The organism is Bradyrhizobium archetypum, assembly GCF_013114835.1.
Taxonomy (GTDB): Bacteria; Pseudomonadota; Alphaproteobacteria; order Rhizobiales; family Xanthobacteraceae; genus Bradyrhizobium; species Bradyrhizobium archetypum.
This window is the reverse complement of the sequence record NZ_JAAVLW010000012.1, coordinates 57,672-113,081: the sequence shown is the minus strand read 5'-3', so window position 1 is coordinate 113,081 and position 55,410 is coordinate 57,672. Positions and strand designations below refer to the sequence as shown.

Annotated in this window: 58 protein-coding genes (2 of these 58 running past the window's edge); 27 read left to right on the top strand and 31 right to left on the bottom strand. The window is 63.6% G+C overall.

Translation table 11 applies throughout. The features are described from left to right. On the top strand, positions 1-651 hold the 3' portion of the coding sequence (leuB, locus tag HCN50_RS30660) for a 3-isopropylmalate dehydrogenase (RefSeq protein WP_171713610.1). Its footprint begins 462 nt before the window's first position; only the last 651 of its 1,113 coding nucleotides appear in the window; its start codon lies beyond the left edge, outside the window; it ends in the stop codon at positions 649-651. Positions 652-766: 115 nt separating this feature from the next. On the opposite strand, the gene HCN50_RS30655 is transcribed toward leuB, so the two are convergent. Further along, the gene (locus HCN50_RS30655; protein ID WP_171713609.1) at positions 767-1,147 is read right to left on the bottom strand and encodes a hypothetical protein; all 381 of its coding nucleotides are present in this window, start codon (positions 1,145-1,147) and stop codon (positions 767-769) included. Between the two features lie 222 nt (positions 1,148-1,369). Then, complete coding sequence (locus tag HCN50_RS30650; protein ID WP_171713608.1) at positions 1,370-2,173, bottom strand: hypothetical protein; 804 nt, start codon at positions 2,171-2,173, stop codon at positions 1,370-1,372. A 117-nt stretch (positions 2,174-2,290) separates the two neighbouring features. Here HCN50_RS30650 and HCN50_RS30645 point away from each other — a divergent pair, with 117 nt between their 5' ends. Next, positions 2,291-3,325, top strand: coding sequence for an aspartate-semialdehyde dehydrogenase (locus HCN50_RS30645; RefSeq protein ID WP_171713638.1), 1,035 nt, complete (start codon positions 2,291-2,293; stop codon positions 3,323-3,325). Between the two features lie 128 nt (positions 3,326-3,453). Beyond that, complete coding sequence (locus tag HCN50_RS30640; protein WP_171713607.1) at positions 3,454-3,996, top strand: TIGR00645 family protein; 543 nt, start codon at positions 3,454-3,456, stop codon at positions 3,994-3,996. A gap of 7 nt (positions 3,997-4,003) precedes the next feature. On the opposite strand, the gene HCN50_RS30635 is transcribed toward HCN50_RS30640, so the two are convergent. Further along, positions 4,004-4,657, bottom strand: coding sequence for a carbonic anhydrase (locus tag HCN50_RS30635; protein ID WP_171713606.1), 654 nt, complete (start codon positions 4,655-4,657; stop codon positions 4,004-4,006). 102 nt (positions 4,658-4,759) lie between these two features. On the opposite strand from HCN50_RS30635, the gene HCN50_RS30630 reads away from it, so the two are divergent. Then, positions 4,760-5,638: an HpcH/HpaI aldolase/citrate lyase family protein gene (locus HCN50_RS30630; RefSeq protein ID WP_171713605.1), complete on the top strand. Its 879-nt coding sequence runs from the start codon at positions 4,760-4,762 to the stop codon at positions 5,636-5,638. Positions 5,639-5,791: 153 nt separating this feature from the next. Here the strand turns inward: HCN50_RS30630 and HCN50_RS30625 are convergent, their stop codons facing one another. From HCN50_RS30625 to HCN50_RS30615, 3 genes are all read right to left on the bottom strand, one after another. Further along, positions 5,792-6,580 carry a hypothetical protein gene (locus HCN50_RS30625; protein WP_171713604.1) on the bottom strand — a complete coding sequence of 263 codons (789 nt, stop codon included), beginning with the start codon at positions 6,578-6,580 and terminating at the stop codon, positions 5,792-5,794. Between the two features lie 71 nt (positions 6,581-6,651). After that, positions 6,652-7,257 (bottom strand): 3-isopropylmalate dehydratase small subunit, encoded by a 606-nt coding sequence (gene leuD, locus HCN50_RS30620; RefSeq protein ID WP_171713603.1) that lies wholly within the window; start codon positions 7,255-7,257, stop codon positions 6,652-6,654. Between the two features lie 139 nt (positions 7,258-7,396). Further along, positions 7,397-7,795, bottom strand: a complete 399-nt coding sequence (locus HCN50_RS30615; protein ID WP_171713637.1) for a metallopeptidase family protein — start codon at positions 7,793-7,795, stop codon at positions 7,397-7,399. Between the two features lie 110 nt (positions 7,796-7,905). Between HCN50_RS30615 and HCN50_RS30610 the strand changes: the two genes are divergently transcribed. Continuing rightward, on the top strand, positions 7,906-8,229 hold the full coding sequence (locus HCN50_RS30610; protein ID WP_171713602.1) for a hypothetical protein: 324 nt from the start codon (positions 7,906-7,908) through the stop codon (positions 8,227-8,229). A gap of 153 nt (positions 8,230-8,382) precedes the next feature. Here the strand turns inward: HCN50_RS30610 and HCN50_RS34555 are convergent, their stop codons facing one another. Beyond that, positions 8,383-8,751: a hypothetical protein gene (locus tag HCN50_RS34555; protein ID WP_210265161.1), complete on the bottom strand. Its 369-nt coding sequence runs from the start codon at positions 8,749-8,751 to the stop codon at positions 8,383-8,385. A gap of 91 nt (positions 8,752-8,842) precedes the next feature. Here HCN50_RS34555 and HCN50_RS30600 point away from each other — a divergent pair, with 91 nt between their 5' ends. Next, positions 8,843-9,148 carry a hypothetical protein gene (locus HCN50_RS30600; protein WP_171713600.1) on the top strand — a complete coding sequence of 102 codons (306 nt, stop codon included), beginning with the start codon at positions 8,843-8,845 and terminating at the stop codon, positions 9,146-9,148. A 313-nt stretch (positions 9,149-9,461) separates the two neighbouring features. On the opposite strand, the gene HCN50_RS34550 is transcribed toward HCN50_RS30600, so the two are convergent. The 9 genes from HCN50_RS34550 to ffh form a co-directional block, all read right to left on the bottom strand. After that, positions 9,462-9,860, bottom strand: a complete 399-nt coding sequence (locus HCN50_RS34550) for a hypothetical protein (RefSeq protein ID WP_171713599.1) — start codon at positions 9,858-9,860, stop codon at positions 9,462-9,464. A gap of 377 nt (positions 9,861-10,237) precedes the next feature. Next, positions 10,238-10,435 carry a hypothetical protein gene (locus HCN50_RS30590; RefSeq protein WP_171713598.1) on the bottom strand — a complete coding sequence of 66 codons (198 nt, stop codon included), beginning with the start codon at positions 10,433-10,435 and terminating at the stop codon, positions 10,238-10,240. Between the two features lie 101 nt (positions 10,436-10,536). Further along, a complete protein-coding gene (leuC, locus tag HCN50_RS30585) occupies positions 10,537-11,943 on the bottom strand; it encodes a 3-isopropylmalate dehydratase large subunit (protein WP_171713597.1) in 1,407 nt (468 codons plus the stop codon). Positions 11,944-12,020: 77 nt separating this feature from the next. Continuing rightward, a complete protein-coding gene (locus HCN50_RS34340) occupies positions 12,021-12,155 on the bottom strand; it encodes a hypothetical protein (protein ID WP_283812143.1) in 135 nt (44 codons plus the stop codon). A 226-nt stretch (positions 12,156-12,381) separates the two neighbouring features. Further along, positions 12,382-12,762, bottom strand: coding sequence for a 50S ribosomal protein L19 (rplS, locus tag HCN50_RS30580; protein WP_171713596.1), 381 nt, complete (start codon positions 12,760-12,762; stop codon positions 12,382-12,384). Between the two features lie 108 nt (positions 12,763-12,870). Then, positions 12,871-13,590: a tRNA (guanosine(37)-N1)-methyltransferase TrmD gene (gene trmD / locus HCN50_RS30575; RefSeq protein ID WP_171713595.1), complete on the bottom strand. Its 720-nt coding sequence runs from the start codon at positions 13,588-13,590 to the stop codon at positions 12,871-12,873. Positions 13,591-13,600: 10 nt separating this feature from the next. Further along, positions 13,601-14,125 carry a ribosome maturation factor RimM gene (rimM, locus tag HCN50_RS30570; RefSeq protein ID WP_171713594.1) on the bottom strand — a complete coding sequence of 175 codons (525 nt, stop codon included), beginning with the start codon at positions 14,123-14,125 and terminating at the stop codon, positions 13,601-13,603. Positions 14,126-14,250: 125 nt separating this feature from the next. Next, positions 14,251-14,580, bottom strand: coding sequence for a 30S ribosomal protein S16 (gene rpsP / locus HCN50_RS30565; RefSeq protein ID WP_171713593.1), 330 nt, complete (start codon positions 14,578-14,580; stop codon positions 14,251-14,253). A gap of 173 nt (positions 14,581-14,753) precedes the next feature. Beyond that, on the bottom strand, positions 14,754-16,274 hold the full coding sequence (ffh, locus tag HCN50_RS30560) for a signal recognition particle protein (protein ID WP_171713592.1): 1,521 nt from the start codon (positions 16,272-16,274) through the stop codon (positions 14,754-14,756). 508 nt (positions 16,275-16,782) lie between these two features. Between ffh and HCN50_RS30555 the strand changes: the two genes are divergently transcribed. Next, positions 16,783-17,847 carry an MBL fold metallo-hydrolase gene (locus tag HCN50_RS30555; protein WP_171713591.1) on the top strand — a complete coding sequence of 355 codons (1,065 nt, stop codon included), beginning with the start codon at positions 16,783-16,785 and terminating at the stop codon, positions 17,845-17,847. Between the two features lie 84 nt (positions 17,848-17,931). On the opposite strand, the gene HCN50_RS30550 is transcribed toward HCN50_RS30555, so the two are convergent. Next, entirely contained in the window at positions 17,932-18,624 is a 693-nt protein-coding gene (locus HCN50_RS30550) for an SIMPL domain-containing protein (protein WP_171713590.1), read from the bottom strand. A gap of 5 nt (positions 18,625-18,629) precedes the next feature. After that, complete coding sequence (locus tag HCN50_RS30545; protein ID WP_171713589.1) at positions 18,630-19,328, bottom strand: GyrI-like domain-containing protein; 699 nt, start codon at positions 19,326-19,328, stop codon at positions 18,630-18,632. 288 nt (positions 19,329-19,616) lie between these two features. Between HCN50_RS30545 and dapF the strand changes: the two genes are divergently transcribed. Together dapF and mtaB are read left to right on the top strand one after the other, a co-directional pair. Next, positions 19,617-20,489: a diaminopimelate epimerase gene (gene dapF / locus HCN50_RS30540; protein WP_171713588.1), complete on the top strand. Its 873-nt coding sequence runs from the start codon at positions 19,617-19,619 to the stop codon at positions 20,487-20,489. Between the two features lie 5 nt (positions 20,490-20,494). Further along, positions 20,495-21,760, top strand: coding sequence for a tRNA (N(6)-L-threonylcarbamoyladenosine(37)-C(2))-methylthiotransferase MtaB (gene mtaB / locus HCN50_RS30535; RefSeq protein ID WP_171713587.1), 1,266 nt, complete (start codon positions 20,495-20,497; stop codon positions 21,758-21,760). Between the two features lie 158 nt (positions 21,761-21,918). Here mtaB and HCN50_RS30530 read toward each other — a convergent pair whose 3' ends face one another. Then, positions 21,919-22,554, bottom strand: a complete 636-nt coding sequence (locus HCN50_RS30530) for an RluA family pseudouridine synthase (RefSeq protein ID WP_235977322.1) — start codon at positions 22,552-22,554, stop codon at positions 21,919-21,921. Positions 22,555-22,732: 178 nt separating this feature from the next. On the opposite strand from HCN50_RS30530, the gene ftsY reads away from it, so the two are divergent. Together ftsY and HCN50_RS30520 are read left to right on the top strand one after the other, a co-directional pair. After that, positions 22,733-23,680, top strand: coding sequence for a signal recognition particle-docking protein FtsY (gene ftsY / locus HCN50_RS30525; RefSeq protein WP_171713585.1), 948 nt, complete (start codon positions 22,733-22,735; stop codon positions 23,678-23,680). A gap of 2 nt (positions 23,681-23,682) precedes the next feature. Next, entirely contained in the window at positions 23,683-24,285 is a 603-nt protein-coding gene (locus HCN50_RS30520) for a septation protein A (RefSeq protein ID WP_171713584.1), read from the top strand. 185 nt (positions 24,286-24,470) lie between these two features. On the opposite strand, the gene HCN50_RS30515 is transcribed toward HCN50_RS30520, so the two are convergent. The 6 genes from HCN50_RS30515 to ccmA form a co-directional block, all read right to left on the bottom strand. Continuing rightward, complete coding sequence (locus HCN50_RS30515; protein WP_171713583.1) at positions 24,471-24,830, bottom strand: ComEA family DNA-binding protein; 360 nt, start codon at positions 24,828-24,830, stop codon at positions 24,471-24,473. Between the two features lie 219 nt (positions 24,831-25,049). Then, the gene (locus HCN50_RS30510; RefSeq protein ID WP_171713582.1) at positions 25,050-25,646 is read right to left on the bottom strand and encodes a DsbE family thiol:disulfide interchange protein; all 597 of its coding nucleotides are present in this window, start codon (positions 25,644-25,646) and stop codon (positions 25,050-25,052) included. Continuing rightward, positions 25,646-25,822, bottom strand: coding sequence for a heme exporter protein CcmD (gene ccmD, locus HCN50_RS30505; RefSeq protein ID WP_171713581.1), 177 nt, complete (start codon positions 25,820-25,822; stop codon positions 25,646-25,648). The genes HCN50_RS30510 and ccmD overlap by 1 nt, the downstream gene beginning before the upstream one ends. Before the next feature lie 4 nt (positions 25,823-25,826). Next, positions 25,827-26,555, bottom strand: a complete 729-nt coding sequence (locus HCN50_RS30500; protein WP_171713580.1) for a heme ABC transporter permease — start codon at positions 26,553-26,555, stop codon at positions 25,827-25,829. A 92-nt stretch (positions 26,556-26,647) separates the two neighbouring features. Then, positions 26,648-27,316 carry a heme exporter protein CcmB gene (gene ccmB / locus HCN50_RS30495; protein ID WP_171713579.1) on the bottom strand — a complete coding sequence of 223 codons (669 nt, stop codon included), beginning with the start codon at positions 27,314-27,316 and terminating at the stop codon, positions 26,648-26,650. After that, a complete protein-coding gene (ccmA, locus tag HCN50_RS30490) occupies positions 27,313-27,915 on the bottom strand; it encodes a heme ABC exporter ATP-binding protein CcmA (protein WP_171713578.1) in 603 nt (200 codons plus the stop codon). Before ccmA ends, ccmB begins: the two co-directional genes overlap by 4 nt. Before the next feature lie 244 nt (positions 27,916-28,159). Here ccmA and acnA point away from each other — a divergent pair, with 244 nt between their 5' ends. The 3 genes from acnA (at position 28,160) to HCN50_RS30475 (ending at position 32,597) form a co-directional block, all read left to right on the top strand. Beyond that, positions 28,160-30,880 (top strand): aconitate hydratase AcnA, encoded by a 2,721-nt coding sequence (acnA, locus tag HCN50_RS30485; protein ID WP_171713577.1) that lies wholly within the window; start codon positions 28,160-28,162, stop codon positions 30,878-30,880. 159 nt (positions 30,881-31,039) lie between these two features. Then, complete coding sequence (locus HCN50_RS30480) at positions 31,040-31,807, top strand: DUF1223 domain-containing protein (protein WP_171713576.1); 768 nt, start codon at positions 31,040-31,042, stop codon at positions 31,805-31,807. A 418-nt stretch (positions 31,808-32,225) separates the two neighbouring features. Then, on the top strand, positions 32,226-32,597 hold the full coding sequence (locus tag HCN50_RS30475; RefSeq protein WP_171713575.1) for a DUF2794 domain-containing protein: 372 nt from the start codon (positions 32,226-32,228) through the stop codon (positions 32,595-32,597). A 66-nt stretch (positions 32,598-32,663) separates the two neighbouring features. Here HCN50_RS30475 and HCN50_RS30470 read toward each other — a convergent pair whose 3' ends face one another. The 4 genes from HCN50_RS30470 to HCN50_RS30455 form a co-directional block, all read right to left on the bottom strand. Next, positions 32,664-33,194 (bottom strand): GNAT family N-acetyltransferase, encoded by a 531-nt coding sequence (locus tag HCN50_RS30470; protein ID WP_171713574.1) that lies wholly within the window; start codon positions 33,192-33,194, stop codon positions 32,664-32,666. A gap of 85 nt (positions 33,195-33,279) precedes the next feature. Then, the gene (locus HCN50_RS30465) at positions 33,280-34,071 is read right to left on the bottom strand and encodes a Bax inhibitor-1/YccA family protein (RefSeq protein WP_171713573.1); all 792 of its coding nucleotides are present in this window, start codon (positions 34,069-34,071) and stop codon (positions 33,280-33,282) included. A gap of 241 nt (positions 34,072-34,312) precedes the next feature. Further along, positions 34,313-36,883, bottom strand: a complete 2,571-nt coding sequence (locus HCN50_RS30460; RefSeq protein WP_171713572.1) for an ABC transporter permease — start codon at positions 36,881-36,883, stop codon at positions 34,313-34,315. Beyond that, on the bottom strand, positions 36,880-37,593 hold the full coding sequence (locus tag HCN50_RS30455; RefSeq protein WP_171713571.1) for an ABC transporter ATP-binding protein: 714 nt from the start codon (positions 37,591-37,593) through the stop codon (positions 36,880-36,882). Before HCN50_RS30455 ends, HCN50_RS30460 begins: the two co-directional genes overlap by 4 nt. Between HCN50_RS30455 and HCN50_RS30450 the strand changes: the two genes are divergently transcribed. From HCN50_RS30450 to HCN50_RS30395, 12 genes are all read left to right on the top strand, one after another. Next, entirely contained in the window at positions 37,592-38,308 is a 717-nt protein-coding gene (locus HCN50_RS30450; RefSeq protein ID WP_376700341.1) for an arylesterase, read from the top strand. The two genes, HCN50_RS30455 and HCN50_RS30450, sit on opposite strands and share 2 nt — an antisense overlap. 180 nt (positions 38,309-38,488) lie before the next feature. After that, a complete protein-coding gene (gene thpR, locus HCN50_RS30445; RefSeq protein ID WP_171713569.1) occupies positions 38,489-39,025 on the top strand; it encodes an RNA 2',3'-cyclic phosphodiesterase in 537 nt (178 codons plus the stop codon). Positions 39,026-39,160: 135 nt separating this feature from the next. After that, positions 39,161-40,345 (top strand): cell division protein ZapE, encoded by a 1,185-nt coding sequence (gene zapE, locus HCN50_RS30440; protein WP_171713568.1) that lies wholly within the window; start codon positions 39,161-39,163, stop codon positions 40,343-40,345. Between the two features lie 238 nt (positions 40,346-40,583). Next, positions 40,584-41,552 carry a malate dehydrogenase gene (gene mdh, locus HCN50_RS30435; RefSeq protein WP_171713567.1) on the top strand — a complete coding sequence of 323 codons (969 nt, stop codon included), beginning with the start codon at positions 40,584-40,586 and terminating at the stop codon, positions 41,550-41,552. 133 nt (positions 41,553-41,685) lie between these two features. Further along, positions 41,686-42,885 (top strand): ADP-forming succinate--CoA ligase subunit beta, encoded by a 1,200-nt coding sequence (gene sucC, locus HCN50_RS30430; RefSeq protein ID WP_171713566.1) that lies wholly within the window; start codon positions 41,686-41,688, stop codon positions 42,883-42,885. Positions 42,886-42,887: 2 nt separating this feature from the next. After that, a complete protein-coding gene (locus HCN50_RS30425) occupies positions 42,888-43,364 on the top strand; it encodes a DUF1579 family protein (RefSeq protein WP_171713565.1) in 477 nt (158 codons plus the stop codon). A gap of 39 nt (positions 43,365-43,403) precedes the next feature. Next, on the top strand, positions 43,404-44,288 hold the full coding sequence (sucD, locus tag HCN50_RS30420) for a succinate--CoA ligase subunit alpha (protein WP_171713564.1): 885 nt from the start codon (positions 43,404-43,406) through the stop codon (positions 44,286-44,288). A 137-nt stretch (positions 44,289-44,425) separates the two neighbouring features. Next, positions 44,426-47,383 carry a 2-oxoglutarate dehydrogenase E1 component gene (locus HCN50_RS30415; protein ID WP_171713563.1) on the top strand — a complete coding sequence of 986 codons (2,958 nt, stop codon included), beginning with the start codon at positions 44,426-44,428 and terminating at the stop codon, positions 47,381-47,383. A 172-nt stretch (positions 47,384-47,555) separates the two neighbouring features. Continuing rightward, positions 47,556-48,800: a 2-oxoglutarate dehydrogenase complex dihydrolipoyllysine-residue succinyltransferase gene (gene odhB / locus HCN50_RS30410; RefSeq protein ID WP_171713562.1), complete on the top strand. Its 1,245-nt coding sequence runs from the start codon at positions 47,556-47,558 to the stop codon at positions 48,798-48,800. An 82-nt stretch (positions 48,801-48,882) separates the two neighbouring features. Then, on the top strand, positions 48,883-49,632 hold the full coding sequence (locus HCN50_RS30405) for an SDR family oxidoreductase (protein WP_171713561.1): 750 nt from the start codon (positions 48,883-48,885) through the stop codon (positions 49,630-49,632). A 35-nt stretch (positions 49,633-49,667) separates the two neighbouring features. Then, the gene (gene lpdA, locus HCN50_RS30400; RefSeq protein ID WP_171713560.1) at positions 49,668-51,068 is read left to right on the top strand and encodes a dihydrolipoyl dehydrogenase; all 1,401 of its coding nucleotides are present in this window, start codon (positions 49,668-49,670) and stop codon (positions 51,066-51,068) included. A gap of 138 nt (positions 51,069-51,206) precedes the next feature. Further along, entirely contained in the window at positions 51,207-51,737 is a 531-nt protein-coding gene (locus HCN50_RS30395; protein ID WP_171713559.1) for a hypothetical protein, read from the top strand. 154 nt (positions 51,738-51,891) lie between these two features. Here the strand turns inward: HCN50_RS30395 and HCN50_RS30390 are convergent, their stop codons facing one another. Together HCN50_RS30390 and HCN50_RS30385 are read right to left on the bottom strand one after the other, a co-directional pair. Beyond that, positions 51,892-52,491, bottom strand: a complete 600-nt coding sequence (locus tag HCN50_RS30390; RefSeq protein WP_171713558.1) for a DUF4337 domain-containing protein — start codon at positions 52,489-52,491, stop codon at positions 51,892-51,894. A 114-nt stretch (positions 52,492-52,605) separates the two neighbouring features. Beyond that, positions 52,606-53,577 carry a tyrosine recombinase XerC gene (locus HCN50_RS30385; RefSeq protein WP_171713557.1) on the bottom strand — a complete coding sequence of 324 codons (972 nt, stop codon included), beginning with the start codon at positions 53,575-53,577 and terminating at the stop codon, positions 52,606-52,608. A gap of 147 nt (positions 53,578-53,724) precedes the next feature. Here HCN50_RS30385 and HCN50_RS30380 point away from each other — a divergent pair, with 147 nt between their 5' ends. Next, positions 53,725-55,410, top strand: partial view of a primosomal protein N' gene (locus tag HCN50_RS30380; protein ID WP_171713556.1) — the 5' portion only. Its footprint extends 525 nt past the window's final position; 1,686 of the gene's 2,211 nt are visible here — the first part of the coding sequence; the start codon lies at positions 53,725-53,727; its stop codon lies off the right edge, out of view.

Sequence of the window (55,410 nt, the reverse complement as noted above, 5' to 3'; positions counted from 1 at the left end):
GGCCAGAAGCGCGCCATCGATACCCAGGTCTACGACACCTATGAGATCGAGCGCATCGGCCGTGTCGCGTTCGATCTAGCGCGCAAGCGCCGCAACAAGGTGACCTCGATGGAGAAGCGCAATGTCATGAAGTCGGGCGTGCTCTGGAACGAGGTCATGACGGCCGTGCACGCGCGCGAATACAAGGACGTCACGCTGGAGCATCAGCTCGCCGATTCCGGCGGCATGATGCTGGTGAAAGCGCCGAAGCAGTTCGATGTCATCGTCACCGACAACCTGTTCGGCGACATGCTGTCCGACATCGCGGCGATGCTGACCGGCTCGCTCGGCATGCTGCCCTCGGCCTCGCTCGGCGAGGTCGACGCCAAGACCAAAAAGCGCCGCTCGCTGTTCGAGCCGGTGCATGGCTCGGCGCCCGACATTGCCGGCAAGGGCCTCGCCAATCCGATCGCGATGATTTCATCGTTCGGGATGGCGCTGCGCTATTCCTTCGACATGGGCGCGCTTGCCGACAAGGTCGACGCGGCGATTGCGGCGGTGCTCGCGAGCGGTCTGCGCACCGCGGACATCAAGTCCGAGGGCACCACGGCCGCCTCAACCACGCAGATGGGCGAAGCGATTTTGAAGGAATTGCAGAAGCTGCACGCGTAAGCGCCGTTCGTCATGCCCGGGCTTGCCCCGGGCATCCACGTCTTTCTATCGGCCCAAAAAAGTGGATGGCCGGAACAAGCCCGGCCATGACGACGTCAATTGATCAAGGCCGTTATCAATACAGCGGGAAGCGCTGCGGGTAGCCACCCATGTCGGACGGCGGGTTGAGCGGCTGGCGATCGATCGGCCGGTTCAGGTTTTCACGTCCGAACGACGGATAGCCAAGATCCGGCGGGAAGGCGTAGTCCTGGAACTTGCGATCGCCCGGCAGCACTTCGGTGCCGGCATCGAGCCAGGAGCGCGTCGTGACATAGACGCGGGTGCGCGGGCCCTGCTGGTACACCCGGTTAGGACCGCTCGGGCCGTAATAGGGCCGGCCGTCCCGGTCATATTGCTGCCTGGTCTGGGCGCTGGCGGCGGTCGCGCCGACCGCGACGAGGGCAGCCGCAGCAAGCAACGTCGCGAGCTTGCTCGCAGCAGGGAATTTTCGGGTCATTGCATCCTCGTCATTTGCTACCCCAAAGGGGGCCTGGCGGATCGCCAAATCTATCTGAGGACATTGTAGTCACGGCGGGACCATGGTCGCTAGGTCAATTGCGCCACACCGCGCCGGAATAATGCGGTGCGAAGCGAAAAAGTTTCATGAAAACCAGTGTCTTGGCCGCATGTTGCCATAATTGTCAGGGGCGGCCGAAGGCTGCTCCCCGTGAATGACCGATTACAGGGCGCCGCGCAGCCTCGGATCGTCGGTCCCCATCACCCAATCCGCTGGCAGTGGCGGCGCGCCGGAAGCCGCGCAATCGCGCCGCCGAAGCTCGGCACGGGCGAACAATTCGGCGAGTTTGGTATCGTTGCCCGCTGTCAGGAGGACCAGCCGGTTCAGCATGCAACCGATCTCGGCACGGCGGGCCGGCATGTCTTCGCCCAGGCATGACCAGCCGGAGAGACGGAATTTCGGCTCATCGAGGTGCTTGTAGAATCGCAGGCAGGCGTGGGCGGCCGCCGCGCCACCGATCCGGCGAAACAGGGTCACGGCGCCGAACTTGCTGTCGATGATTCCGGCAGCCTCCAGCTCGCGCGCGCCAGCCGGGTCCATTCTGGCGGCAAGGTAGCCGGCGGCCGAGCCGACCTGATCGATTTCTTCACCCGGCCGATAGATTTCGAGCTCGGCGGCGGGTGCACCGCCGGCGCCGGTCCAGTGGAACACGTCCTTGCGGCCGCCCTCCGGGTGCCGAAGTATCTCGTAAGTCTCTGTCTTGCCTGGAAAAATGAATTGGCTTACGGCGAACGCCGGCGCTGTGCGCGCAGTTGGGCTCCAGGCTCCAGGCGAGGACTCCATCGCCGCGACATCGGGCAAATGCTGCCACAGCGCGATACCGCCAATGGCCATCAGTGCCAACGCCATCAGATAGGCGCAGAGCCGGGCCAAGGTACCGCAGACCTCGTCAACGAAGCTGACCAGCGCGGGGTGAATTTCCGCCCTATATTGGGAATCGGCCGTTCTGGCCGGAAACGAATGCATCAAACGCCCAAACGCAACCGTCACACGTTGTCATATCGGCGTTTCTCGCATAGAAGCGCTGCCTTCTCCCTTTCCGCTTGAGGCGGCGGGGCGGCATTTTTCCTCGGAGAGTGAATGATGGGTTACAAAGTCGCTGTCGTCGGTGCGACCGGCAATGTCGGGCGCGAAATGCTCAACATTCTCGACGAGCGCAAATTTCCCGCCGACGAGGTCGTGGCGCTGGCCTCGCGCCGTAGCGTCGGCGTCGAGGTGTCCTACGGCGACCGTACCCTGAAGGTCAAAGCGCTGGAGCACTACGATTTCTCCGACGTCGACATCTGCCTGATGTCGGCGGGCGGATCGGTGTCGAAGGAATGGTCGCCCAAGATCGGCGCCGCCGGCGCGGTCGTGATCGACAATTCCTCGGCCTGGCGGATGGACCCGGATGTGCCGTTGATCGTACCGGAAGTGAACGCGGAGGCGGCGAAGGACTTCACCAAGAAGAACATCATCGCCAATCCGAACTGCTCGACGGCGCAGCTCGTGGTGGCGCTGAAGCCGTTGCACGACAGGGCCACCATCAAGCGCGTCGTGGTCGCGACCTACCAGTCGGTGTCCGGCGCCGGCAAGGACGCGATGGACGAACTGTTTTCGCAGACCAAGGCCGTCTACACCAATGACGAGCTGGTCAACAAGAAATTCCCCAAGCGCATCGCCTTCAACGTCATTCCCCACATCGACGTCTTCATGGAGGACGGCTACACCAAGGAAGAGTGGAAGATGATGGCGGAGACCAAGAAGATTCTTGATCCCAAGATCAAGCTCTCCGCCACCTGCGTGCGCGTGCCGGTGTTCGTCGGCCACTCGGAAGCCGTCAACATCGAATTCGAGAATCCGATCACCGCCGACGAAGCCCGCAACATCCTGCGCAACGCGCCGGGCTGCCTCGTGATCGACAAGCAGGAGCCCGGCGGGTACGTCACGCCCTATGAGTCGGCCGGCGAGGACGCGACCTATATCAGCCGTATCCGCGAGGACGCGACGGTCGAAAACGGCCTGGCGCTATGGTGCGTGTCCGACAACTTACGCAAGGGCGCGGCGCTGAACGCGATCCAGATCGCCGAATGCCTGATCAACCGCAAGCTGATCAGCGCGAAGAAGAAGGCGGCGTGAGCTTGGATTCGTAGGGTGGGCGAAGGCGCGAAGCGCCATGCACACCAATCCCTGTTCGTTGCGTTGATAGATGATGGGCACGCTCCGCTTTGCCCAGCCTCAGACCGTAGATCAGAGGGCTGGAATCAATGACCGAACAATCGGCTTCCGATCGCACCGATCCCAATTTGAAGCGCATGGAGCGTGGCTTCGAAGGCCTTATCTTCAACAGCCGCTGGCTGATGGCGCCGTTCTATTTCGGCCTGGTCGTCAGCCTCGCCGTGCTGCTCTACAAGTTCGTCGTGCTGCTGGCCGAATTCGTGCTGCATGTGCCGTACGCAAAGGAGGCGGATATCATCCTCGGCGTGCTCAGCCTGATCGACGTCTGCCTCACCGGCAATCTGATCCTGATCGTGGTTTTTTCAGGCTACGAGAACTTTGTCTCGCGGATCGATCCGGCCGGACATCCGGACTGGCCGGAATGGATGACCAAGGTCGATTTCGGCGGACTGAAGCAAAAACTGCTCTCCTCGATCGTCGCGATTTCGGCGATCCAGGTGTTGAAGGCCTTCATGAACATTGACGTCATGTTCGACGCCCAGAAGTTGGCCTGGCTGGTCGGCATTCATCTGGTGTTCGTGCTCTCGACCTTGCTGCTCGCGCTGTCGGACCGCTGGAGCGGCGGGCATTGAGCGTGCGTCAGGATGAAGGCGTTGATTCCCGCACGCTGCGGAATTCCTTCGTCGCCTGATCGAGCACGAACAGCGAACCCTCGGCGACGCCGAAATAGGCGCCGTGCAATTCGATCTCGCCGCGCTCGACACGGCTGCGCACGAACGGGAATGTCATCAGGTTTTCGAGGCTGCGGAAGATCGCGGCCTTTTCGATCCTGATCGTGAAATCCTGCATCGTCTCGCGCTCGCGCTGCTCGACGATTTCGCCCGGCTTGATGAACATCGCCATCCAGCGGCCGATGAAATCGCCCGGCGACAACGGGTCGATCTTGTCGATGAAGGCTCGGATGCCGCCGCACTGGGCGTGACCGAGCACGACGATATGCTTGATGCGGAGCGCATTGACGGCATATTCCAGCGCCGCCGAGACGCCGTGGGCGCCGCCATCGGGCTGATAGACCGGCACCAGGTTGGCGACGTTGCGCACGACGAACAGCTCGCCCGGGCCGGCGTCGAAGATCACTTCCGGCGAGACGCGGGAATCGCAGCAGCCGATCACCATCACGGCGGGCGACTGGCCGCGTTCGGAAAGTTCCCGATAACGCGTCTGTTCGGTCGGGAGCCGTTGCGAGGCGAAGGCGCGGTAGCCGTCGAGCAGGTGTTGCGGGAAGGAAGTCATGGCGCATTGCCTAACCATAAGTGGATGACCGGAACAAGGCTTTCGGGCAGCTGCGTGAGGTGATATCGCGGGGGGTCCAAAAACTCCTCGAGGAAACCAGCCATGATCCGTCCGCGCCGCAGCCTGTTGTTCATGCCCGGATCGAACGCGCGGGCGCTGGAAAAGGCGCGCAACCTGCCCGCCGACGGCATCATTCTCGACCTCGAGGATTCGGTGGCGCCCGACGCCAAGGCGATGGCCCGCGACCAGATCGCCGGCGCCGTCACCGCCGGCGGATTCGGCAAGCGCGAGGTGCTGATCCGGGTCAACAGCCTCGACACGCCCTGGTGGGTCGACGACGTCACCATGGCCGGCAAGGTCCGCCCCGACGGCATTCTGGTTCCCAAGATCTCCACCGTGGACGATCTGAACGCCATCGCCAACCGCCTGAGCGACATCAATGCCGACATGTCGATCCGGGTCTGGGCGATGATCGAAACCGCCCGCGCCGTGCTCGATGCCGACAAGCTGGCGGCAGCGTCCAGGGATTCCGAAACCCGGCTCGCAGGCTTCGTATTCGGGCCCAATGATATCTCGCGGGAGACGCGGATCCGGATGCAGCCCGGCCGCGCGGCCATGATCCCGATGATCACGCACTGCATCCTGGCGACACGCGCGCACGGGCTCGAAATTCTCGACGGCCCCTACAGCGACATCAGCAATATCGACGGCTTTGCGACCGAATGCGCGCAGGGGCGTGATCTCGGCTTCGACGGCAAGACGCTGATCCATCCGAGCCACATCGAAGCCTGCAACGCGATCTTCACGCCGCCGGCCGAGGAAGTCGAGCAGGCGCGCAAGATCATCGCGGCGTTCGAGAGGCCGGAGAACGTCTCCCGCGGCGCCATCCAGCTCGAGGGGCGGATGGTGGAGCGGCTGCACGCCGACATGGCGCGGCGGACCATCGCGATCGCGGATGCGATCGCCGCGATGGGGAATTGATTTTCCGAGACTTCCCCTTCCCTTCCCCCCTTGTGGGAGAAGGTGGCGCGAAGCGCCGTATGAGGGGTTCTCTCCGCACGCACGACTCGCGGAGAGAACCCCCTCGCCCATCGCCGAACTTCGTTCGGCGCCACCCTCTCAGGCGAGGGTCAGCTACCTGCCAAACCTGTCGGCGGCCCAGGCATAAAGACTGCCCGGGATCGGCTTCTCGCCGCCGCGGCCCTTGGGCGAAATGTGCAATCCGATGATCTGCGGATCGGCGAGCAGGCCTGAAAAATCCGTCGGCTCGAAGAACCGCTTTGGCTCGGCATGCACCGCGTAGAACGACTGTCTCGGCAGCGCGTGCTGCAATTCGTTCGCGCGACGGGCAAGGGCGGTGAGCGCGGCCGGGCCGTAAATGGCGACGCGGATGTCGGAGAGACGGCTCGACCGGCGACGTAGCTGGCGCAGCATGAAGGTGAGGCGATGACGCAGCGCCAGCCAGTCCGGCGTCAGATCCTCCTGCTCCATCAGATCCTCAAACGCCCGCACGATCGGATCATTCGCAGGCAAGTACAGAACCGAGTTGCCGAGCTGGCGCCGGCGCTCCCACGCGAAGTAAGGCTTGGCAGGATCGATCTCGATTGGTTTCAACAGCAGCACGTCGGCGTCGAGCCATAGTCCGGCGCGCGCGGCCATCAGCCGCATCCGGAAGAAGTCGCTGAACTGCAAAATGGTCCAGTCGCGCCAGCTTCCATCCGGCTCGGGCGGGCGCAGCCGTTCGGCAAAGGAATGCGACAGGATGGCTTCCGCTTCGGCGTTGCCGACGCCATCGGGCAGACCGGGCAACGGATCGAAACTGTAGACGGTGACCTTGTGGCCTGCCGCCACCTGCGACCTGAGGCAGGTCAGCCGCAGCCCGTCGAGCGGGCCGTGCCAGAAAGTGACGACGTCAGGCAGCATCCGTGTCGCCTCTGCTTAACGAAAGAGCCCCGATGTGATCGGGGCTCTCGTAACACGATCAGGTCGCGCAATCAGGCCCAGGCGCGCTCTTTCTTCAGCTTCGCCTCATAATCGTCGATCGACGATTTCTTTTCCATGGTCAGCCCGATGTCGTCGAGGCCGTTCATCAGGCAGTGCTTGCGGAACGGATCGATCTCGAACTTCACCTTGCCACCGTCGGGACCGCGAATCTCCTGGTTGGGGAGGTCGATGGTCAGCGTGGCGTTGGCGCCGCGCTCGGCGTCGTCGAACAGCTTGTCGAGATCTTCCTGAGTGACGCGGATCGGCAGAATGCCGTTCTTGAAGCAGTTATTGTAGAAGATGTCGCCGAACGAGGTCGAGATCACGCAGCGAATGCCGAAATCCAACAACGCCCACGGCGCATGCTCGCGGCTCGAGCCACAGCCGAAATTGTCGCCGGCGACCAGCACCTTGGCGTTGCGATAGGCCGGCTGGTTGAGGACGAAGTCCGGGTTCTCGCTGCCGTCATCCTTGTAGCGCTGTTCCGAGAAAAGGCCCTTGCCAAGGCCGGTGCGCTTGATGGTCTTCAGGTACTGCTTCGGAATGATCATGTCGGTGTCGACATTGATGATCTTCAGGGGCGCCGCGACGCCTTCCAGCGTGGTGAACTTTTCCATCGATCGCACTTCCCGGTTGAAAAGGTGGAACGGGCCGTTGATTTATCCCGAATATGACCCCTGCAAAAGGCCAATTTGCGCATAGGCCGCCTGTTCTGGCGCGTTTCAGCCGAACCGGCCCGGTTCGCCCGACGAGACCCTAGTCGGCGGCAGCCTCGATCGCCTCCATATCCGCATCCGACAGGCCGAAATGGTGCCCGATCTCGTGAATCAGGACATGGCGGACGATGTGGCCGAGCGTCTCGTCATGCTCGGCCCAGTAATCAAGGATCGGCCGCCGGTAGAGCCAGATCATGTTGGGCAGGCGGGCGACGTCGCCGTGGCTCTGGTGTGGCAGCCCGATGCCCTGGAACAGGCCGAGCAGGTCGAATTCGCTTTGCGCCTGCATTTCATCGAGGACTTCGTCGGTCGGAAAATCATCGACGCGGATGATCACGCCCTCGCACAGGGTTCGAAACGTCTTTGGCAGACGCTCGAACACCTCATGCGCCATGGCTTCCATTTCGGCGAGCGAGGGGGCTTTTGCTTCGGTCCACATCAGGACGTATTTAGCGTGTGTTGTACCCTGGCGCATACAGGTTTTGCGAGTTGACCTTGGCGCGCCAATCGGAGACCGTACGGGCGTTATCAGGCGTGGGTGGACTTAAGATGAAACGGATTGTGACGGTCGCAGCTTGGGCTGCTTTTGCCGGGCTGCTGGCTCCCGCTGCGACAGCGCAGGCCCAGACGGCGGCGCCGGAACTGCTGGCCACCGCACCGTCGAAGGCGGTCGTCACGGACCTGTCCGCGCAGCGCCGGCGTCCGTTGCGTCGCGTGCCGATCTACAGCCAGGAGTGGGCGCCCTCCGTCTACCCGCGCTACAATCCGGGCCCCAATGCCGTGCGCGATTGCACCGCGCATTACGTGCAGGAGTACCGGCCGAGCGGCACGGTGATCACCCCACGCATGAACTGCTACTGGCGGCCCGGCTAGGCTTTCTTCCGCTGCATTTTTTGATCGCGGATGTCGTTGACGCGGGTTGGACGCGACTGCGCGGCACAGGCTGAGCTGGTTTGCGTGCGCAAGCGTTGCGGCGAACTGCGCCAGCATCCATTCATCTCGATGGCGAATTCATTCAGGGCTCATTCAAGTCGCAGGCACCAGATTGCGTGCAGCGTTGCGGCGAGCCATTCGGCGCAGACGTGAAGCCCGACCCCGAGGAGAGATTTCATGCAATTCACGAAAGTTCTGCGACTCACTGCCATCGGCGCGTTGCTCGCGCTCGCGGCACCAGTCGAACGTGCCAATGCCTTGTCGCTCAGCAATCCCGGCGCCGCCGTGGCGGTTCAGGAAGACGCCAGGCCGGCGACGACGGAAGTTCATTGGCGACACCACCACCATCATCGGTGGCATCGCTGGCACCATCATCGCCACCACCACCATCATCACCATCATCGCCACTGGCATCGCTGGTAGTGCGACAGCTTGGCGCAGCGATCGAGCAGGCCCGTTCATGCGGGCCTGTTTCGATTTTTAGCGTCGCCTTGAAACCGGCGACATTGCTGTCCGATATCTCTGGTATCGTGATCCGCAAGAGGAGTTCATCATGAAGAGCCTGATCGGCGCAGCCCTTGTCGCAGGCGCGCTCGTGGTTGCCGGACCGGCAGCGATCAATCCGGCCGCCGCGGCACCGCAGACCAAGGCGCAGAGTGCCGGCACTTCCGGCGCAACCGATTTCAGCGCGCACCGCAATCACCGCCTTTACTATCGTCACTACGGCCATTATCGGCCGTACTACCGTCCGTACTATCGCCCCTCTTATTACAGCCGGCCGGTCTACTATCGGCCGTATCCCTACTACGAGCCGGCGCCGTTCACCTTTGGCATCGGGTTTGGGCCGTTCTGGTGGTGAGACGTTAGGTCGCAAATCGCACGGCCTCTCTCGCCGACGCGTTCATCTTCGGCCCTGCGCATTCATGGCGCATTCACTTGGCCTTCTCTAACGTCAGAGCTGGGAGCGACCGCAAAGGGATGCGACGGGGCCAACCGCAGTGCGGCCCCAGGCGCCGTCGCCGGTTAGGGAGGATTCATCCATGTCGATATCGGATCCTGGACGCGGCCTTGTCCGCCGTCTGGGCGTAACGGCTGCGGCGATATTCGCGCTCGCAGCGGCATCACACCAGCGCGCCGAGGCGCTTTCGCTTGCGAGTCCCGGCACGGCGACTTCAGCGAAGTTTGCAACCGACGGATTGACGACCCAAGTTCAACACCGCGGTGGGATGGGCGGCGGCGGTTTTCGCGGCGGTGGCGGTTTCCATGGCGGTGGGTTCCGCGGCGGTGGCGGCGGCGGTTTCCATGGCGGCGGCTTCCGCGGCGGGGGAGCGGCATTTCATGGCGGCGGCTTCCGCGGCGGGGGAGCGGCATTTCATGGCGGCGGCTTCCGCGGTGGCGGCCCGGCCTTTCACGGCGGTGGCTTCAGAGGCGGTGGGATGGCGATCCACCATGGCGGTTTTCGTGCGGCACCCGTCTTCCATGGCGGCGGACACCGCTTCGTGCATCGTCACGCGTTCCACCGGCCGCACTTTTTCCATCGGCCGTTCTTCCACCACCGGCGTCACTTCCACAGCCGCTTCTACTACGCGCCGGCCTACTACACGTACCCGGCCTACTATTATCCACGTCGCTGCCGGATCATCTGGACCTATTATGGGCCACGCAAGATCTGCAGGCCGCCCTGGTGGTGGCGCCACCGCTACTACGCCTATTGGTGAGACAGGTTGAAATGAAAACAGGCGCCCGAAAGGACGCCTGTTTTCATCTGCGATGGCGAATCTCGCTGCTCAATCCCGATTCCAGAGCCCTATGAGATTAGGTTCAGTCAATCGCCTGCTACGCCGGCCGTTGACGGCTACTTTGCATGGGGTTGTTTTCGAAATTTTGTTTGGGCGGTCAACGCAGCATCGGGCCGAACCTGATCGCATCATGCTCTAGCCTTCCCGATCTAGCCTTCCCATGGCTTGATCTTCCACGGCGTGAGCTTCTCCATCCGCCACTGCTGCCAGTGCTCCGGCGGCCAGTGGCTGAGGCGCGAGGCTTCCTTGGTGGCGACGGTCTGCAGGTCGACGATACGCGGCGTGCGGCGGCGCACCTGCTTCGTCGCCTCGCTGATCATGTCGACATATTCAGGCTTGTTGGTCACGGCCAAGGTCCCTCGCGAAACGTCTCCGCAAGGGACCAGTCTGCGCTTTGCCTGTTAACGCAGTGTTGCTGGAACGCGTCGCTATCTAGACAAAGAAAGCGTTAACGCCATTCCCTGACGTCGACGAAGTGCCCGGCGATCGCGGCGGCCGCGGCCATGGCCGGCGAGACGAGGTGCGTGCGGCCCTTGAAACCCTGGCGGCCCTCGAAATTGCGGTTCGAGGTCGAGGCGCAACGCTCTTCCGGCTTCAGCTTGTCGGGGTTCATGGCAAGGCACATCGAGCAGCCCGGCTCGCGCCATTCGAAGCCGGCCTTGATGAAGATCTTGTCGAGACCTTCGGCTTCCGCCTGCTCCTTTACGATGCCGGAGCCCGGCACGATCATCGCACTGACGTTGGCGTTGACGGTCTTGCCCTCGGCGATCTTCGCCGCCGCCCGCAGGTCCTCGATGCGGCCGTTGGTGCAGGAGCCGATGAAGACGCGATCGAGCTTGATGTCGGTGATCTTGGTGCCCGCCGTTAGGCCCATATATTTCAGCGCGCGGTGCTTCGACAGCCGCTTGGCCTCGTCCTCGATCTTGTCGGGATCGGGCACGAAGCCGGTGATCGACACCACGTCCTCGGGCGAGGTGCCCCAGGTCACGATCGGCGGCAGCTTTGCCGCATCCAGCCGGATCTCGTGATCGAAATGCGCACCCTCATCCGAGCGCAGCTTTTCCCAATAGCGCATCGCGGCGTCCCAGTCGGCGCCCTTCGGCGATTTCGGCCGGCCTTTCAGGAATTCGAACGCCTTTTCATCCGGCGCGACCAGGCCGGCGCGGGCGCCGCCTTCGATCGACATGTTGCAGACCGTCATGCGGCCTTCCATGGTCAGTGCGCGGATCGCCTCGCCGGCATATTCCAGCACATAGCCGGTGCCGCCGGCGGTGCCGATCTCGCCGATGATCGCGAGGATGATGTCCTTGCCGGTGACGCCGTCGGGCAGTTTGCCGTCGACGACAGCGCGCATGTTCTTGGCCTTCTTCTGGATCAGCGTCTGGGTCGCCAGCACGTGCTCGACCTCCGACGTGCCGATGCCGTGCGCCAGCGCGCCGAACGCGCCATGGGTGGAGGTGTGGCTGTCGCCGCAGACGATGGTCGTGCCGGGCAGGGTGAAGCCCTGCTCGGGACCGATCACGTGGACGATGCCCTGGCGCTTGTCGAACTCGTTGTAATATTCGATGCCGAATTCCTTGGCGTTCTCCGCCAGCGCCTTGATCTGCTCGGCGCTTTCAGGATCGGGATTGGGTTTGGTGCGGTCCGTGGTCGGAACGTTGTGGTCGACGACGGCCAGCGTCTTCTCCGGCGCGCGAACCTTGCGCCCCGTGGCGCGCAGGCCTTCGAACGCCTGCGGTGAGGTCACCTCGTGCACCAAGTGACGGTCGATATACAAAAGGCAGGTTCCGTCCTCGGCTTCGTGCACCAGATGATCGTTCCAGATCTTGTCGTACAGGGTGGTCGGTTTGGACATGAGCGTGAGCTCCAAAGGAAGTTCTGTAAGCGGTAAGGCGCGGAAAACGCGCGCCAGCAACGGACGTCAGCGCAGCATCAAGCTGCGCGCGTAAGCGCTGACGTTGCCGACGTCGCGAACCTTCCGAAGAACCGGCCGGGCAGGCGCGAGCGATCGTCGATGACGATGCGCTGGGCAGTGCCAAAGGCGGCGCTGGTGCGATCTAGAACCATTCTGATTTCCTAACACAGGCGCCGTGGCTGCCACAATCGATCGATGGGCAGGTTAGGTAGTCGTCATTGCCGGGCTCGACCCGGCAATCCATCGCGCTTGCGAAAAAGTCCTTTGTTCCGATGGATGCGCGGGTCAAGGCTGACGAGCCATACTCATGTAGGTACGGCGCAACAAAAAAGCGCGGGGCAAAACCCCGCGCTTTTCGTCGTATCCCTTCCGGGAAAACTACTCGCCGACGGCGGCAGCGCGGTCCTGCTTCTCGACGATGCGGGCCGACTTGCCGCGCAGGCTGCGCAGGTAATACAGCTTGGCGCGGCGCACCTTGCCGCGTCGCACTACCTTGATCGAGTCGATCATCGGCGACATTACCGGGAACACGCGCTCCACGCCCTCGCCGTAGGAAATCTTGCGGACGGTGAAGCTCTCGTTGAGGCCGCCGCCGGAGCGGCCGATGCAGACGCCTTCATAGGCCTGCACGCGGGTGCGCTCGCCTTCGACCACCTTGACGTTGACGATCAGGGTGTCGCCGGGGGCGAAATCCGGGATCGACTTGGTCGCCGACAGTTTATCGAATTGCTCTTTTTCGAGCTGTTGAATGAGGTTCATTGAAATCTCCATCGGCGGCGCGCCCAGCCTTTCGGGGGCTGCGCAAACGTCCATCTATCCAGCGCGTGTGCGGATTTGGCGCCCGTATAAGGCATCGGGCCGCGCTTGTCACCCTTCCGTCTTGCTTTTTGTGCCTTTTTGGCCGCCCCGTGCCGCCCATAAATCCGGCCGCCGCGTCCGGGTCAGGGCCTCGGCCTCGGCCCGCCGCCAGCCCGCCACCTTGGCATGGTCCCCGGAGATCAGGATTTCGGGGATGGGTCGGCCCTCGAATTCCGGCGGGCGGGTATATTGGGGGTATTCCAGTAGGCCCTCGGAAAAACTCTCGTCTTCGCCGGAGGCCTGCTTGCCCATAACGCCCGGCAGCAGCCTGACGCAGGCGTCGATCAGCGCCATTGCGGCGATTTCGCCGCCGGATAGCACGTAGTCCCCGATCGAGACCTCCTGCAGGTTCCGCGCCTCGATCACCCGCTGATCGACTCCCTCGAACCGGCCGCAGACGATCAGGGGACCCGGCCCCTCGGCGAGCTCCGCCACCAGCGACTGGGTCAATGGCCGCCCCCGCGGGCTCATCAGCAGGCGAGGCCGATCCGGTCCGGCGTCCGCGGCATCGATCGCGGCGGCCAGCACGTCGGCCCGCAGCACCATGCCGGGGCCGCCGCCGGCCGGCGTGTCGTCGACGCTGCGGTGCTTGTCGGTGGCCGAAGCCCTGATATCGCGTGCCTCCAACTCCCACAGGCCGGACGCCAGCGCCTTGCCCGCCAGGCTGACGCCGAGCGGCCCGGGAAACATCTCGGGGAAGAGCGTGAGAACGGTGGTGCGCCAGGTCATATCAAACCCATCACGTGAGCGTCGGGGTTTCGTCGCCTTCGACTTCCTGCGGCAGTTCGATCACCACGCGGCCTTTAGCCAGATCGACCGTCGGCACCACGGCATTGGTGAACGGCAATAGCATGGTCGGGCCTTGGGCGGGCGCGATCTCGATGATGTCGCCGGCGCCGAAATTATGGATGGCGACGACGCGGCCGAGTGGTTCGTCATCGGCGTTGACGGCGGCCAGCCCGATCAGGTCGGCGTGGTAATATTCGTCGTCGTCGGTCTCGGGCAGCCGGTCCCGCGGAACATAGAGCTCGAGGCCGTTGAGCCGCTCCGCATCGTCGCGCGTGGCGATGCCCTTCAGCGTCACCACCAAATGGTCTTTCGCCTCGCGGACATGCGTCACCTCGAACTGGCGCGCGCCGTCTTTGGTCATCAGAGGGCCGTAATGTTTTACGGCCAGCGGATCCTCTGTGAAGGTCCACAGCTTGACCGCGCCGCGCACGCCGTGCGCAGCGCCGATGCGGGCGACGCAGATTTGCGAGGCCATTATCGGACCTCATCCGTCAAGACGCGGCGAAGACGCCGCTCCTCAGGATGCGGAGGTAGTAGTTCCTCATGCTGACGAGCACGGCGATAGCCGTGCGTCTCGAAGCACGAGGCCCGGATCATCTTTTACGCCTTCGCGGCGGCTTCGGCGGCCTTGCGCTCCTTGCGCGGCACGGCCTTTTCCGGGTTGTTGCGCGGCGTACGCTTGACGATGCCGGCGGCATCCAGGAAGCGGGTGACGCGATCCGACGGCTGGGCGCCCTTGGCGAGCCAGGACTTTACCTTGTCCATGTCGAGCTTCAGCCGCGCCTCATTGTCCTTCGGCAGGAGCGGATTGAAATAGCCGAGACGTTCGATGAAGCGGCCGTCACGGGGGAAACGCGAGTCGGCAACGACGACGTGATAGACCGGGCGCTTCTTGGTGCCTGCGCGAGCGAGGCGGATAACGACTGACATTTAGTTCTCCTGTTAAATACGATTGGATGGCTGAACTTGTACGTGCCGTCATTGCGAGCCAACGGGTCCGGCGTTTGGCCGGCCCGATGACAGGCTCCGCGAAGTAATCCATAGCGCCGCATCTGGCGGCATGGATTGCTTCGTCGCTACGCTCCTCGCAATGACGAAAGAGGTCATTTCTTCTTCCCGGGGAAGCCGCCGAGGCCCGTCAGGCCCGGCAGGTTCGGCAATCCCTGACGCAGCCCGGTGGGGAGATCCTTCGGCAGATTCGGCAGGCCGCCGCCGGCGCCGCCCTGCATCTTGTCGGCCAGCGCCTTCATCTCTTCCGGCGAAGGCGGCTTCATGCCGCCGCCAAAGCCCATGGCTTGCGCGATGCCGGCGAGCGGGCCGCGCTTACCCGAACCCATCGCCTTCATCATGTCGGCCATGTTCCGGTGCATTTTTAAGAGCTTGTTAACCTGCTCGACATTCTGGCCGGAGCCGGCGGCAATGCGCTTCTTGCGGCTGGCTTTCAGAATGTCCGGGTTCTTGCGCTCGGCCCGCGTCATCGAATCGATGATCGCGACCTGGCGCTTCAAAACCTTGTCGTCGATGCCGGCGGCCGCGATCTGGTTCTTCATCTTGGCAATGCCGGGCATCATGCCCATCAGGCCGCTGATGCCGCCCATATTCGCCATCTGCAGCAACTGCTCACGCATGTCGTTGAGGTCGAACTGACCCTTGCGCATGCGCTCGGCGGTGCGCGCGGCTTTCTCGGCATCGATATTGGCGGCCGCCTTTTCGACCAGCGACACCACGTCGCCCATGCCGAGGATGCGGCCCGCGATCCGGCTCGGGTGAAAATCTTCCAGCGCATCGGTCTTTTCGCCGGTACCGATCAGCTTGATCGGTTTTCCCGTGACCGCGCGCATCGACAGCGCCGCGCCGCCGCGGCCATCGCCGTCGACGCGCGTCAAGACGATGCCGGTGAGGCCAACGCGCTGGTCAAAGGAGCGCGCGAGGTTGACCGCGTCCTGGCCGGTCAGAGCATCCGCGACCAGCAGCACTTCATGCGGACTGGCCGCGGCTTTGATCTCGGCCGCCTCGCTCATCATCTCTTCGTCGAGCGTGGTGCGGCCTGCGGTGTCGAGCAGCACCACGTCGTACCCGCCGAGCTTGCCGGCTTCCACCGCGCGTTTTGCAATTTGCGCCGGCTTTTGCCCCGCCACGATCGGCAGCGTCGGAATATCGAGGTCGCGCCCCAGCACCGCCAACTGCTCCATCGCCGCCGGGCGGTAGATGTCGAGCGAGGCCATCAGCACCTTGCGCTTGTCGCGCTGGGTCATGCGGCGGGCGAGCTTTGCCGTGGTCGTGGTTTTGCCGGAACCCTGCAGGCCGACCATCATGATGGCGACCGGCGGCACCGCGTTGAGGTCGATGGTCTGGCCATCGGAGCCCAGCGTGGCGACCAGTTCGTCGTGGACGATCTTGACCACCATCTGGCCGGGCGTGACCGACTTGACGACGGTGGCGCCGACCGCCTGTTCGCGGACGCGCTCGGTAAAACTTCTGACGACCTCAAGCGCAACGTCGGCTTCGAGCAGCGCGCGGCGTACCTCGCGCATCGCGGCGTCGACGTCCTTTTCGGTCAGCGCACCGCGTCCCGTCAGACGATCGAGAATCCCACCAAGCCGTTCCGACAGATTGTCGAACAATGCCGTTTATCCTTTTGCCCTGCGGTTGCAGGCGCGCTGTTTCGATCCGTCCTCCTGTCATCGCCCGCGAAGAGCGGGCGACCCAGTATTCCAGAGCAGCTCGTCGTGACCCGAGAGGCTGCGGCGTACTGGATACCCCGCCTTCGCGGGGTATGACGTCCTAGATATGTCTCGGCGAAACACGCCAAAACGATATTCCAAACACCTTCGCGCCCGAGGGCGCATCGCGCTGTCGGGCGTTGGCCTCCGGTCTCAAGGGGCCGGGCGGCGGGTCGAAAAGAACATCTTTCCGAGAAAGTGGGCGGGTTAAACGCCGGGAAGGGGCGAAAGTCAAGGATAAAGTAGACCAATATGCCCGTGGCATATAGCATAAGACTTTGACGCAGCTTCCTTTTTGAACAAGTGGCCGACCAATGCGTCAGCTTCCTTTTTGCCGCAGTTCCAAGTTGCACCTGCACACGCCATATAACGGCCCATGTCCATCGTCGCCTACATTTCCTGACCGCCCGTGCCGATCACCCGCCGCCGCTTTCTGGGATTCTTTGCCGGTGCCGCCGCGGCCGTCGGCGTGCCCTCGATCTGGATTAACAAGATGAAGACCTATGACGGCCCCGTTTCCGATCATTTCGACGGCAGGCGATTCTTCGATCCTGATGGGGTGCCGCCAAAATCATTGGCGGAGGTGCTGCGCTGGCAGTTCGGCAGCGACCGCAAGCGCGCGAGCTGGCCGGACTGGGTGCCCAACGCGCACAGCGATACGCCGCCGCCGCGGGTTTCCGGCGACAAGGTGCGGCTGTCCTTTGTCGGTCATGTTTCCTGGCTGATCCAGACGCGGGATCTCAATATCCTGGTCGATCCCGTCTGGTCGCTGCGGGCCTCGCCGGTCTCCTTCGTCGGGCCGAGGCGGCACAACGATCCCGGCATCGCTTTCGATGCATTGCCGAAGATCGACGTCGTGCTGGTGTCGCACGGCCATTACGATCATCTCGACATCGCGACGCTGTCGAAACTTACGGAAAAATTCTCGCCGCGCGTGATCACGCCGCTCGGCAACGACGTCACCATGCGCGAGACCGACGCGGCGATCAAAGCCGAAGGGTTCGATTGGCAGGACCGCGTCGAACTCGGCAACGGCATCGCGGTGACGCTGGTGCCGACGCGGCACTGGTCGGCGCGCGGGCTGTTCGACCGCAACAAGGCGCTGTGGGCAAGTTTCGTCCTGGAGACGCCGGCCGGAAAACTCTACATCGTCTGCGATTCCGGTTATGGCGAGGGCAAGCACTTTCGCCGCGTCGCCGAGCAGCACGGCCCGCTGCGGCTGGCGATCCTGCCGATCGGCGCCTATGAGCCGCGCTGGTTCATGAAGGACCAGCACATGAATCCGTCAGACGCCGTGAAGGCCTTCACCGACTGCGGCGCGCAAGAAGCGCTCGCGCATCACCACGGCACGTTCCAGCTCACCGATGAGGCGATCGACGCGCCGGTAAATGCGCTGGCCGACGCGCTCAAGGAAGCAAAGATTCCGCCGGAGCGGTTCTGCGCGCTGAAGCCGGGGCAGGTGGTCGAGATTTAGAACGTCATTGCGAGCGCAGCGAAGCAATCCATCGATCTGCTTGTGGCGCTATGGATTGCTTCGCTGCGCTCGCAATGACGGTTATTACTCCTTCGGCTTGATCGCCCAGGATACGCCGACCGTTACCGAAAGTGTCTCTTCGCCGGGCGCGACCTGCGCGCCGGCGGCCATGGGGGCTGCCATCTTGCCGCGCAAGAGCGGCGTCGGCGTGCCTTCCTCGGAAATGCTGATCGGTTCCCCGAGCGTGACGCCGGCCGCCTTGGCATAGATCTCGGCCTTGCGGCGAGCATCCGCGATGGCCTTTTCGCGGACCTCGTCGAGATATTTGGAAGCCTGCGTCACGCTGAAGTGGATGTTGCCGATGTCGTTGGCGCCGGCGCCGACCATCACGTCGATCACGTTGGCCACCTTGGTCACGTCGCGGATCTTGACTGTGACGCGGTTCGTGGCGCGATAACCTGTGACCGGCGAGGGGCCCGAGCGGTTCGGCGCGTATTGCGGCTGCAGCGCCAGCCGCGAGGTCTGGTAGTCCTTCTCCTCGATGCCGGCGCCCTTGAGCGCCAGCAGCACCTTGCCCATCGCCGCGTTGTTGGCATCGGAGGCCTCCCGCGCCGTCTTGGCGTCTGACGTCACGCCGCCATCGATCTGCGCCTGATCGGGCGTCACCGACACGTTCGCTTCCCCGGTTACGGAGATCGCCGGCGGCGGCGTTGTCTGCGCCAGTGCGGGCGCCGCCAGCAGCACGGCGGCCACGGCGAGGCTGAACGGACGCTTCATGCCGATCACCTCAACGGCACGTAGACGTTGATCACCAGCTTGTCCTCCGCCGTCTTCAGCGGATCGGTGATGTATTCCTCGATAAAGGTATCCTTGGCTTCCAGTTTCTTGTCGTCGAGGTGGTTGGTGATCGCCTCATAGGTGTTGTCCATGTTGTCGTAGGAGCCGCGATGGACGAACTTCAGCGCCTTGCCCTCAGGCGACCTGCCCATGCTCATGTCTTTGGTCAGGTTCTTGACATCCTGATCGACCGGAATCTGCGCCAGGAAGGTGAAGCCGGTATCGTCGGTCGAGGTGTAGACGATCATCGAGTTGCCGGTGGCCTTGATGCCCTGCTTGTCGAGCAGCGCGGTCAGCGCCTTGAAGGAATCGATCAGGGTGTCGAACGCCGCATCCCAATTGGCGGTGCCCTTCATGATCACCACCTTCTTGGGCTCGAGCGTGAACTCTTCGCCGAAGGGATCAGCAGCCTGGACGCTGGGGGCAGGTGGAGGGGGCGCAGGCGCCGGGGCTTTCTCCGCCGTGGGGGCATCCGCCGGCGACTTGGTTTCGGCCGGCGGTGGGACAGGTGCCGGGCTGGGCGTTGCCGACGGGGTCGCGGGCGGGGAGGCCGAGGGCGCCGGCGATTGCGCCAGTGCAGCCCCGCCAAGTGCAACCATGGAGAGCGCGACCAAGGCCGCACGGAAAGTGCTGATAGGGTTCATTTCAGGTATTTCTCCATCCGCCCCACCCGGCCGCGGCATGTCCCCGGTCCGCGCCTGCCGGAATGGTGCCATTTCCTAACACGCAAGTGCCGTTTTCGTCCCATGACAGATGCGTCATATCCCCCTGCGCACCGGATCTGCTGCGACGCTTTTTCGAAAGTGTCACCGCAGCTCTATCGTTTTGTTTGAGCATGATCTTTCCGGAAAACCGGCCGCACATTTCCGGACCGTGCCCTAGGCAACGTGCCATCATTCGCCATATAAGACAGGCATAAATTGGGAAATTCCATGAGCGCGTTGGCCAACCATACGTTTGCCAAGATGAACGGCATCGGCAACGAGATCGTTGTCGTCGACCTGCGTGATTGCAAGGCTGCCGTGACCCCGGAAGACGCGCGTGCCGTGGCCTCGCCCGCGGGCGTCCCTTATGACCAGTTGATGGTATTGCAGCCGCCGCGGCTATCGGGCACCGAGGCCTTCATCCGCATCTACAACAATGATGGATCCGAAGCCGGCGCCTGCGGCAATGGCATGCGCTGCGTGGTGCGCCGCCTGTTCGAGGAGACCGGACAGACCTCGGCGACCTTCGAGACCCGCGCCGGCCTGTTGAATTGCTGGCAAGGCCCGGCCCCTGATCTCTATACCGTCGATATGGGCGCGCCAAAATTCGGCTGGCGGGATATTCCGCTGGCAGAAGAGTTTCGCGATACCCGCTATATCGAGCTGCAGGTCGGGCCAATCGATGCGCCGGTGCTGCATTCGCCGTCGGTGGTCTCGATGGGCAATCCGCATGCGATTTTCTGGGTCGACGACGTCAATGCCTACGATCTCGAACGCTTCGGGCCGCTATTGGAAAATCACCCGATCTTCCCGGATCGCGCCAACATCACGCTCGCCCACATCGTCGATCGCGATCACATCACGATCCGCACCTGGGAGCGCGGTGTCGGCCTGACCAAGGCCTGCGGCTCGGCGGCCTGCGCGACCGCGGTTGCTGCCGCCCGGCTGAAGCGCGCCAACCGCGCGGTCGAGGTCACGCTGCCCGGCGGCAAGCTTATGATCGAGTGGCGCGAGCACGATGACCACGTGCTGATGACGGGTACGGCCGATTTCGAATATGAAGGCCGCTTCGATCCCGCGCTGTTTGCCAACGTCGCTTGAGAATAATGAGCGTCGACGTCATCACGTTCGGCTGCCGCCTCAACGCGTTCGAGTCTGAGGTGATCGCGCGCGAGGCGGAGCGCGCGGGGCTTTCCGACACCGTCGTCATCAATAGCTGCGCGGTCACCAACGAGGCCGTGGCGCAGGCGCGGCAATCGATCCGCCGGCTGAAGCGCGAGCGGCCGGACCTGCGCATCGTCGTCACCGGCTGCGCGGCGCAGACGCAAGCAGAAATGTTCGCCGAAATGGCCGAGGTCGATCGCGTCGTCGGCAATGATGACAAGATGCGCGGCGAGGCGTGGCGCAGGGCACGAGCGGCGCTCGATGCCGGTTTCGGCATCGAGACAAGCGAAAAGATCGCGGTCGCCGATATCATGGCGGTCAAGCAGATGGCGCCGCATCTGCTCGACGGTTTCAAGGCCGGCCTGCCGCGGGTGTTCGTGCAGGTGCAGAACGGCTGCGACCATCGCTGCACCTTCTGCATCATTCCCTACGGCCGCGGCAATTCGCGCTCGGTGCCGATGGGCGCGGTGGTCGACCAGGTGCGCGCGCTGACCGAGCGTGGCCATGCCGAGATTGTGCTGACCGGTGTCGATCTGACGAGCTACGGCGCCGATCTGCCCGGCGCACCGACGCTCGGGCAACTGACAAGGCAGATTCTGCGCCACGTGCCGGAGCTGAAGCGGTTGCGGCTCTCGTCGATCGATTCGATCGAGGCCGATCGCGACCTGCTCGACGTCATCGCCGATGACGAACGGCTGATGCCGCATCTACACCTGTCGCTGCAGTCCGGCGACGACATGATCTTGAAGCGGATGAAGCGGCGGCATTCGCGGCAGAATGCGATCGAATTCTGCGCCCAGGTCCGTCGGCTACGCCCGGACATCACGTTCGGTGCGGATATCATCGCGGGCTTTCCGACCGAGACGGAAGAAATGTTCGTGCGTTCGCAGCACCTCGTCGACGAGTGCGATCTCACCTTCCTGCACGTGTTCCCCTATTCGAAGCGCCCGGGCACGCCGGCCGCGCGGATGCCGCAGGTGCCGGGTGAGGTGATCAAGTCGCGTGCGCGACGCCTGCGCGCGGCTGGGGACGTGGCGTTGCAGAAGCGACTCGCATCGGAAATTGGCGCGACTCGGCAGGTTTTGATCGAGAGCGCAACGCAGGGGCGCACCGAGCATTTCCTGCCGGTGGCGATCAATGGCGTAACACCGGGGGCGGTGATGCCGCTAGCGATAAACGGCCACGATGGCGCGCGGTTGACAGTGTGAAGTTGTCGCCTGACATCGGCTGTCATCGCCCGGCTTGACCGGGCGATCGAGTACGCCGCGGCTTCTCAGTTCATCACGGACGTCTGTGGAATACTGATCATCCGCTTCTCGCGGATGATGACAGCGTTGGTTGGGGCGCCGGTTGTGGCGGCGAACCACTATTCCCTATTCCACCCGCACTTCCGCAACCGCTCCCACATGTGCTCCGGCGCCGGCGCAATCACGCGTACCGGCTCCTTGTTCTTTGAAATCGGGACCACGATCTCGCGGGAATGCAGATGCAGGATCGGCTCACCGAACCTGGGGCCGTCGCCGTAAATATTGTCGCCGACGATCGGCCAGCCCATCGCCGAGGTGTGCACGCGCAATTGGTGGGTACGGCCAGTCACCGGTTCCAGCGCCAGCCAGGCCAGGCCGTCGCCGCGGCCGAGCACTTTCCAGGTGGTGATGGCCTTTTGACCGTCTGGATCCGGCTTCTGCCACCAGCCGCGCTCGGCATTCAGCCGGCCGAGTGGCATGTCGATAGTGCCTTCGTCCTCGGCCGGACCGCCCTCGACCACGGCCCAATAGGTCTTGCCTACTTTGCCGTGCTTGAACAACAGGCCAAGCGAGGCGGTGGCCTTGCGATGGCGTCCCAGCACGAGACAACCGGAAGTATCCTTGTCGAGCCGGTGGGCCAGCACCGGCGGCCGCGGCAGGCCGAACCGCAAGGCATCGAAGGACGCCTCCAGATTGGCGCCGCCCTTGGGGCCGCGATGCACCGGCAGCCCGGCCGGCTTGTCGATCACCAGCATCAGCCCGTCGCGGTGAAGCACGCGGGCCTGGATTTCATCCGCCGTTAAGCCCGGGACATCAAAGCCCGCCCGGGAGACATCGCGGGACGCTCCGGGAACATCGAAGGACAATCCGGGAACAGCGATAGGTTTGTTGTGACTTCCGCTCATGGCGCGAAACCGCTAACACGTCCCTGACATGAGCGATACCACTCCCGGAACTCCAAAACAGAGCTGGTGGCGGCGGCTTTCGAGCGGCCTGAAGCGCACGTCCAGCGCGCTCGGAACGGCGGTTGCCGATCTCGTCATCAAGCGCAAGCTCGACCGCGCCATGCTCGACGACATCGAGGATGTGCTGCTGCGCGCCGATCTCGGCACGACGGTTGCGGTCCGGATCGCGGACGCGGTCGGCGCCGGGCGTTACGACAAGGCGATTTCGGCGGATGAAGTGAAGACCGTCGTCGCCACCGAGGTCGAGAAGGTGCTGGCGCCAGTGGCGCAGCCGCTTCAGATCGACGCGGCGCAGAAGCCGTTCGTGGTTCTCGTGGTCGGCGTCAACGGCTCCGGCAAGACCACCACGATCGGCAAGCTCGCCGCGAAATTCAGTGCCGAGGGCCGCAAGGTGATGCTGGCGGCCGGCGATACATTCCGTGCCGCCGCGATCGAGCAGTTGAAGGTCTGGGGCGAGCGCACCAAGTCGCCGGTGATCGCGGGCGCACAGGGTTCGGATTCGGCGAGCCTCGCCTTCAACGCGCTGAGCGCGGCGAAGGAACAGAAGCTCGACGTGCTGCTGGTCGATACCGCCGGCCGCCTGCAGAACAAGGCCGAGCTGATGAACGAGCTGGAAAAGGTCGTTCGCGTCATCAAGAAGGTCGATGCGTCGGCGCCGCATGCGGTGCTGCTCGTGCTCGATGCCACGGTGGGGCAGAATGCGTTGTCGCAGGTCGAGGCGTTTCATCGTACCGCTGGCGTCACCGGCCTGGTGATGACGAAGCTCGACGGCACCGCGCGCGGCGGCATCCTGGTGGCGCTGGCGGAGAAGTTCAAGCTGCCAGTGCACTTCATCGGCGTCGGCGAAGGCGTCGACGATCTCGCGCCGTTCACCGCGCGCGATTTTGCCAACGCCATCGCAGGAATTGAAAGTTAGTGATGGACAAGACCCAGCCGCATCCGCTGTTCAAGCTCGCGACCGAACTCGGTCCGCTCATGGTGTTCTTCGTCGCCAACGCCAAGTTCAACCTGTTCGTCGCGACCGGCGCCTTCATGGTGGCGATCGTGGCCGCGATGATCGCCTCCTATGCGGTGGTGCGGCATGTGCCGATGATGGCGGTCGTCACCGCCGTCATCGTGCTGGTGTTCGGCACGCTGACGCTGGTGCTGCACGACGAGACGTTCATCAAGGTCAAGCCGACCATTGTCTACGGCCTGTTCGCAGTGATCCTCGGCGGCGGCCTTTTGTTCGGCCGCTCCTTCATCGCGATCCTGTTCGATCAGATGTTCAACCTGACGCCAAAAGGCTGGCGTATCCTGACTGCGCGCTGGGCGCTGTTCTTTCTCGGAATGGCGGTCCTGAACGAAATCATCTGGCGCACGCAGTCGACCGATTTCTGGGTCGGCTTCAAGGCGTTCGGCGCGATTCCGATCACCATGGTGTTCGCGATCGCCCAGATGCCGATCATCAAGCGCTATCACCTGGAGCCGGCTTCGCTGGAAGCAAGCGAAGCGGAAGCGGGGGATGTGAGCAAGGGGTGACTGCTGCCGCTTGCGCTGCCTGCTCACTCGCCCCGCTCTTGCGGGGAGAGGGGTTGGGGTGAGGGTCTCTCGTCGTCAAGATTGTCAGTTGTGGGAGAAGCCCGCCCGGTCCTCCACCCGTATTCTCGCTTTGCGGGAATTCGACCTCTCCCCGTAAAGAACGGGGAGAGGTTAAGCAAATGGCCTCAGCTCTTCTGCTTAGCAATGATCTTGTCCTTGATCTTGTCGTAGGTCGCCTGCGGCACGATGTTCTTCTGCACCAGCTCGTCCTTGCCCTTGTACGGGCGGCCCTTGATGATCTTCTCCGAATAGGCCTTGCCGATTCCCGGCAACGCATCGAGTTGCTCGGCGCTGGCGGAATTGATGTCGAGCAGCTCGGCCTTTGGCGCCGGCGCCATCTTCGACTCCGAGCCCTTCGGCGCGGGAGCCATCTTGCTGTCGGATTTGGGCGCGGGCTGCGCAGTCTGGGCCATCGACGGCGTGGCCGTCAGCATGCCCACGGTGAGCGCGGTGGCGAGAAGAGAAGCGAGCGTGAAATGACGCATGGATGTCCCTCCCAGGACGGTTCAAGTAACGCCATAAAGCTAGCTGCGATTTCATGGCGGCGCCATGGCTGTAAAATGAACGACAGATAAAAGAAGAATAATATTTGTCCCTCATGGAGAGGAGCGCGTCTTCGCGCGTCTCGAACCATGAGGCCTCGCTCTCGCCTGCGGCCACCCTTCGAGACGCCGCTTCGCGGCGCCTCAGGATGAGGGTTGTGATCAGCTCCCCGCTTTCAACGCCTTATCGATCTCGACCTTGAGCACGCTGTCGAGATTGGCCGGCGTCACTGGCCCGACCAGCTTGTAGCGGATGGTGCCGTCGCGGCCGACGACGAAGGTTTCGGGCACGCCGTAGACGCCCCATTCGATCGAGCCGCGGCCGTTGCTGTCGACGCCGACGGCGGTAAACGGATTGCCGTAGCGGCCGAGAAAGCGGCGGGCGTTGTCGGGCGAATCCTTGTAGTTGATGCCGACGATCTGGAACCGCGTGTCCTTGGCCAGCGCGGTCAACAGCGGCGCCTCGTCATGACAGGGCACGCACCAGGATGCCCAGACATTGACGACGGATACCCTGCCCTTGAACATCGCCGGATCGAGGCCGGGCACCGGCGCCCCGTTGTGGACGAGGCCATCCAGCGCCGGCAGCACGGTTTGCGGCGCCGGGCGGCCGATCAGGGCGGAGGGGATCTTGGAGGGATCACCGCCGTAAAGCCGCAGCAGGAGCAGTCCGGCGACGGCCACGAAACCGATCAGCGGCAGCGCCACCACCCAGCGACGCCGGCGCGAACGTTCATCCGATGTCGTAGGCGCGCTCATCAGATGTCCGTCGCCTGGCGGCCGGAGCGTCTGGTCACGCCGGAGGACTCGAGTTCGCGCAGCCGCGCCTTCTGATGGCGATAGTCGACGGCGATCCAGACGATGAGAACCAGCACGATCGCCGCCACCAGCGTGTAAGACGTCACGACAAAGGAGGCGTAAGGTCCGAGCGACATCGCGTCACGCGGCCTGGCTGGCTTGCATCATCTGCAAGCTGCGCACGCGGCGGCGCAGGATTTCGTTGCGCATCGCCGCCAGATGCAGCGTCACGAACAACAGCGAGAAGCCGATCGCCATCACGAGCAATGGAATCAGGAACGCCCTGTCGAGCGAAGGCCCGCCCATCCGCATCACCGAGGCAGGCTGGTGCAGTGTGTTCCACCAGTCGACCGAGAATTTGATGATCGGCAGGTTGATCGCGCCGACCAGTGTCAGCACGGCGGCGGCGCGAGCGGCCCGCGACGGATCCTCCACCGCGCGCCACAGCGCCATCAGGCCGAGATACATCAGAAACAGGATCAAGACCGAGGTCAGTCGCGCGTCCCATTCCCAGTAGGTGCCCCACATCGGCCTTCCCCACAGCGAACCGGTGACCAATGCCAGGAAGGTAAACGCCGCACCGATCGGCGCCGCGGCCTTGGCCGCGACATCGGCGAGCGGATGCCGCCACACCAGCGTGCCGAGCGCGGCGATGCTCATGACGCCCCAGACGAACATCGATAACCAGGCATTCGGCACGTGGACGAACATGATTTTCACGGTGGCGCCCTGCTGATAATCGTCGGGTGCCATCGCGGCCTGATAGAAGCCGACCAGCAGCAAGATCGCGGTCGCCCCTGTCAGCCATGGCAGCACGCGCGCGGTCAGCGCGAGAAATTTCGTCGGATTGGCGAGGTCGATCAGCGTCATGGCATCCTGATAGTCGTCAGCGGCAGGGCAGGCAATGCGGCTTCGTTTGTTTCAATTTGCCTCAGCGAGAGTTGATAGGCGTCAAGTTGCGGTCAGTCGAGCCCGTGCCGCAGGCTGGCCGCGGCGGCGAACGGTCCGATCACCAGACTGACCAACGACAGCGCGCACAAAATCGAAAACGGTGTTCCAAATGACAGCGGGCCCGTGATCGCGGCCTGCGAGGCCGCGACGCCGAAGATCAATACCGGAATCGACAGCGGCAGCACCAGCACGGCCAGCAGCAGCCCGCCGCGGTGCAGTGTCACGGCGAGCGCGGCGCCGATCATGCCGGTGAATGTCAGCGCCGGCGTTCCGACCAAAAGCGTCAGCGCTACGGCCGATGTGGCCGAGGCGTCGAGATTGAGCAGGAGCCCGAGCGCAGGCGTCGCCACGATCAGCGGCACGCCGGCGGCGAGCCAGTGCGCCAGGGCTTTGGCGGCGCAGGCAAGTTCCAGCGGTGTCTGGCCCATCACGATCAGGTCGAGCGAACCATCCTCGTGATCGGCCGTGAACAGCCGGTCGAGCGTCAGCAGGCTCGCCAGCAGCGCACCAAGCCAGAGGATCGCGGGTCCCAGCCGGGTCAACACCGCCAGGTCAGGCCCGATCGCGAACGGCATCAGCACCGTCACGGTGAGGAAAAACAGCACGCCGATCAGCGCCCCGCCGCCGACGCGCAGCGCGATTTTGATGTCCCGGCGAATCAATGCGGCGAGGGCGGTCATGCGGGGCCCCCCATCCGCAGTTCCCGCGCCTCGATTCCGAGCGGGGTGTGGGTGGCGGCGACAATGATGCCGCCGCTGGCGAGATGCTCCCGCATGATGCCCACGAACAGCTTATGCCCGGCTGTATCGAGTGCCGAGGTCGGCTCGTCCAAGAGCCAGACCGGCCGGCGCACCACGAGCAGCCGCGCGATCGACAGCCGCCGCCGCTGGCCGGCCGACAGGTAGGCCGCCGGCAGGTGCGTGGCATGGCCGAGTCCCACCGCGGTGAGGCATTGCTCGGCGTCGCCGGCCGCGCCACCGAGAAAATCCCGCCAGAACGAAAGGTTTTCGCGCACGCTCAGGGCCGGCTTCAGCGCGTCGCGATGGCCGAGATAATGGGCCTGTTCCGGTAACGTCCGCTCGGCCTCGCCGCCGTCGAGAAGCACCGACCCGGCCGCCGGGACCAGGAGGCCCGCGATCAGGCGCAGCAGCGACGTCTTGCCGGAGCCGTTCGGGCCGACCACCGCCAGCACATCGCCGGACGAGGCCTCGAAATCGAGGCCGGCGAACACGCCGCGGCCGCCCCTGATACAACTGATTTGGCGTCCCGAGAGCCGCATTTTACCTCGTCGCAGCCCTCTGAAATTGATGGGTACCGCGTCAGAATTTGTGGGTACCGCATTGCTGCAGCACGCTTGTCGGTGTGGCGGCGCTTCTAGAAAGATTCTATAAGCCCGGAACTTGATGCAGCACACAATCGGCGGCTGCAAGCCAGCAGGCCAAGACCCCGCTGGACCCAAGCCTCACGCTGAAGGTGTTTAAATACCCTCGCCGGGTATAACTTAGAATTTGGGATTTCCTGACATGACCTCGCTCGACAGCTTCAAATGCCGCAAGACCCTCAAGGTCGGCAGCAAGACCTACGTGTATTACAGCCTGCCTGCCGCGGAGAAGAACGGTCTGAAGGGAATTTCCAAGCTGCCCTATTCGATGAAGGTGCTGCTGGAAAACCTGCTGCGCAACGAGGACGGCCGTACTGTCACCAAGGACGACATCGTCGCGGTCTCGAAATGGCTCCGGAAGCGCAAGCTCGAGCATGAAGTGGCGTTCCGTCCGGCGCGCGTGCTGATGCAGGATTTCACCGGCGTGCCGGCGGTGGTCGACCTCGCCGCGATGCGCAACGCGATGCAGGCGCTCGGCGGCGACGCGGAGAAGATCAATCCGCTGGTGCCGGTCGACCTTGTCATCGACCACTCCGTGATCGTCAACTTCTTCGGTGACAACAAGGCGTTCGGCAAGAACGTGGTCGAGGAATACAAGCAGAACCAGGAACGCTACGAATTCCTGAAGTGGGGCCAGAAGGCGTTCTCGAACTTCTCGGTGGTGCCGCCCGGCACCGGCATCTGCCACCAGGTCAATCTCGAATATCTCGCGCAGACGGTGTGGACGAAGAAAGAGAAGATGACGGTCGGCAAGAAGACCGGCACCTTCGAAGTCGCCTATCCGGATTCGCTTGTCGGCACCGACTCGCACACCACCATGGTCAACGGCCTCGCCGTGCTCGGCTGGGGCGTCGGCGGCATCGAGGCGGAGGCCTGCATGCTCGGCCAGCCGCTGTCGATGCTGTTGCCGGAAGTGGTCGGCTTCAAGCTGAAGGGTCAGCTCAAGGAAGGCGTCACGGCGACCGACCTCGTGCTGACGGTAACGCAGATGCTGCGCAAGCAGGGCGTGGTCGGCAAGTTCGTCGAATTCTTCGGCCCCGGCCTCGACTATCTCTCGGTCGCGGACAAGGCGACGATCGGCAACATGGCGCCGGAATATGGCGCAACTTGCGGCTTCTTCCCGGTCGATGCCGCGACCATCGATTATCTCAAGACCTCGGGCCGCAAGGCTGACCGTGTCGCGCTGGTCGCGGCCTATGCCAAGGCGCAAGGCCTGTTCCGTACCGCGAAATCGACCGACCCTGTGTTCACGGAGACGTTGACGCTCGACCTCAAGGACGTCGTGCCGTCGATGGCCGGCCCGAAGCGTCCCGAGGGTCGTGTCGCGCTGCCTGCGGTTTCCACCGGCTTCGCGACTGCGCTTGCCGGCGAGTACAAGAAGGCCGAGGCGGCTGCGACCCGCTATCCGGTCGAGGGCCGCGACTTCGATCTCGGCCACGGCGACGTGGTGATTGCCGCGATCACCTCCTGCACCAACACCTCCAATCCGAGCGTCCTGATCGGGGCCGGCCTGTTGGCGCGCAACGCCGCAGCCAAGGGGCTGACGGCCAAGCCGTGGGTCAAGACCTCGCTCGCGCCGGGAAGCCAGGTGGTTGCGGAATATCTCGCCAATTCCGGGCTGCAGAAGGACCTCGACAAAGTCGGCTTCAACCTGGTCGGCTTCGGCTGCACCACCTGCATCGGCAATTCCGGCCCGCTGCCGGAGGAGATTTCGAAGTCGATCAACGACAACGGCATCGTCGCTGCGGCCGTGCTGTCAGGTAACCGCAACTTCGAGGGCCGCGTTTCGCCGGACGTGCAGGCGAATTATCTCGCGTCGCCACCATTGGTCGTGGCCTATGCGCTGGCCGGCACCGTGACCAAGGATCTCGCGGTCGAGCCGATCGGCACCGGCAAGGATGGCAAGCCGGTATATCTGAAGGACATCTGGCCGACCACGAAAGAAATCAACGCCTACATGAAGAAGTTCGTCACCGCGACGATCTTCAAGAAGCGCTACGCCGACGTCTTCAAGGGCGACACCAACTGGCGCAAGATCAAGACGGTCGAGAGCGAAACCTATCGCTGGAACATGAGCTCGACCTATGTGCAGAACCCGCCCTATTTCGAGGGCATGAAGAAGCAGCCCGATCCGATCTCAGACGTCGTCGATGCGCGGATCCTGGCGCTGTTCGGCGACAAGATCACCACCGACCACATCTCGCCGGCCGGCTCGATCAAGCTGACCTCTCCGGCCGGAAAATTCCTGAGCGAGCATCAGGTGCGCCCCGCCGATTTCAACCAATACGGCACGCGGCGCGGCAATCATGAAATCATGATGCGCGGCACCTTCGCCAACATCCGCATCAAGAACTTCATGCTGAAGGGCGCCGACGGCAATATTCCGGAGGGTGGACTTACCAAGCACTGGCCCGACGGCGAAGAGATGTCGATCTACGACGCAGCAATGAAGTACCAGCAGGAGAACGTGCCGCTGGTCGTGTTCGCTGGCGCCGAATACGGCAACGGCTCCTCGCGCGACTGGGCGGCGAAGGGCACCCGCCTGCTCGGCGTTCGCGCCGTGATCTGCCAGAGCTTCGAGCGCATCCACCGCTCCAACCTCGTCGGCATGGGCGTGTTGCCGCTCACCTTCGAGGACGGCACATCGTGGACGTCGCTTGGCCTGAAGGGCGACGAAAAGGTGACGATCCGGGGGCTCCAAGGTGATCTGAAGCCGCGTCAGACCCTGACGGCCGAGATCGTATCCGGCGATGGTTCGCTGCAGCGCGTGCCGCTGCTCTGCCGCATCGATACCCTCGATGAGCTCGAGTACTATCGAAACGGCGGCATTCTGCATTATGTACTGCGCAAACTTGCTGCCTAACGCAGATTTGTGATCGGTGCCTCACTTCGAAGTGAGTAGCGAGCAAGGAGAAGGCGGCCTATGACAAGGCCGCTTTCGCGCGTCTGGGGCACGCTTTGAGGATTATCACACCATGCCCCGTACAAATACGGATGGAAAACACGACCACCGGTTCGCACGATGACAGCGATGATGGCCTACAATTGCATTTCGCGGTGGTCCGGAGCGCTCGGTGTTTGCGCGATCATCGCCATCATCCGCCCGGCCCATGCCGATCCGCGCGCCGTGGTCGAGCTGTTCACCTCGCAAGGGTGCTCGTCGTGTCCGCCGGCTGACCGGATCGTCGGCGAGCTTGCCAAGGATCCGTCGGTGATCGCCCTCAGCATGCCGATCGACTATTGGGATTATCTCGGCTGGAAGGACACGCTGGCGGACTCGCGGTTTAGTGCGCGCCAGAAGGCCTATTCGCATGTGCGCGGCGACCGCAATCTCTACACGCCGCAGATGATCGTCAACGGCTCGGCCCAGGTGATCGGCAGCGATCGCGCCGCCATCGAAGGCGCCATCAAGAATACTAGCAAGGCCGAGGGCGTGATGTCGTTGCCGGTGACGATGACGCTATCGGGCAAGCTGCTCAACGTCTCGGTGGATGCGAGCAAGGTCTCGGCGACGACGGGTGGTCGTGGCGAAATCTGGATCTGCTCGATTTCGAAGGCGGTGCCGATTTCGATCGGGCGCGGCGAGAACCGCGGCCAGCAAGTCACCTATTACAACGTGGTGCGCAACCTCGTGAAGGTCGGCGATTGGAACGGCAGTTCGGGAAGCTGGAGCATTCCGCTCGAAAATATTTCCCGCGAAGGCGTCGATGCCGCAGTCGTTTATGTCCAGGACGGCAGCCGGGACAAGCCCGGCGCGATGCTCGGTGCTGCCTACACCGCACTGCGCTAGTTCTTCCCGGTATCATTGAAACGATGTCGCTGCTGCCGACGGCGGTTTAGGCGTGATCGCGGCAACTGAACCGCCGCGACCGACAAGGTCACCCCAAAACGAAAAAGGACCAACTTTCGTTGGCCCAGTATCGGGATTAACTCCCTCTGCGAACAGGCCCGATCCCGACGGCCCCGGGGGGCTGGGGGCTGAGGAATCCGGAACCGAAAGGACCGGGCCAACGCAGGATTTTCTTTTCGCAACTTAGCGGGGCGGGCGGTTGGCGGAAGTAGGGCAGCAATAAGATTCCGCTAACGATCCCGTGAATCGATGTTCCCGGCCGTGGGGGCGTTCGACGCAGTTTCCTACGTATTTACAACGCCCTTGCGGCATCCTGCGTTTAGCGCGATCATGTACGTTGGATGACAGGAGGCGCGCCATGAACCCGATATCGGAGGACACCGATCCGAGCGCGAGCCGTGCAGTGGCGCGCCCCGCCACTGCAGTCCCCCAGCCGAATCGCGTCACCTTCAACCGTATCGAACTTAACCGCATCCTCAATTTGTATGGGCGCATGGTCGCCGACGGCGAATGGCGCGACTACGCCATCGATTTTCTGAAGGACCGTGCGGTGTTTTCGGTATTCCGCCGCGCTTCCGAAGTTCCGCTGTACCGCATTGAGAAGGATCCGCGGCTCGCGCGCAAGCAGGGCATGTATAGCGTGATCTCGGCAACCGGGCTGATCCTGCGCCGTGGCCATGAACTTGAACGCGTGCTGCTGGTGATCGATCGCAAGCTGGCGCTGGTTTGACGAGGCGGCGCCCTTGCGCTGTGCCCACCATCTTGCCTAACGGGCGCAAGAACGGTGGGGCCGCCCTCATTCCCTCGGCAATGTCGTCGCGCCCTCGCCCAGTGCGCGCTGCATCATCACGGTGTCGAGCCAGCGGCCGAACTTGAAGCCGACGCTGGGATGCGTTCCGATCATCTGGAAGCCGCATTTGGTGTGAACGCCGATCGAGCCGGCATTGGCGGAGTCGCCGATCACCGCGATCATCTGCCGATAGCCGCGCGCCTCGCACTCGGTGATCAGACGCTGCATCAATTGCAGGCCGATGCCGCGCCGGTGGGTGGCCGGCTTTAGATAGACCGAATTCTCAACCGTGAAGCGGTAGGCCGGGCGTGGGCGGTAGGGGCCGGCATAGGCATATCCGATCACCGCGCCCTCAACGGCAGCGACCAAATAGGGAAAGCCGCCATCCGCCAGTACTCTGAACCGCCGAGTCATCTCGGCGAGATCGGGCGGGATCAACTCGAACGTTGCGGTGCCGTAGCGCACCGCGTGCTCGTAGATTTCGGTGATGGCGGGGAGGTCGGCCGCGGTGGCCGGCCGGATTTCGAGCGTAGACATGCGGGCACAATATTTTTGCGACGAGCAAAAGAAAAGCCCCGGCCGCGAGGCCGGGGCTTCTACGCTTGAACCTGGTCGATCGCGGCTAGTCGCGCTGGCCGAGGAGCTGCAGGAGCAGCGTGAACAGGTTGATGAAGTTCAGGTAGAGCGACAATGCGCCGGTGATCGCCGCACGCTCTTCAACGTCAGCGCCTCCCGAGGCGTAGCCATAGATGTACTCGTTCTTCAGCCGCTGGGTATCCCAGGCGGTCAGGCCCGCGAACACCAAGACGCCGACCACCGAGACGATGAACTGCAGCATCGAGCTCGCCAGGAACAGGTTGACCAGGCTCGCGATGATGACGCCGATCAGACCCATGAACAGGAACGATCCCATGCCGCTCATGTCACGCTTGGTGGTGTAGCCATAAAGGCTGAGCGCACCGAACGTTGCTGCGGTGATGAAGAACACCCGCACGATCGAGGTGTGGGTATACACCAGGAAGATCGACGACAGCGAAATGCCCATCAGCGCCGAGAACACCCAGAACAGCATCTGGGCGGTCGCGGGCCGCAGCCGGTCGATGCCGGCCGAGATCGCGAACACCATCGCAAGCGGCGCGAGGATGAACAGCCACTTCAGCGGGCTGACATACATCGCGTAGCCGAACGGCGTCAGGAAGGCGTTGCCGAACCGGGCGGCGGCGCCGGCCTGGTCGGTGGTCACCGCGGCCATGTAGACGCCGAGCGCCGCAAGGCCGGTGATGGCCAATCCGATGCTCATGTAGTTGTAGATGCGCAGCATGTAAGCGCGCAGACCGGCATCGACGGCCGCAGCGTCAACGCGTCCGGCGGCCCGGCCGAAAGGAGATACGTAGTTACGGTCTAGGTCCGACATGGTCGAATTCCCGTTGGTTGCCCGGCGGGACGCAAGGGTTTGCGGCGCCGGTTAGATTTCTATCTCAGATGTCCCGATCTGCCGACGTTAATTTTACGTCATGAACCCGGCCACTGATCTTGGCTGGTATGTGGGAAACTAACACATTCGCCGCAAGCTTCCACGCGCGGCTGAATGTCGCTTCTGGCGGCGATTCCTGCGTAAAGGCAGCGTTAACCCCGCCTTCCGCCGCTACAAATTGTCACAAATTCCGCAACACGCTTGCCGGCTTCTGGTTCAGGGCCAGCAACGTTCCGGCGAGCCCCAGGCCTACGGTGACGATCAGGGCGGCCGCGACCACGCCCGCGGCGCTGCCGGCCTGCCAGACGAAGCTCAGTGTCATCAGGCGGGTGACGATCAGCCAGGCCGCGATCGAGCCCGCGATCACACCGAACACGGCCGTGGCGAGACCGATCATCAGGTATTCGAGTGCGTAGGCGCCGAGCAATCGCGACCGGGTTGCGCCAAGCGTTTTCAGGATAACCGCGTCATAGACCCGGTGACGATGGCCGGCCGCCAGCGCGCCGCCGAGCACCAGGATCGCCGAGATCAAGGTCACGGCGCTGGCGCCGCGGATGGCGAGTACGAGGTTGGTGACGACGGTGCCGATGGTCTCCAGTGCTTCGCGGACCCGCACGCTGGTCACCATCGGGAAGGCATCCGCCACCTGCTTGATAATGCGGGCGTCACCGGCCGGGTCGGCATGGACCTCGGACAGGGTCGCGACATGGGTATGCGGCGCGCCTTTGAATGCGTTGGGCGAAAACACCAGCACGAAATTGATGCCGAGGCCCTGCCAGTCGATGTTGCGCAAATTGCTGATTTTGGCCGGGATGTCGCGGCCGAGCACGTTGACCACGATCTCGTCGCCGATTGTGAGCTTCAGGCCGTCTGCGATCTTCTTTTCCATCGAAACCAGCGGCGGGCCGCTATAGTCCGCGCTCCACCATTCGCCCTCGACGACCTTCGAGCCTTTGGGGATCTCGCCGGTATAGGTCAGGCCACGGTCGCTCTGCAGCACCCATTCGCTATCCTGCGACGGCTTGAGCTGGTCGGCCCTGAGGCCGCGCGCGGCGACGATGCGCCCGCGCAGCATCGGGACGTCCTCAACCGTCGACTGCGGCGCGACCTGCTTGAGGAAGGCGCCGAACCGGTCGGCATCGGCGGTCGGAATGTCGATGAAGTAGAACGAGGGGGCCCGCTCCGGCAGCGCCGCCAAAAATTGCCGGCGCAGATTGCCGTCGATCTGGGTGATGGTGACGAGCACGGCGAGCCCAAGTCCGAGCGACATCACGACCGAGGGCGTCAGCGCGCCGGGCCGGTAGATGTTGGCGACCGCCAGCCGCAGCATGGTGATGCGGCTTCGGGGCAACCGCCGGGCCAGCGCCATCAGGGCCGCGGCGACACCACGCAACAGCGCGAAGACTGCAACCGAAGAGACCACGAACACGGAGGCAATCCGCTTGTCGTAGGCAAGTCCGATGGCAACCGCGACCAACAGCGCGATTACCACGGCCATCAGCGCGAGGTAGCCCCAACGCGGGCGGTGCCATTCGCGGGCCACCTCCTCGCGGAACAGCGCCGCGACCGGCACGTCATGCACCCGGCCGAGCGGCCATAATCCGAACGCCAGCGCAGTGAGCAGGCCATAGATGAACGATAGCGCCAATTCGTCCGGATGCAGGGCAGGGATCACCGGCAGTGGCAGCAGCTTGCCGAACAGGCCGACAATGACGAACGGCAGGGCCGCACCGGCGGCGAGTCCGATCACCGAACCGATCCCGGCCAGGATAACCACCTGGGTCAGATAGATCGCGAAGACGTCGCGCCCCGTCGCACCCAGCGCCTTGAAGGAGGCGATGACGTCGCGACGACGGTCGATGTGGCTCTTGACCGCGTTGGCGACACCGACGCCGCCGACCAGGAGCGCGGCGAGGCCGACCAGCGTCAGGAACTGGGTGAAGCGGTTGATGGTGCGCTCAAGTTGTGGCGAAGCGTTGCCCCGGCTGCGGATTTCCCAGCCGGCTTCCGGCAGCGCGCTGCGCGCGCTCTCGATCAATTGGGTGGCGGCGCGCTCGTCGGCCGCGTTGTCCGGCAGCTTGAGCCGGTAGATCCAGCGCACCAGGCTGCCGGGCTGCAGCAGGCCGGTGGCGCGCAAGCTCGCTTCGCTGACCAGAACCCGCGGGCCCAGTCCGACATTGCCAGCGAGCTTGTCCGGCTCGGCGCCGACCGCGCTGCGGATCTGGAACGTGGCGTTGCCGATGGTAATGCGGTCGCCGATCTTGAGATCGAGCCGCGCCAGTAGCGTGGAATCGACCGCCGCGCCGAACGCGCCGTCCCGTTCCGCAAGCAGGTCCGCCATCGGCAGTTTGGGATCGAGCGTGACTTCCCCGAGCATCGGGTAGTTGCCGTCCACCGCCTTGAGCTCGACCAGCGCCAGCTTGCCGTCGTGGCTGCGGGCCATTCCACGCAGCGTCGCCGCGACCGAAACCTGGCCACGCGCGCGCAGGAAGGCGATTTCCTCCGGCCTGGCCTCGCGCTGGATCAGCGAAAATGCGACATCGCCGCCGAGCAGGGTGCGGCCCTCGCGCTCCAGACCCTCGCTGAGGCTTGCGGCGACCGAGCCGACGCCGGCAATGGCCAGCACGCCGAGTGCGATGCAGGCGATGAAGACGTAAAAGCCGCGCAAGCCGCCGCGCAATTCGCGCAGCGCGTAGCGCAGGGCAAGCGACGACACGGCGCTGCGGTAATCGGGTTCGGAAACGGTGGTCATGAATGGCCGTCGATCCGGCCCGAGCGCAGCCGCACCACGCGGTCGCAGCGCTGCGCCAGTGAACTGTCATGCGTCACCAGCACCAGCGTCATGCCGCGCTCGGCGTGCTTGGTGAACAAGAGGTCGACGATCTGCTTGCCGGTGGTTTCGTCGAGATTGCCGGTCGGCTCATCCGCGACGAGAATAGCGGGATCGGGCGCCAGCGCACGGGCCAGCGCCACGCGCTGCTGTTCGCCGCCGGACAATTGTGTCGGATAATGGTGGAGGCGCTCGCCGAGGCCGACGGACGCCAGTTCCCTGGCCGCGCGCTCCGCCGGGTCGGGACTACCGGCAAGCTCCAGCGGCACCGCGACGTTTTCCAGCGCCGTCATGGTCGGAATCAGGTGGAACGATTGGAACACGATGCCGACCTGGCGGCCACGGAAGCGGGCCAGCGTGTCCTCGTCGAGGGCATTGAACGGCGTGCCGTTGACCACCACCTCTCCGCTGTCAGGACGTTCCAACCCCGCCATCACCATCAGCAACGTCGATTTGCCCGAGCCGGAAGGTCCGATCAGCCCGATCGCCTCGCCCGATGCCACACGAAGGCTGATATCTTTCAGGATATGAACGCGGGCGGCACCGGTGCCGAGCGAGAGGTTGACGTTGGAGATGGAAATGGTGTCCGGCCCGAGATCGGCCAGTGAAGAGGGTTCGATGCGACTGTCCATGGCTCGGTCATATGGCACTTCCGCCGCTCGGGTCGAGGGCTTGAAGCGGATGTTTGCGCACATACGCGTGTTGATTGTGACTTTGATGACGGCCGGGGCGCTTTTGGCGCAATCCCAGGCAGCGGTCCCAGCCCAAACCCCGGCCAAACCGGTCAAGATGGTCGTCCTCGGCGATTCCTTGAGCGCCGGCCTTGGCCTGCCGGCCTCGGCGGCATTCCCCGCCCGCCTGCAAAAAGCGTTGAACGACAAAGGGATAAAGGTCGACGTGATCAATGCCGGGGTATCCGGTGATACCACGTCCGGCGGCCGTGACCGGCTGGATTGGTCGATTCCTGAGGGAACTGAGGCGGTCATCCTCGAACTCGGCGCCAACGACGCCCTGCGTGGAATCGATCCCGCCGTCACCCGCGCCGCCCTGACCGACATCCTGACCCGGCTGAAAGCGCGCAACATCGCCGTTCTCCTGTGCGGCATGCTGGCGCCGCCCAATTACGGCAGCGAATATGCCGCGCGCTTCAATGCGATTTATCCGGAGTTATCGAAATCGTTCGGCGTGCCGCTCTACCCGTTTTTCCTGGAGGGCGTCGCGAGCGAGGCGAAGCTCAACCAGGCCGACGGCATTCATCCGACCGCGGAGGGTGTCGATATCATCGTGAAGAAGATTCTGCCCATGGTGGAGGCACTTGTTGGCACGATCTCCGGGCAACGGAGTTGAAAATGCGGCAACGGATAAGGTTACTCGAGGTTTTCCCCGAAGGTTTCCAATCCGTAAATGGCTCACGCTTCGCAGAGTCACATAAGTCGAGTAGAAACGGACTATCGGTGATTCGTCGCCGGGCGCTGTTACAGGACATGGTCCTTTTTGAGGTCATGCCCAAGCATCGGGAGTCATGCGATGCCGCGTTTGTTTGCTGGACTGGAAATTCCGGCCGATCTCAGCCAGACCCTTTCCAATTTGCGTGGTGGCCTCCCCGGCGCACGCTGGATCGATCCCGAAAATTATCACGTTACCCTGCGCTTCATCGGCGACATCGACGGCATGTCGGCGAATGAAATCGCCTCGATGCTCTTTCGGGTCAACCGCAAGCCGTTCGAGGTCAAGGTGCAGGGCCTGCAGAGCTTCGGCGGCAAGAAGCCGCGCGCGGTGGTCGCCTCTGTCGAGCCGAGCCGGCCGCTGATCGAACTGCAGGCCGAGCTCGAACGGCTGATGCAGCGGCTCGGGCTCGATCCGGAGGGACGCAAATTCATTCCCCATGTAACATTGGCGCGGCTGCATGACGCCTCCAGCCAGGACGTTGCCGATTATCTCTCGGTGCGCGGCTACTTTCCGAGCCGCACGTTCTGGGCTTCGCGCTTCGTGCTGTTCTCGTCCCGTGCCTCCACCGGCGGCGGGCCCTATGTGGTCGAGGATTCCTACGCATTGAGTGCGTAGGGGCAGATATGCTGGCCGCAAATACCGCCGTCATCATCCGCCAACGGGTCGGCGCTTTGCGGGAAGCCAGGTTTGCATCCCCCACCAGCGATTCACGACTTGCAATTTTCGCGCGCTTGAGGCCGAAAGGGGGCCATGCTGTCGACCAACCTTGCCTCGTTCCACGCACATTATCAGGCTCTGGTGTCCTCCGGCGCAATCGAGGCCGATCCGGCGCAGGCGGAAGCCGCGGAGGCATTCGCCGCGCTCGAGGAGCGGCTGTCGAGCTACAAGCCGGCGCGCAAGCTCAGCCTGCTTGGCCGGCTGTTCGGCGACAAGAGTGAACAGCCGCCGCGCGGGCTTTATGTTCATGGCGAGGTCGGCCGCGGCAAGACCATGCTGATGGACCTGTTCTTTCAGCACTCGCCGGTCCAGCACAAGCGCCGCGCCCATTTCCACGAATTCATGGCCGAGGCGCATGAGAAGATCTACGCCTACCGCCAGAACATCGCGCGCGGTGAGATCGCCGACGGCGACGTGATCGAGCTGACGGCCAACGCCATCTTCGATGAGGCATGGCTGTTGTGTTTCGACGAATTCCACGTCACCGACATCGCCGACGCCATGATCCTCGGCCGGCTGTTCTCGAGGCTGTTCGAGCTCGGCACCGTTGTGGTCGCGACCTCGAACGTCGCGCCCGAAGACCTCTACAAGGGCGGCCTCAACCGTGCGCTGTTCCTGCCGTTCATCACCCAGATCGAAGATCGCATGGACGTGCTGCGCCTCGACGCGCGCACCGATTTTCGCCTGGAAAAACTCGCCGGCGTGAAGATGTGGCTGGTGCCGCCCGATGATGAAGCCGGCGCCGCGCTCGACCGCGCCTGGCGCAGGATGACCGGCAACGCACCGTGCAAGCCGCGCGACATCACCATCAAGGGCCGCGTGCTGCACGTGCCCTGTTCGGCACATGGCGTTGCGCGATTTTCCTTTGCCGATATTTGCGAAAAGCCACTCGCCGCGTCCGACTATCTGCGGTTGGCGCATGATTATCATACCATCCTGATCGACCGCATTCCGGTGATGGGTTACGCCGAGCGCAATGCCGCCAAGCGCTTCATCTCGCTGATCGATACGCTTTACGACAACGCTGTGAAGCTGATGGCCTCGGCCGAGGCCGATCCGGTGTCGCTGTACCTGGCGACCGAGGGCGTTGAGGCCAACGAATTCAAGCGTACGTCGTCGCGGCTGATCGAGATGAGTTCCGAGTCCTACTTGGCGCTGCCGCATGGCCGGAAGGACTCTGCGGCCAGTGGCTCGAGCACGGGGCTGGTGGAGACTTAATCCGTCATTCCGGGGCGCGCGAAGCGCGAACCCGGAATCGCGTGCCACAACTTCTGGATTCCGGGTTCGATGCTGCGCATCGCCCCCGGAATGACGATCGTTGGCATACCTGACCGAAATCGAGGCAGGGGTCAGAATTGGGCACGTCCCCGGCTTGAACCGGTCAATCGAAAGGGATAACCAGCCATCCGGCTGATTATCCACCCCTCACTCTCCGTCTCAGAAGGACAGATTTCCCATGGCGCGCGACAAGATTGCTTTGATTGGCTCCGGTCAGATCGGCGGAACGCTGGCTCACCTCATCGGCCTGAAGGAGCTCGGCGACGTCGTGATGTTCGACATCGCCGAAGGCGTGCCGCAGGGCAAGGCGCTCGATATCGCGCAGTCATCTCCGGTCGACGGTTTCGATGCCAGTCTCACTGGCGCCAATTCCTACGAGGCGCTCGATGGCGCCAAGGTCTGCATCGTCACCGCCGGCGTGCCGCGCAAGCCCGGCATGAGCCGCGACGACCTTCTGAGCATCAACCTCAAGGTCATGGAGCAGGTCGGCGCCGGCATCAAGAAGTATGCCCCCGACGCCTTCGTCATCTGCATCACCAACCCGCTGGATGCGATGGTATGGGCGCTGCAGAAGGCCTCCGGCCTGCCGCACAAGAAGGTGGTGGGCATGGCTGGCGTGCTCGATTCCGCGCGCTTCCGCTATTTCCTCGCCGACGAATTCAACGTTTCGGTCGAAGACGTCACCGCCTTCGTGCTTGGCGGCCACGGCGACACCATGGTGCCGCTGGTGCGCTACTCCACCGTCGCCGGCATTCCGCTGCCCGACCTCGTCAAGATGGGCTGGACCTCGCAGACCCGCATCGACGAGATCGTCGATCGCACCCGCAATGGCGGCGCCGAGATCGTCAACCTGCTGAAGACCGGCTCGGCGTTCTATGCGCCGGCTGCTTCGGCGATCGCGATGGCCGAGAGCTACCTGAAGGACAAGAAGCGCGTGCTGCCCTGCGCCGCCTATCTCAACGGCGAATACGCCGTGAAGGACATGTATGTCGGCGTTCCCGTCGTCATCGGCTCGAAGGGTGTCGAGCGCATCGTCGAGATCGAGCTGGCCGGCAAGGATCGCGAGGCCTTCGACAAGTCGGTGGGCGCGGTTCAGGGCTTGGTCGACGCCTGCAAGAAGATCGCGCCCGATTTGCTCGGCCGTTGATTTTGTTAAACTTTCGCCCCTTCGCGGGGCGAAACCGTTTTCAGGGTTGCAGTTCTCTTGGTATATGGTATGCCAACTACCAATGCCGGTGAACTGTAGAACTCGCCGCGAAGGGGTTTTGGGGAGCGTCCAGATGAATATCCATGAATACCAGGCCAAGGCTCTGCTGCATGAATTCGGCGTGCCGATTTCGCGTGGCGTGCCGGTGCTGAAGGCCTCGGATTCGGAAGCCGCCGCCAAGCAGCTCCCCGGCCCGATCTGGGTGGTGAAGAGCCAGATCCATGCCGGCGGCCGCGGCAAGGGCAAGTTCAAGGAAGCGTCCGCCGGCGACAAGGGCGGCGTCCGCATCGCCAAGTCCGTCGCCGAGGTCAACGAATTCGCCAAGCAGATGCTGGGCGCGACCCTCGTCACCGTGCAGACCGGCGCGCAGGGCAAGCAGGTCAACCGCCTCTACATCGAGGAAGGCTCCGACATCGACAAGGAGTTCTACCTCTCGATCCTGGTCAACCGCGAAACCAGCCAGGTCTCGTTCGTCGTCTCGACCGAGGGCGGCGTCAACATCGAGGACGTCGCGCACAACACGCCCGAGAAGATCGTCACCTTCTCGGTCGATCCGGCCACCGGCATCATGGCCCATCATGGCCGCACCGCTGCGAAGGCGCTTAACCTCACCGGCGACCTCGCCAGGCAGGCCGAAAGGCTGGTGGTGCAGCTCTACAACGCCTTCACCGCCAAGGACATGGCGATGCTGGAAATCAATCCGCTTGTCGTCACCAAGCAGGGTCAGCTCCGCGTGCTCGACGCCAAAGTGTCGTTCGATGACAACGCGTTGTTCCGCCATCCCGAGGTGGCGGTGCCGCTGCGCGATTTGACCGAAGAGGACCCCAAGGAAATCGAGGCGTCGAAATACGATCTCAACTACGTGACGCTCGACGGCTCGATCGGCTGCATGGTCAACGGCGCCGGCCTTGCCATGGCGACCATGGACATCATCAAGCTCTACGGCATGGAGCCCGCCAACTTCCTCGACGTCGGCGGCGGCGCCAGCAAGGAAAAGGTTGCGGCGGCATTCAAGATCATTACCGCCGACCCGAACGTGAAGGGCATCCTCGTCAACATCTTCGGCGGCATCATGAAGTGCGATATCATCGCCGAGGGCGTTGTCGCCGCCGTCAAGGAAGTCGGCCTCACGGTGCCGCTGGTCGTGCGGCTCGAGGGCACCAATGTGGAGCAGGGCAAGCAGATCATCCGCGAGTCCTGCCTCAACGTGGTGCCGGCCGACAATCTCGATGACGCCGCACAGAAAATCGTGAAAGCCGTCAAGGGAGGCTAGCGATGGCTGACCATCTCGCCGCACCGACACCGCTTCCGGAGCACCAGAAGCTCGCGGTATTCGCGGGCGAATGGGCCGGCGAGGAAATGGTCTATCCCTCGCGCTGGACCGCGGGCGGTCCGGCGACCTCTCATGTGGTCGCACGCATGGATCTCAATGGCTTCTATCTGATCCAGGATACCCGCCAGATGCGCGACGGCAAGGAGGCCTTCGCGACGCATGGCGTGTTCACCTACGATCGCGACGACCGGACCTACAAACTGTTCTGGCATGATTCGCTCGGCTACTACCCGCCGTCACCGGCTTCCGGTGCGTGGGTCGGCAACAAGCTGACCCTGGTGCGCGGCTCGCTGCGCGGCAACGCTCGCCATGTCTACGAAGTCGTCGACGACGACCGTTACAACATGAAGATTCAATTCTCGCCTGATGCCGAAGGCTGGGCCGATGTGCTCACCGGCGCCTACCGGCGGATTCACTAAACCCATCGTTCCCGGTCACCTACGAAAGCGTTCTCAACCATGTCCGTTCTGATCGACAAGAATACCAAAGTCATCTGCCAGGGTTTTACGGGTAAGAACGGAACGTTCCATTCGGAAGCTGCGATCGCTTACGGCACCCGGATGGTCGGCGGCACCTCGCCGGGCAAGGGAGGCTCGACGCATCTCGGCCTGCCGGTATTCGATACCGTTCGCGAGGCGCGCGAGAAGACCGGGGCGGATGCGTCCGTGATCTATGTGCCGCCGCCGGGCGCGGCGGACGCGATCTGCGAAGCGATTGACGCGGAAATCCCGCTGATCGTTTGCATCACCGAAGGCATTCCGGTGCTCGACATGGTGCGGGTCAAAAGATCGTTGAGCGGCTCGAAGTCGCGCCTGATCGGGCCGAACTGCCCGGGCGTGATGACTGCGGGCGAGTGCAAGATCGGCATCATGCCGGCCAACATTTTCTCGCCGGGCAGCGTCGGGATCGTTTCCCGCTCGGGCACGTTGACCTATGAGGCCGTGTTCCAGACCACCCAGGAGGGCCTCGGCCAGACCACCGCGGTCGGCATCGGCGGCGACCCGGTCAAAGGCACCGAGTTCATCGACGTGCTGGAAATGTTCCTCAAGGACGAGAAGACCACCTCGATCATCATGATCGGCGAAATCGGCGGCTCGGCCGAGGAAGATGCCGCCCAATTCATCAAGGACGAAGCCAAGCGCGGCCGCAAGAAGCCGATGGTCGGCTTCATCGCCGGCGTCACCGCCCCTCCCGGCCGCCGCATGGGCCATGCCGGCGCGATCATCTCTGGCGGCAAGGGCGACGCCGGATCCAAGACGGCGGCGATGGAGGCCGCCGGAATTACCGTCTCGCCATCCCCGGCACGGCTCGGGCATACGCTTGCCGAAAAATTGAAATCCTAATTCAGTCCTTCGTTCTTTTAAGCGCGAATATCCGTCCTAAATAGGGTAAAGCATCTTTACCGAGCTGGTTCGGGCCTCCCGGACCGGCTAGAGCGCCGTTTTCCCACGCGCAAAGCGAAAATTACCAGGACGCCACCATGTCTCGTCAGGACGCGAACGCAGCATTTGCCCTCTCCTCCTTTTTGCAGGGCACCAACGCCACCTACATCGACGAGCTCTATGCCCGCTACGAACAGAACCCCGGCTCCGTCGACAGCGAATGGCAGGAATTCTTCAAGAGCCTGAAAGATGCGCCCGCCGACGTTCAGAAGAATGCCGAAGGCCCCTCCTGGGGCCGTGACAACTGGCCGCTCACGCCGCGCGATGATCTGACCTCGGCGCTGGATGGCAATTGGGCGCAGGTCGAGAAGGCGGTCGGCGCCAAGCTCGCGGCCAAGGCGCAGGCCAAGGGCGCCGAACTGGTGCCGGCCGACGTCAACCAGGCGACGCGCGATTCCGTCCGCGCCCTGATGCTGATCCGCGCCTACCGCATGCGCGGTCATTTCCATGCCAAGCTCGATCCACTCGGCATCGAGGCGCCGCGCGATCGCGAAGAGCTCGATCCGCGCACCTATGGCTTCACCGAGGCCGATTTCGACCGCAAGATCTTCCTCGACCATGTGCTCAGCCTCGAATACGGGACTTTGCGCGAAATCGTCGCGATCTGCGAGCGTACCTATTGCCAGACGCTCGGCGTCGAGTTCATGCACATCACCAATGCGGCGCAGAAGGCCTGGATCCAGGAGCGCATCGAGGGGCCTGACAAGGAAATCAGCTTCACGCCCGAAGGCCGCCGCGCCATCCTCAACAAGCTGATCGAAGCCGAGGGTTTTGAAAAGTTCTGCGACCTCAAATTCACCGGCACCAAGCGCTTTGGTCTCGACGGCGCCGAATCGTTGATCCCGGCGCTGGAACAGATCATCAAGCGCGGCGGCAATCTCGGCGTGAAGGAGATCGTGCTCGGCATGCCGCATCGCGGCCGCCTCAACGTGCTGACCCAGGTTATGGGCAAGTCGCACCGCGCGCTGTTCCACGAATTCAAGGGCGGCTCCGCCAACCCCGAGGACGTCGAAGGCTCCGGCGACGTGAAGTATCACCTCGGCGCGTCAAGCGATCGCGAGTTCGACGGCAACAAGATACATCTGTCGCTGACCGCCAACCCGTCGCATCTGGAAATCGTCGATCCCGTCGTGCTCGGCAAGGTGCGCGCCAAGCAGGACCAGCATGGCGATCCGCCGGATATGCGCATCTCGGTGCTGCCGCTGCTGCTGCACGGCGACGCGGCGTTCGCAGGCCAGGGCGTGGTGGCGGAATGCTTCAGCCTGTCGGACCTGAAAGGCTACCGCACCGGCGGCTCGCTGCATTTCATCGTCAATAACCAGATCGGCTTCACCACCTATCCGCGTTACTCCCGCTCCTCGCCGTATCCGTCCGATGTGGCGAAGATGATCGACGCGCCGATCTTCCACGTCAACGGCGACGATCCGGAAGCGGTGGTGTTTGCGGCCAAGGTCGCGATTGAGTTCCGGCAGAAGTTCCACAAGCCGGTCGTGATCGACATGTTCTGCTATCGCCGGCACGGCCATAACGAGGGCGATGAGCCCGGGTTCACCCAGCCGGTAATGTACAAGCGCATTGCCTCGCATCCGTCGACGCTCGAACTCTACGCCAAGCGCCTGGTCGCCGACGGCGTGCTGACCGAAGGCGAGGTGGAGAAGGCCAAGGCCGACTGGCGCGCGCGGCTCGATGCCGAGCTCGAGGCGGGCACCGGCTACAAGCCCAACAAAGCGGATTGGCTGGACGGCAAGTGGGCCGGCTTCAAGGTCGCCGACCAGGAAGAGGATGCCCGTCGCGGCGTCACCGGCGTCGACATGAGCGTCCTCAAGGATATCGGACGCAAGATCACCAAGGTGCCGGACGGCTTCCGGGTTCACCGCACCATCCAGCGCTTCCTGGAAAACCGTGCGAAAGCGATCGACAACGGCGTCGGCATCGACTGGGCGACCGGCGAGGCGTTGGCGTTCTGCACGCTGTTGCAGGAAGGCCATCACGTCCGGCTGTCGGGACAGGATTCCGAACGCGGCACCTTCTCGCAGCGCCACTCGGTGCTGATCGACCAGGAGGACGAGAGCCGCTACACGCCATTCAACCATCTCGGCCACGACCAGGGCCATTACGAGGTCATCAACTCGCTGCTATCAGAAGAGGCGGTGCTCGGCTTCGAGTACGGCTATTCGCTGGCCGAGCCGAACGCCCTGGCGATGTGGGAAGCGCAGTTCGGCGACTTCGCCAACGGCGCGCAGGTGGTGTTCGACCAGTTCATCTCGTCGGGCGAACGCAAGTGGCTTCGCATGTCCGGCCTCGTCTGCCTCTTGCCGCATGGCTATGAAGGGCAGGGGCCGGAGCATTCCTCGGCCCGGCTCGAGCGTTATTTGCAGATGTGCGCCGAAGACAACATGCAGGTGGTCTATCCGACCACGCCGGCAAATTACTTCCACGTGCTGCGGCGCCAGCTCCATCGCGAGATCCGCAAGCCCCTGATCCTGATGACACCCAAGTCGCTGTTGCGCCACAAGCGCGCGGTCTCGCGGCTCGATGAACTCGGCAAGGGCACCACGTTCCATCGCATTCTGTATGATGACGCGCAGATGCTGCCGGACGAGAAGATCAAGCTGGCGCCCGACGACAAGATCCGCCGCGTCATCCTGTGCTCGGGCAAGGTCTATTACGATCTCTACGAGGAGCGGGAAAAGCGCGGCATCGATGACGTCTACATCCTGCGCGTCGAGCAGCTCTATCCGGTGCCGCTGAAGGCGCTGGTGCAGGAGCTCGGCCGCTTCAAGCATGCCGAAGTGGTCTGGTGCCAGGAAGAGCCGCGCAACATGGGTTCGTGGCACTTCATCGAGCCCTATCTCGAATGGGTGCTGAACCAGATCCATGCGCCGAACCGGCGGCCGCGCTACGTCGGCCGCGCGGCCTCGGCTGCAACCGCCACCGGCTTGATGTCGAAGCATCTGGCACAGCTCAAGGCGATGCTGGATGAGGCGCTGCACTAGGAAGCTCGTCATGCCCCGCGAAAGCGGGGCATCCAGTACGCCGCGCCGCCAAGATTCAATCACGACCGTTCCGGCGTACTGGATCGCCCGCCCCAGTGCGCAATTGCGCATAAGGCGGGCGATGACAACTTTGGAATTTGAGACTGCTAAAGGTTACTGAGGAAACCATACCATGACTGAAATTCGTGTTCCGACGCTCGGCGAGTCCGTGACGGAAGCAACCATCGGCCGCTGGTTCAAGAAGGCCGGCGATGCCGTGGCGGTGGACGAACCATTGGTGGAGCTCGAGACCGACAAGGTCACCATCGAGGTGCCTGCGCCGTCGGCGGGCGTGCTCGGCGAAATCTCGGCCAAGGACGGCGAGACGGTCGCCGTCGGCGCGCTGCTCGGACAGATCAATGACGGCGCGGCTGCGGCTCCGAAACCGGCGGCGGCTGCGCCTGCCAAGGCCGCCGCTCCTGCTACTGCGGCGCCCGCCGCCGCGCCTGCTGCGGCTCCGAAGGCTGTGGCAGCCGATGCGCCGCTGGCGCCCTCGGTCCGCAAGCTTTCCGCCGAGAGCGGCATCGACGCCGCGACCGTGCCCGGTTCCGGCAAGGATGGCCGCGTCACCAAGGGCGACATGCTGGCTGCGATCGAGAAAGCGGCGTCTGCGCCGACCCCGGTCAATCAGCCGGCGGCTTCCGTGCAGGTGCGCGCGCCATCTCCGGCCGACGACGCTGCGCGCGAGGAACGCGTGAAGATGACGCGGCTGCGCCAGACCATCGCGCGGCGGCTCAAGGACGTGCAGAACACCGCCGCGATGCTGACGACCTTCAACGAGGTCGACATGACCAACGTCATGGCGATGCGTTCGCAGTACAAGGACGTGTTCGAGAAGAAGCATGGCGCCAAGCTCGGCTTCATGGGCTTCTTCACCAAGGCTGTCGTGCAGGCGCTGAAGGACATCCCCGCGGTTAACGCCGAGATCGACGGCTCTGACCTGATCTACAAGAACTATTATCACATCGGTATCGCCGTCGGCACCGACAAGGGCCTGGTCGTGCCCGTGGTGCGCGATTGCGACCACAAGTCGATCTCCGACATCGAAAAGGGAATCGCCGATTTCGGCCGCCGCGCCCGCGACGGCCAGCTCAAGATCGACGAGATGCAGGGCGGCACCTTCACCATCACCAATGGCGGCATCTACGGTTCGCTGATGTCGACGCCGATCCTGAACGCGCCGCAGTCCGGCATTCTCGGCATGCACAAGATTCAGGAGCGGCCGATGGTGGTCGGCGGCAAGATCGAGGTGCGCCCGATGATGTATCTGGCGCTGTCCTACGATCACCGCGTGATCGACGGCAAGGAAGCGGTGACCTTCCTGGTCCGCGTCAAGGAGAGCCTTGAAGACCCGGCGCGGCTGGTGCTGGATCTCTAACGCCGCCTGCCTTGCCGGCTCCGGCGCGCAAGGCCGGCGCCGCGAGCCATGGATCAATGCACGCCGACTTGTGGGAGCTGATGTGACGGACAAGGTTGTTGTGATCACCGGCGGCAGCCGCGGCATCGGCCGCGCCGCCGCGCTCGCTGCCGCGGCGCGCGGTTTCCGTGTCGTGGTCGGCTATGCCAGCAACGAGGCGGCGGCGAAGGAAGTCGTCGCACAGATCGAGGGCAAGAACGGCAAGGCGATTGCCGTGAAGTGCGATGTCGGCAGCGAGGCGGATATTCTCGCGCTGTTCAAGGCGGCCGACGAATTCGGAACGCTCGGCGCGCTGGTCAACAATGCCGGCATCCTCGGCAAGAGTGGCGTGCGGGTCGACGAGATGTCGGCCGAGCGGATCCAGCAGATGATGGCGGTCAACGTCACCGGCAGCATCTTGTGCGCGCGCGAGGCGGTGAAGCGCATGTCGACCAGGCACGGCGGCAAGGGCGGCGTCATCGTCAATCTTTCCTCGGTCGCAGCCAGGCTCGGCGCGCCGAACACCTATGTCGATTACGCCGCCTCCAAGGGCGCGATCGATTCCTTCACGATCGGACTTGGCTATGAAGTCGCGGGCGAAGGCATCCGCGTCGCAGGCATCCGGCCCGGGCTGATTGACACGGAAATCCATGCCGCGGGCGGCGAGCCTGATCGCGCGCATCGGCTCGCGCATCTGGTGCCGATGAAGCGCGTCGGCTCCGCGGAAGAAATCGCCAATGCCATCGTCTGGCTGATCTCCGACGAGGCATCCTACGTCACCAGCGCCATCCTTGATGTCTCGGGTGGGCGGTAATACCTGACACGTTCCTTAAGCTACAGGACCTCATCATGGCTACCTACGATCTCGTCGTCATCGGCACCGGCCCGGGCGGATATGTCTGCGCGGTGCGCGCGGCGCAACTCGGCATGAAGGTCGCCGTGGTCGAGAAGAACGCGACGCTCGGCGGTACCTGCCTCAATGTCGGCTGCATGCCGTCGAAGGCGCTGCTGCATGCGTCCGAAATGTTCGAGGAGGCCGCGCACTCCTTCGCCAAGATGGGGGTCAGCGTCTCCGCGCCAAAGCTCGATCTGCCGGCGATGATGAATTTCAAGCAGCAGGGCATCGACGGCAACGTCAAGGGCGTCGAGTTCCTGATGAAGAAGAACAAGATCGACGTGCTCTACGGCGCGGGCAAGATTCTCGGCGCCGGCAAGGTCGAGGTCAGCGGCAACGGCAAGTCGCAGACCGTCGAGACCAAGAACATCGTCATCGCGACCGGCTCCGACATCGCGCGGCTGAAGGGCATCGAGATCGACGAAAAGCGCATCGTGTCCTCGACCGGTGCGCTGTCGCTGGGGAGGGTGCCGGAGAAGCTTCTGATCATCGGCGCCGGCGTGATCGGACTCGAACTTGGCTCGGTCTGGAAGCGGCTTGGCGCTGAGGTCATGGTCGTCGAATTCCTCGACCGCATCCTGCCTGGCATAGATGGCGAAGTGGCAAAGCAATTTCAGCGTATCCTCGAAAAGCAGGGCTTTGTGTTCAAGCTTGGCGCCAAGGTCACGGCCGTCGATTCTTCCGGCAAAACATTGAAAGCCACAGTCGAGCCTGCGGCGGGTGGCGTCGCGCAGACGATCGAGACGGACGTGGTGCTGGTCTGCATTGGCCGCGTGCCCTACACCGAAGGGCTCGGCTGCAAGGAAGCCGGCATCGCGCTCGACAATCGCGGCCGCGTGCAGATCGACGCGCATTTCTCAACGAGCGTGAAGGGCATCTATGCAATCGGTGACGTGGTGGCGGGGCCGATGCTCGCGCACAAGGCCGAGGACGAGGGCGTTGCCTGCGCTGAGATCATCGCGGGTCAGGCGGGGCACGTGAACTACGATGTCATCCCAGGCGTCGTGTATACCACGCCGGAAGTGTCGTCGGTCGGCAAGACCGAGGAAGAGCTGAAGCAGGCCGGCGTGGCCTATACGTCGGGCAAATTCCCGTTCACTGCCAACGGCCGCTCCAAAGTTAACCAGACCACTGACGGCTTCGTGAAGATTCTCGCAGATGCAAAAACCGACCGCGTGCTCGGCGTGCACATTGTCGGCCGCGAGGCCGGCGAAATGATTCACGAAGCGGCTGTTCTGATGGAATTTGGTGGCTCCGCCGAGGACTTGGCGCGCACATGCCACGCCCACCCGACGCGCTCGGAAGCGATCAAGGAAGCCGCGCTTGCGGTTGGCAAGCGCGCCATCCATATGTGATCGAAACCCGGTACATTCCGGGTAGAGCATGATCGAAGAAGCGGGTATCCGGCTTCTTGAAAAAACCATGCTTTGAACGAGGAATTAGAGCGGGGCGATCAATCAATGAACGTCATTCCGCTCTAGAGATCACGATCGATGATGCGCCGCCTGTTACAGCCGTTCTGGGTCCTGCTTGCGGTCATCTTCCTGATCGAAGCATGGCTGTGGGACCATCTTGAGCCAATCGTCGAGCGCATCGTTGCTCTGATCCCGCTTCGCGCCTTCAAGCAGTGGCTGTCCGAACGCATCGATGCGCTGTCGCCGGCAATGACGCTGATCGTATTCGCGGTGCCCGTCATCCCGCTGTTTCCGCTCAAGCTGGCCGGGCTCTGGCTATTGGCGCATCAATACTGGTTCAGCGCGGCGGTTGTGATCGTGTTCGGCAAATTGCTCGGCGTCGGCGTCACTGCGTTCATCTTCGACGTGACGCGCGCGAAGCTGTTGCAGATGGCGTGGTTCAGTAAAGTCTATGAATTCGTCATGACGATGCGCGCCAGGGCGGCCGCGCTGGTCAAGCCGATCAAGCAGCGTATCCGGGAAATCCTGCGTGGCGATGGCGATGGCTGGTCATCGCGCACGCTGCGGCTGATCGCGCGCTTCCGCAAGAGCGTGCACGAGGCGCGGTAGCCACCGTCATTGCCCGGCTCGACCGGGCAATCCAGTATTCCAGAGCAAGTAGTGCTTGAGCCGAGAGGCCGCAGCGTACTGGATGCCCCGCCGGAGCCTGTCGTCGGGCGGCCAATCGGCCGACCCGTTGGCGGGGCATGACAGCGAAAGCTATTCAATGCAAATGCAACACGTGCAGCAGATGCGGCCAGAACAAGCCAAATCCGGTCATCGCGAGTCCACCCAGCATCAGCAGTCCCGACGCCGCGGCGAGCCAGGCCATACCGGTGATGATGCTTGCCGATGCCAGCACGATGGCGATTTGGAACATCGCCGATGCGTATTCGTAGTGATGGTATTTGTCTGTCGCGACATCGCGCGCCGCTTCGGCCTCCTTGGCACGTTTGGCGAGCTGCTCTGTTCCTTCGCCGGTTTCCGGCTCGGAGCGGTAGCGCGCCGCGGTCTTTTCCCAAGTGTCGATCTGCTTGGTCAGCGCGGCCTTGACGGCATCATCCGTGGCGGCGCCGAGCGTGAGCTTGCCCTGTTCGGCTGCGGTCTGGATTTGGGTACGGCGGATACTTTTCGCCTGGAAGAACGCCCAGAGGTTTGAAGCCTCGACGTTCTTGCTGATCGATTCGGTCTGTGCGCTCTTGCCAAGCATCTCCGACAGCGCCAGGAACAGGGCGATCACGGCGATCAGCAACGCAATGTTCTTGTTCGAGCCCGACGCGTGCTCGGCATGCTCCGCGTGCTCCATGCTTTCATGTGCGCCCATGATTTCTCTCCTGGCAATGAATGGCGCACGATTGCCGAACCGCAATGCGAGCGCAAGGGGCTAGCTAAGAAGCCATCGATGTGACGGGAGTATGTCGGCGGGACGCGGCGGCATTCAGCCGCGCGGATGCGCGGCGCGGTAGACTTCCAGGAGCCGTTCGCTGTCGATCCCGGTATAGATCTGCGTGGTGGAAAGCGAGGCGTGGCCGAGCAATTCCTGGATCGCGCGGAGGTCACCGCCGCGGCTGAGCAGATGGGTTGCAAACGAATGGCGCAGCGCGTGGGGGGTGGCGCTGTCGGGCAGGCCGAGCGCGCCGCGCAACCGCTCCATGGTGAGCTGGATGATCCGAGGGCTGAGCGGCCCGCCGCGTGCGCCGACAAAGATCGGACCGGCCGGGGCCAGTGAGTACGGGCACATCGCGACGTAATCGGCGATCAGCGCCAGCACGTTCTGCAGCACCGGCACCATCCGGGTCTTGTTGCCCTTACCGGTGACAATAAGAACGTCGCCTTCGCCCGGTTGGGGTACGTCGCGCCGTTTCAGTCCCAGTGCCTCGGAGATGCGCAGGCCCGAACCGTAAAGCAGCGCCATCACCGCGGCGTCGCGTGCGAGAATCCAGGGGTCGCGTTCCTCACCGGCGCGCTCGTCGGCATCGGCAAAGCGCTTGGCGGCGGCCATCTGGATCGGCTTCGGCAGGCTTTTTGCAATTTTCGGCGCGCGGATGGCGGACAGAGCTCCGACCTTGCCCTTGCCCTCTCGTTCGAGGTAGCGGCCGAACGAACGCAGGCCAGCCAGCGCCCGCATCAGCGAGCGCCCGGCGATGTCGTCGGCACGGCGCATCGCCATGAAGGCCCTGACATCGGTGGCCTCCAGCGCGGCAAACCGTTTCAGCGTGACCTTCTCGCCCCAATGCTCGCCGAGGAAGGTGAGGCATTGGCGCAGGTCGCGGGCATACGCTTCGAGCGTCTTTGGCGACAGCCGCCGTTCGGCGCGCAGATGCGTCAGCCAGCGCGCCATCTCCTGCGCGAGGCCCTCGTCGGCGCAATCAAGCGCGATCGGTTGCAATGCCGGAACTTCCCTGGCCATCATCCCTGCCTTGGACAGCTTGCTCTGGATAGCTTGCCTTGGAGGCGGTGCTTCAACGCATTATATCGCACCTCTTTCGTTTACCGTTCGCTAACTCGCCGGCGCGGCGCTAGCCTCGCTCCAGATACCACAAGCCTGATTCCCCTGATGGACCACGCCACCCGCCAAACCAGCTTATCGGCATCGTTGACCCGCGTCGTCGATGTGTTGGTGCCGGTCGCGCTCAATCAGAACTATTCGTACCGCGTGCCGCGCGGCATGGAGCTGAAGCCCGGGGACGTTGTCTGCGTTCCGCTCGGCCCGCGCGAAGTGGTCGCGGTGGTGTGGGCGGAAAACGCCAATCCTGATCCACGGCTGCATAATCGCCTGAAAGATGTCGGCGAGAAGCTCGACGTGCCGCCGCTCAAGGAGGAACTGCGCAACCTGGTCGACTGGGTCGCCAATTACACGCTGTCCGCGCGCGGCATGGTGCTGCGCATGGCCTTGCGGATGGGCGAAAATCTCGGGCCCGAGCGAATGCGCCTCGGCGTGCGGCTGGTCGGCGAGCCGCCACGGCGTCTGACGCCGGCGCGGCGGCGCCTGATCGAGGTGCTGTCGGATGGCCTGTTGCACGGCAAGTCGGATGCGGCGCGGGAGGCCGGCGTCAGCGCCGGCGTGATCGACGGCCTGGTCGATGAGGGGACGCTCGTCACCGAAGCGATGCCGCCGCCTTTGGCGCCGCCGGCACCTGATCCGGCGTTCGCGCAGCCGGAATTTTCCCATCAGCAGCGCGCAGCGGTGGACATGATGCGGGCGCTTGCCGCGAACGGCACGTTCCATGTCGCGCTGCTCGACGGCGTCACCGGCTCGGGCAAGACCGAAGTCTATTTCGAGGCGATTGCGGAGGTCGTCCGGCGCGGCAGACAGTCGCTGATCCTGATGCCGGAGATCGCGCTGACCGGCCAATTCCTGGACCGCTTCGCGCAGCGCTTTGGCGTGCGTCCGCTTGAATGGCATTCCGAACTGACGCCGCGGACAAGGCAGCGCAATTGGGCCGCGATATCGGCCGGCGAAGCGCCGGTCGTGGTCGGCGCGCGCTCGGCGCTGTTTCTTCCCTATGCCGATCTCGGCCTCATCATCGTCGATGAAGAGCACGACCAGGCCTACAAGCAGGATGACGGCGCGCATTATCACGCCCGCGACATGGCGGTGGTGCGTGCGCACATTGCAAAGATTCCGATCGTGCTGGCGTCCGCGACGCCTTCCGTCGAAACCGAGGTCAATGCGCGCAAGGGCCGCTACCAGCGCGTCGCGCTGGCCTCGCGCTTCGGCGGCCAGCACATGCCGCATATCGAAGCGATCGATCTGCGCCGCGCGCCGCCGCCGCGTGGCCGCTTCATCTCGCCGCCGCTCGCCGAGCAAATCCGGTTCGCGATCGAGCGGCGCGAGCAGGCGCTGTTGTTCCTCAACCGCCGTGGCTATGCGCCGCTCACCCTTTGCCGGGCCTGCGGGCATCGCTTCGCCTGCACGATCTGCGATGCCTGGCTGGTCGATCATCGCTTCCGCCAGCGGCTGGTCTGCCACCATTGCGGCTTCTCGATGCCGCGACCGAACATCTGCCCGCATTGCCAGGCCGAGGAATCGCTGGTTGCCGTCGGCCCGGGCGTCGAGCGCCTGCAGGAGGAGGCGGCGTCGCTGTTTCCAGAAGCCCGCACCATGGTGTTGTCGAGCGACCTCATCACCTCGATCGAGACCATGCGCAGCGAACTGAACGAAATCGCGGAAGGCCGCGTCGACGTCATCATCGGCACGCAACTGGTGGCGAAGGGACATAATTTCCCGCGGCTCAATTTG

Excerpts from the sequence above, each read along its gene's own strand:
- HCN50_RS30545 (WP_171713589.1), bottom strand. The coding sequence starts at position 19,328 with ATGAACCCTATCAGCACTTTCCGTGCGGCCTTGGTCGCGCTCTCCATG.
- leuD (WP_171713603.1), bottom strand. The coding sequence starts at position 7,257 with ATGGAAAAGTTCACCACGCTGGAAGGCGTCGCGGCGCCCCTGAAGATC.
- mdh (WP_171713567.1), top strand. The coding sequence starts at position 40,584 with ATGGCGCGCGACAAGATTGCTTTGATTGGCTCCGGTCAGATCGGCGGA.
- rplS (WP_171713596.1), bottom strand. The coding sequence starts at position 12,762 with ATGAACCTCATTCAACAGCTCGAAAAAGAGCAATTCGATAAACTGTCG.
- rpsP (WP_171713593.1), bottom strand. The coding sequence starts at position 14,580 with ATGTCAGTCGTTATCCGCCTCGCTCGCGCAGGCACCAAGAAGCGCCCG.
- HCN50_RS30460 (WP_171713572.1), bottom strand. The coding sequence starts at position 36,883 with ATGACCACCGTTTCCGAACCCGATTACCGCAGCGCCGTGTCGTCGCTT.
- dapF (WP_171713588.1), top strand. The coding sequence starts at position 19,617 with ATGAGCGCGTTGGCCAACCATACGTTTGCCAAGATGAACGGCATCGGC.
- ccmB (WP_171713579.1), bottom strand. The coding sequence starts at position 27,316 with ATGACCGCCCTCGCCGCATTGATTCGCCGGGACATCAAAATCGCGCTG.
- HCN50_RS30550 (WP_171713590.1), bottom strand. The coding sequence starts at position 18,624 with ATGAAGCGTCCGTTCAGCCTCGCCGTGGCCGCCGTGCTGCTGGCGGCG.
- HCN50_RS34555 (WP_210265161.1), bottom strand. The coding sequence starts at position 8,751 with ATGAACGGGCCTGCTCGATCGCTGCGCCAAGCTGTCGCACTACCAGCG.
- HCN50_RS34340 (WP_283812143.1), bottom strand. The coding sequence starts at position 12,155 with ATGGTTCTAGATCGCACCAGCGCCGCCTTTGGCACTGCCCAGCGCATC.
- HCN50_RS30520 (WP_171713584.1), top strand. The coding sequence starts at position 23,683 with ATGGACAAGACCCAGCCGCATCCGCTGTTCAAGCTCGCGACCGAACTC.
- HCN50_RS30515 (WP_171713583.1), bottom strand. The coding sequence starts at position 24,830 with ATGCGTCATTTCACGCTCGCTTCTCTTCTCGCCACCGCGCTCACCGTG.
- HCN50_RS30480 (WP_171713576.1), top strand. The coding sequence starts at position 31,040 with ATGACAGCGATGATGGCCTACAATTGCATTTCGCGGTGGTCCGGAGCG.
- HCN50_RS30650 (WP_171713608.1), bottom strand. The coding sequence starts at position 2,173 with ATGCATTCGTTTCCGGCCAGAACGGCCGATTCCCAATATAGGGCGGAA.
- odhB (WP_171713562.1), top strand. The coding sequence starts at position 47,556 with ATGACTGAAATTCGTGTTCCGACGCTCGGCGAGTCCGTGACGGAAGCA.
- ccmD (WP_171713581.1), bottom strand. The coding sequence starts at position 25,822 with ATGTCGCTCGGACCTTACGCCTCCTTTGTCGTGACGTCTTACACGCTG.
- HCN50_RS30475 (WP_171713575.1), top strand. The coding sequence starts at position 32,226 with ATGAACCCGATATCGGAGGACACCGATCCGAGCGCGAGCCGTGCAGTG.
- mtaB (WP_171713587.1), top strand. The coding sequence starts at position 20,495 with ATGAGCGTCGACGTCATCACGTTCGGCTGCCGCCTCAACGCGTTCGAG.
- ftsY (WP_171713585.1), top strand. The coding sequence starts at position 22,733 with ATGAGCGATACCACTCCCGGAACTCCAAAACAGAGCTGGTGGCGGCGG.
- trmD (WP_171713595.1), bottom strand. The coding sequence starts at position 13,590 with ATGACCTGGCGCACCACCGTTCTCACGCTCTTCCCCGAGATGTTTCCC.
- HCN50_RS30510 (WP_171713582.1), bottom strand. The coding sequence starts at position 25,646 with ATGAGCGCGCCTACGACATCGGATGAACGTTCGCGCCGGCGTCGCTGG.
- HCN50_RS30425 (WP_171713565.1), top strand. The coding sequence starts at position 42,888 with ATGGCTGACCATCTCGCCGCACCGACACCGCTTCCGGAGCACCAGAAG.
- HCN50_RS30635 (WP_171713606.1), bottom strand. The coding sequence starts at position 4,657 with ATGACTTCCTTCCCGCAACACCTGCTCGACGGCTACCGCGCCTTCGCC.
- HCN50_RS30640 (WP_171713607.1), top strand. The coding sequence starts at position 3,454 with ATGACCGAACAATCGGCTTCCGATCGCACCGATCCCAATTTGAAGCGC.
- HCN50_RS30500 (WP_171713580.1), bottom strand. The coding sequence starts at position 26,555 with ATGACGCTGATCGACCTCGCCAATCCGACGAAATTTCTCGCGCTGACC.
- thpR (WP_171713569.1), top strand. The coding sequence starts at position 38,489 with ATGCCGCGTTTGTTTGCTGGACTGGAAATTCCGGCCGATCTCAGCCAG.
- HCN50_RS30615 (WP_171713637.1), bottom strand. The coding sequence starts at position 7,795 with ATGTGGACCGAAGCAAAAGCCCCCTCGCTCGCCGAAATGGAAGCCATG.
- HCN50_RS30630 (WP_171713605.1), top strand. The coding sequence starts at position 4,760 with ATGATCCGTCCGCGCCGCAGCCTGTTGTTCATGCCCGGATCGAACGCG.
- ccmA (WP_171713578.1), bottom strand. The coding sequence starts at position 27,915 with ATGCGGCTCTCGGGACGCCAAATCAGTTGTATCAGGGGCGGCCGCGGC.
- acnA (WP_171713577.1), top strand. The coding sequence starts at position 28,160 with ATGACCTCGCTCGACAGCTTCAAATGCCGCAAGACCCTCAAGGTCGGC.
- HCN50_RS30395 (WP_171713559.1), top strand. The coding sequence starts at position 51,207 with ATGATGCGCCGCCTGTTACAGCCGTTCTGGGTCCTGCTTGCGGTCATC.
- sucC (WP_171713566.1), top strand. The coding sequence starts at position 41,686 with ATGAATATCCATGAATACCAGGCCAAGGCTCTGCTGCATGAATTCGGC.
- sucD (WP_171713564.1), top strand. The coding sequence starts at position 43,404 with ATGTCCGTTCTGATCGACAAGAATACCAAAGTCATCTGCCAGGGTTTT.
- HCN50_RS30455 (WP_171713571.1), bottom strand. The coding sequence starts at position 37,593 with ATGGACAGTCGCATCGAACCCTCTTCACTGGCCGATCTCGGGCCGGAC.
- zapE (WP_171713568.1), top strand. The coding sequence starts at position 39,161 with ATGCTGTCGACCAACCTTGCCTCGTTCCACGCACATTATCAGGCTCTG.
- HCN50_RS30390 (WP_171713558.1), bottom strand. The coding sequence starts at position 52,491 with ATGGGCGCACATGAAAGCATGGAGCACGCGGAGCATGCCGAGCACGCG.
- HCN50_RS30625 (WP_171713604.1), bottom strand. The coding sequence starts at position 6,580 with ATGCTGCCTGACGTCGTCACTTTCTGGCACGGCCCGCTCGACGGGCTG.
- HCN50_RS30530 (WP_235977322.1), bottom strand. The coding sequence starts at position 22,554 with ATGCTGGTGATCGACAAGCCGGCCGGGCTGCCGGTGCATCGCGGCCCC.
- HCN50_RS30385 (WP_171713557.1), bottom strand. The coding sequence starts at position 53,577 with ATGGCCAGGGAAGTTCCGGCATTGCAACCGATCGCGCTTGATTGCGCC.
- HCN50_RS30645 (WP_171713638.1), top strand. The coding sequence starts at position 2,291 with ATGGGTTACAAAGTCGCTGTCGTCGGTGCGACCGGCAATGTCGGGCGC.
- HCN50_RS30415 (WP_171713563.1), top strand. The coding sequence starts at position 44,426 with ATGTCTCGTCAGGACGCGAACGCAGCATTTGCCCTCTCCTCCTTTTTG.
- HCN50_RS30655 (WP_171713609.1), bottom strand. The coding sequence starts at position 1,147 with ATGACCCGAAAATTCCCTGCTGCGAGCAAGCTCGCGACGTTGCTTGCT.
- HCN50_RS30450 (WP_376700341.1), top strand. The coding sequence starts at position 37,592 with ATGGCTCGGTCATATGGCACTTCCGCCGCTCGGGTCGAGGGCTTGAAG.
- HCN50_RS30610 (WP_171713602.1), top strand. The coding sequence starts at position 7,906 with ATGAAACGGATTGTGACGGTCGCAGCTTGGGCTGCTTTTGCCGGGCTG.
- rimM (WP_171713594.1), bottom strand. The coding sequence starts at position 14,125 with ATGGCCTCGCAAATCTGCGTCGCCCGCATCGGCGCTGCGCACGGCGTG.
- HCN50_RS30465 (WP_171713573.1), bottom strand. The coding sequence starts at position 34,071 with ATGTCGGACCTAGACCGTAACTACGTATCTCCTTTCGGCCGGGCCGCC.
- HCN50_RS30470 (WP_171713574.1), bottom strand. The coding sequence starts at position 33,194 with ATGTCTACGCTCGAAATCCGGCCGGCCACCGCGGCCGACCTCCCCGCC.
- lpdA (WP_171713560.1), top strand. The coding sequence starts at position 49,668 with ATGGCTACCTACGATCTCGTCGTCATCGGCACCGGCCCGGGCGGATAT.
- leuC (WP_171713597.1), bottom strand. The coding sequence starts at position 11,943 with ATGTCCAAACCGACCACCCTGTACGACAAGATCTGGAACGATCATCTG.
- HCN50_RS30600 (WP_171713600.1), top strand. The coding sequence starts at position 8,843 with ATGAAGAGCCTGATCGGCGCAGCCCTTGTCGCAGGCGCGCTCGTGGTT.